The sequence below is a fragment of the Serratia sp. BIGb0163 genome, assembly GCF_024809935.1.
Lineage (GTDB): Bacteria > Pseudomonadota > Gammaproteobacteria > Enterobacterales > Enterobacteriaceae > Serratia > Serratia quinivorans.
In genome coordinates this window covers 2125205-2182164 of record NZ_JANUDZ010000001.1, presented here as the reverse complement: position 1 = coordinate 2182164, position 56960 = coordinate 2125205, and the positions used below count along the sequence as shown (strand labels likewise).

Here is a 56960-nt window from a genome sequence, read left to right as displayed (position 1 = left end):
CGCTGAGCCGGTCAGCTATGCGCCGCAAACGAAGATCGGTGACTTCGCCCACGCCGCCTACCGCGCGCTGTTGGTGGAAGTGAATCTGACCCCCAAACCGGGGCTGGTGGATCGTCACAACAACGGGGCTCATCGGGATATGAACCTCGGGCATTTCTACCGTAGCGCCCGCGCCATTGGCATCTGGCTGCCGCGCTTTGTCCGCCAGGGCCGCGACGATGCCTTCCGCCCGGTGGCCGAGCAGTTATTGCGGCTGCGGCCGCTGGGGCTGGCCTGCGAAAACCACATGTTCCAGGCCACCGGCGGCGTCAACACCCATAAAGGCAGCGTGTTTTCTCTCGGCCTGTTGTGTGCCGCCTTCGGCCGTCGTTACCAGCGACAACACCCTATTAACGCCAAAACCTTGTGCACCGAGGTGGCGGCAATGTGTCACGGGCTGGTAGCGCGTGAGCTGCAACAGCACAACGCGTTACAGACCGCCGGTCAGCGACTGTTTGCCGAACATGGCCTGAGCGGCGCTCGCGGTGAGGCCGAGTCCGGTTTTGAACGGGTGATCAACGGCGCGCTGCCGCTGTATCGACAACGGCTGAACGCCGGCTGTGATGAGCAGACGGCGCTGATGGACAGCCTGCTGTGGCTGATGGCTCACAACGATGACACCAACGTCGCGTCACGCGGCGGCATCGAAGGCTTGCGCTGGTTGCAGCAACGCGCCGCAGAGTTGTTGGCTAAGGGCGGGGCGCAGGGCGAGCAGGGCATTGATCGCCTGCGGCAGTTCGACGCCGAATGCATCACGCGCAATCTCAGCCCCGGCGGTAGCGCCGACCTGTTAATCGTCACCTGGCTGCTGGCGCAGTTAGCGAACTAAAAACAATAACCCGTCTTCAGGAGAATTTTATGTCCGAAACCAAGGAAAAAGTCTGGAAAACGCTGGCACCGCTGCTGGTGTTGGCGATCCTGCTCTGGATACCCGCCCCGGAAGGGATGCCGCCGCAGGCCTGGCGTTACTTTGCTATTTTTGTGGCAATGATTGTCGGCATGATCCTGGAGCCGATCCCGGCGACGGCGATCAGTTTTATCGCCGTGACCCTCAGCGTGTTGAGCGCCAACTGGGTGCTGTTTGGTGCGCAGGAACTGGCAGAACCGGGCTTTAAGGCCGGTAAAGAGGCGCTGAAATGGGGGCTGGCGGGGTTCTCCAGCACTACCGTGTGGCTGGTGTTCGGTGCCTTTATCTTCGCGCTTGGCTACGAGGCTACCGGGCTGGGGCGGCGTATCGCGCTATTTATGGTGAAGTTTATGGGTAAGCGTACCCTGACGCTCGGCTATGCGGTGGTGATCATCGATATCTTGCTGGCGCCGTTTACCCCGTCCAATACCGCGCGTACCGGCGGTACCGTGTTCCCGGTGGTGAAAAACCTGCCGCCGTTGTTCGACTCGTTCCCCAATGATCCTTCCTCACGCCGTATTGGCGGCTACCTGATGTGGATGATGGTAGTGGGGACCAGCATCAGCTCCTCAATGTTCGTCACCGGTGCCGCGCCCAACGTGCTGGGGATCGAGTTCGTCAGCAAGATTGCCGGCGTGCATATCAGTTGGATGCAGTGGTTCCTGGCCTTCTTGCCGGTTGGGCTGTTGCTGTTGATTATCGCGCCGTTGATCTCCTATTACCTGTACAAACCGGGCGTGACCCACAGCAGTGAAGTGGCAACCTGGGCCAATACCGCGCTGAACGAGATGGGCAAGCTGACGCGTCAGGAAATCAAGCTGATTGGCCTGGTGCTACTCAGCCTGTGCCTGTGGGTGTTTGGCGGCAAGGTGGTGAATGCCACCACGGTCTGCCTGCTGGCGGTTTCCCTGATGCTGGCGTTGAATGTGGTGTCGTGGAAGGCGATCACCCAATATTCCAGCGCCTGGAACACGCTGGTTAACCTGGCGACGCTGGTGGTGATGGCCAACGGCCTGACGCGCTCCGGCTTTATCGACTGGTTCGCCGAGACCATGAGCACCCATCTGGACGGTTTCTCGCCGGAGATGACGGTGGCGGCGCTGGTGCTGGTGTTCTACTTTGCCCACTATCTGTTCGCCAGCCTGTCGGCGCACACCGCTACCATGCTGCCGGTGATCCTGGCGGTCGGTAAGGGGCTGCCGGGGGTGCCGATGGAGGAACTCTCGATGTTATTGGTGCTGTCGATCGGCATCATGGGCGTGCTGACGCCTTACGCCACTGGTCCGGGGGTGATCATCTACGGCTGCGGCTATGTGAAATCGAAAGACTACTGGCGCATGGGCGGCATTCTCGGCGTGGTGTATATCGCCGCGCTGCTGATGATCGGTTGGCCAATCATGCGTTTGTGGCTGTAAGTTTTTGAGTTAATGGCGGCCATCTGCGGATGGCCGCTGGGCAGACCTTTCCTTGTGATATCCATCACACACTTTCCCCGTTAACCTCTCCATCATAGCGAGGCAAACGCTAACACATTAAAAATAATCATATTCCTGGAGCCTCTGCGGATGAAAAGAAAAGCCTTATTGCTGTGCTTGCCGTTATTAATCACCGGGACTGCCCTGGCAGAAACCAACGACTATCAATTGGATCAGGTACTGGTGATGAGTCGCCATAACCTGCGTGCGCCGCTGGCCAATAACGGCAGCGTGCTGGCACAGTCCACGCCTAAAGCCTGGCCGGCCTGGGACACGCCGGGTGGCCTGCTAACCACCAAGGGCGGGGTTCTGGAAGTCTATATGGGCCACTATTTCAATGCCTGGCTCAAGCAAACCGGCGTTCTGCCGCAGGAAGGCTGCCCAACGGCCGGCAGCGTTTACGTTTATGCCAACAGCCTGCAGCGCACGGTGGCAACCGCGCAGTTCTTTACCAACGGCGCTTTCCCCGGTTGCGATATCAGCGTGCATCATCAGGACAAAATGGGGGAGATGGATCCGACCTTTAACCCGATCATCACCGACAACAGCGACGCTTTCAATCAGCAGGCGCTAGGGGCGATGAACAAAGAGCTGGCCTCGCTGAAGCTGGATGCGGCCTATAAACAACTGGCGAAAATCATCGATTACAAAGACTCCAACAGTTGTAAGACCGACAAACGCTGCGATCTGACCAAAGAAGCCAGCAAAATGAGCGCAGTGCCGGGCAAAGAGCCTGGCGTCGCCGGCCCGTTACGGGTGGGGAACTCGCTGGTGGATGCCTTTATGCTGCAATATTACGAAGGTTTCCCGATGAAGGACGTGGCCTGGGGCAAAATCACCACGCCGCAGCAGTGGAAACAGTTGGCGCAGCTGAAAGACGGTTATCAGGACTCGCTGTTTACCTCGCCGGTAGTGGCGCAGAACGTGGCCAAACCGCTGCTGACTTACATCAACGGCGCATTGATTGGCGAGCGCAAGCCGGACTCCCCGAAAGTGACGGTGTTGGTGGGCCACGACTCCAACATTGCTTCGCTGCTGTCGGCGATGGAGTTCCAGCCATATCAACTGCCGCATCAATACGAGAAAACGCCGATTGGCGGCAAGCTGGTGTTCCAACGCTGGCACGACAAGAAAAACGATCGTGACCTGCTGAAGATTGAGTACGTGTATCAATCGACCGACCAGTTGCGCAATGCCAGCCCGTTGACGCTGAAAACCCCACCGCAGCGCGTGACGCTGGCGCTGAAAGGCTGCCCGGTGGATAAGCAGGGCTACTGCGCCTGGAGCGACTTCGAAAAAACCATGAAAGACATTCTGTAATCCCGCCATTCCTCTCTCCCGGTTGCGGGGGAGAGGATCCTGTTTGGATGATTACGCTTGAAACACCCCCGCCAATCACCTAGCATTTCAGTAAGTCTTGCCTGGGAGGGTTAACCGATGCGGCCATCAATCGTATTAGCTGAAAAACGTCATGCTGTTCGCGAAGCGGTAGGGCTGTTTCATTCTGCAAATCCGCGCGTCTTTGGGTCGGTGCTAAATGGAACTGACAGAGACGGCAGCGATCTTGATCTGCTTGTGGATGCACTACCCGGTGCGACAATGTTTGACTTGGGTGGCTTGCAGGCCGAACTCGAGGCGTTGTTGGGGATTCAGGTTGACCTATTGACACCTGCCGACTTGCCGGTCAAATTTCGGGCTAAGATTCTTGCCGAGGCAAGACCAGTATGAACGAGAATCGGCTTGGCGATTACCTCGATCATATGGTACGGGCCGCTTCAGATGCATGCAACTTTGTTGATGGTGTGAGCCAGGAAGATTTTCTTGACGATAAACGCACCCAACAGGCAGTAATAATGAGTCTGATCATCATAGGTGAAGCCGCCACCAAAGTGATGGACAATAATGAGCTATTTACTCAACAGCACCCGGAAGTGCCTTGGCGCAGTATGCGAGGCATGCGTAACCGAATTGCACATGGCTATTTTGATATTAACCTCGATGTGGTTTGGGCTACGGTGCAAACGGCCCTACCTGAGTTATTGATCCAGTTACGTGCCTTACGTCATGAGGTTGATGACAAAAACTGAAGCGTCATTGCTACGCTCCCAACATGGACAACCTGTGTTCTCTTCTTTTATCCCCAGCATTGAATGGCTGAACCTGGATGATTACCCAGGACGGGTTGCCCGTTGCCGCTTTTCTTTGGCGAACTATCAGGATGGCTGTTTCGACGCCATTGGCATGAGCATCCCCGAACATCTGGCCCGTGCCGTGCCGAAGCGGCGGGCGGAGTATCTGGCCGGGCGTTACCTGGCGCGGGAGTTGCTGGCTACGCTGGGGCTTGCTGATTTCACGTTGCTGCGCGGGGAAGACCGTGCGCCGCAGTGGCCGCAGGGCATCGCAGGGGCAATCAGCCATAATGCGGACACGGCGCTTTGCGCCGTACACCGTGAAAGCGGGCTGGGTGGCGTGGGGCTGGACGTTGAAACGTTAATCCCCAGCGCACGGGCCGAAGAACTGTGGGGGGCTATCGTCAGTGAGGTGGAGTGTGAATACCTGCGCGCCCAACCGCAGGCATTCAACTGGCTGCTGACGCTGGTGTTTTCTGCCAAAGAAAGCCTGTTCAAAGCCTTGTACCCACAGGTGCGTAGCTATTTTGATTTTCTCGATGCACGCCTGGTGGCGGTTGATATACAGCAACAAACCTTTGCATTCGAACTGCTAAAACATCTCACGCCGCATTGCCACGCTGGCCGCCGTTTTGGCGGTCGTTATTGGCAACAAGGTGACGATGTCACAACTTTTATCTGTTTATAATCAATGAAATGAAAAAGTTGCACTGTCACATTAATCACAAGGCCCGCCGCCGTCGAACCAGGTGGCGGGCGCCCTCCGACACCAGTAACAGCACTGCCAGCCAGATCGGAATATAGGTCAGCCATTCATCCCGGCCGATGCTTTCGCCAAGTAGCAGCGCCACGATCACCAGTAGCACCGGCTCTACGTAGCTCAGCAGGCCGAACAGGCTGAACGGCAGCAGGCGGCTGGCCAGGATATAACACACCAACGCGGCGGCGCTGATTACCCCGAGCAACGGAACTTGCCAATAGAGCGCCGGGCTGATGCTCAGCGCGGCCAGCGGCCCGTCACCACCGAAGGCGAACCAGGCGGCCACCGGTAACATCAATGTCAATTCACACCACAGCCCACCGAGGTTGTCGGTGCCGAAACGGCGGCGCAAAATAAAGTAAACCGGATAGCCCAGCGCCACCACCAGCGTGGTCCAGGAGACGCCGCCCACCTGATACAGCTCATTACCAACGCCGATAATCGCGCAGGTAACCGCCAGTTTTTGCAGTAAAGAAAGCCGATCGCGGAAGATCAAACGCCCCGCCAGCACCATGGTCAGCGGCAGCAGGAAATAGCCCAGTGACACCTCCAGCGCTTTGCCGTGCAGCGGCGCCCACAGGAACAACCACAGCTGAACCCCCAGCAGCGCCGAGCTCAGCGGCAGAAACAGCAGGCGGCGCGGTCGTTGTTTTATCCAGCACAGCGTCTCGCTGACCTTGCGCCAGTCGGCGGAAAACAGCATAAACAGCGTCAAAAACGGCACGGTCAGCAGGGTGCGCCAGCCAAACACTTGCTCACCGTCGAGCGGCGTCAGAGTGGAAGTGTAGTAATACATCACGCCGAACAATATTGAGGCGATAACGGAAAGCGCTATTCCTTTAATCACGGGCCGTCCTGAAAAGTGATTGATTTTATTGCCGCCCACTCTAGTGAAGTTTGGTGCTGACAACAATGCCGCGTATCACACTGGACAATCGGCAGTGGCGAGTTAAAATAAATACTGTGTATTAATACAGGTGTTATGCGATGACCCTCGATCTTTTTGAAGACTCCGTACCGCCGCCATGGCGGGAACAGATTGCTCCCGGCGCGGTGGTGATGCACGGTTTTGTGCGCGATCACGGTCCGGAGTTGCTGGCGGCAGTGAATGGGGTGATCGCTCAGGTGCCGTGGCGGCATATGACCACGCCGGGCGGTCACGTGATGTCGGTGGCGATGAGCTGGTGCGGCAACGGCTGGAGCAGCGACAGCCGCGGCTACCGTTACTCAGAGCGCGACTCGCGCAGCGGCAAACGCTGGCCGCCGATCCCGGCTATCCTGATGGCGCTGGCGGATGAGGCGGCGCAGCAGGCGGGTTTTGCCCCTTTCGTGCCGGATTCCTGCCTGATGAACCGCTACGATCCGGGCAGCAAGCTCTCGTTGCATCAGGATAAGGACGAGCATGATTTCGGCTCGCCGATCGTTTCCGTCTCACTGGGACTGCCGGCGGTGTTCCAGTTCGGCGGCATGCAACGCAGCGATCGCGCCCAGCGCATACCCTTGGCGCACGGCGATGTGGTGGTGTGGGGAGGTCCGTCGCGCCTGTGCTTCCACGGGATTATGCCAATTAAAGAGGGTTACCATTCGCTGGTGGGGCCACACCGTATCAACATCACGCTACGTAAGGCGCTTTAGCTGCGGCTCTTTTGCCAAACAGGCAACCAGATAGTCGATAAACACCCGCAGCTTGGGCGGCAAGTGCTGGTTGGGGCCATACAGCAGCCACAGGCCGCCGTGGTAACTGCTGAGAAAGTCCCATTCCGGTAACACTTGCACGACTTCGCCGCTGTCCAGCGCCTGCCGGGCAGTAAAGTACGGCAGGCTGCCAATGCCAATGTGCTGTTTTACCGCATCCAGCCGCACGCCGGTGTGGTTGGCGGCATAACGCCCGTGCACGTTTACCGTCACCGATTTACCCTCTCGCCGGAATTTCCAGCGGGCGTCGTTGGGCGTTTCCCCCAGATAAATGCAGCTGTGCTGCGCCAAATCCTGCGGATGCTGTGGCGTGCCGTGCTGCGCCAGATAACCGGGGGTGGCGCACAGCAGGTGTTCGATAGTCATCAATTGGCGGCCAATCAAGCCGGGAGAAGGGCGCTCGGTAATACGCAGCGCCAGATCGACCCGATCGTCAATCAGGTCCATATAGCGATCTTCCAGCCGCAGGCGAACGTCTACCTTGGGATAACGGCGTAAAAACTCCGGTATGTGCGGGTGCAACACAAAGCGACCCACCGCCTTGGGGACGCTGATGCTGACCAGCCCTTCGGGTTCCACCGCCCCACGGCCGCTGAACGCCATGACCGAGTTCGCGGCGTCTAACATGCTGCGACAGCGCAGAAACACTTCTTCGCCTTGTTCACTCAGGCGCAGTTTGCGCGTGGTGCGGTGCAGCAGTTGCAATGCCAACGCCTGTTCGAGTTTGGCCACGCTGCGGCTGGCAGCAGAAGGAGAAGTGCCCAGCCGACGGGCAGCGGCGGAAAAACTGCCGCTCTCAACGACCTGAACAAAAACGGCCATTTCGGCCAGCAGCGAATGAGAGAGATTTGTGCTCACGGCGCAAAGGTCCATTGTATCTTTGATGGATTATGCTTTGATTATGGCATGAATATAATGGAGCCACTAACCAGGAGAAAAACCATGACCGAACGGCTTTATTATTATAGCGATGACTTACAGGGCGAAGCACAGGTGCTGGCCTGTACTCCGGTTGAAGACGGCGGATACGCGATAGAGCTGAACGCCACGCTGTTCCACCCGCAAGGCGGCGGACAACCGGCAGACGGCGGCCTGCTCGGTACTATCCCGGTGCTGCGTGTGGCACAACAGGGCGAAAAAGTGCTGCACTTTACCGCCGAGCCGCTGCCCGAAGGGCCGGTGAGCGTGCAGGTTGATGGCGAACTGCGCCGCTTGCATACCCGTTGGCATTCCGCCGGACATCTGATTGGCTGGTTGGGTGAAACGCGCGGCTGGCAGCCGGTCAAGGCGCACCACTGGCCGGGTGAAGGACGTATTACCTTCGTGCCGGACGCAGAACCCCAAACCCTGGATCAGGATTTCCTGCATGCAGAGTTGGCGCGACTGATTGCGGCGGATTTCCCACGCAAACAACTGACGGTTGACGGCCTGCGTCAGGTAGGTTTTGGTGAATTGCCTACATATGGTTGCGGCGGTACCCATGTCCCTTCCCTGGCTGAACTGGGTAGGGTAAATATTACCGCGCTCAAGATGAAGAAAGGGCAGTTGATTGTGCAGTATGAGCTGGGCTGAGGTTTGAGCCGGAGCGATTATTTCGTCGGCCCGGCCTGTCGCAGCATGGTGCAGAAAGCACACTGGCATCCCGCCTGCGGCAGCGCTGCGCAGGTGCCGATGTTGACCGCTTGCGCGTCCAGCGCGTGAAATCCGTAAAACAGATTCTCCAGGCTGTTTTCCGCTGAGCGCGTCTGTTCCGGCTGCGTCTCGGGCACTTTGGACTGAAACGCGGCGGCGCGTCCGGCTAACAAGCCAAGGAACAACAGCGAGAGCTGAATTTTCATTTTCGTCTTCCCGGTTTGATTTCTGATACGTTATAACAAAACATCTCTTCTGCCAACCACCGATGCCTTGTGCATTTTCCGCCATTGGTTAGCGAAATTAGTTCGTTCAACTCCCCGCCGATTTGGTTTGTTATCTAACCCATAACATTCCGAAATAAAGAAGGCGTGGCACACAATGTTTAATTTCTCTTTCAATCGATTAACCAGTGGGATAACAGTGGCATTGGGACTGGCGGCGGCGATGAATCCGGCGCTGGCGTCGGTGCAGGGCGGCACGCTTGTCTACCTGGAACAGCAGGCGCACACCAACCTTTATCCGCCTTCCGGCGGTTTCTACCCCAACGGCGGTATCCTCAATCAAATCACCGACAAACTGACCTACCAGAACCCGCAAACGCTGGAGATTGAGCCGTGGATTGCCGAGTCCTGGAGCAGCAACGCCGATAAAACCGAATACACCTTCAAGCTGCGGCCTGGCGTGACTTTCTCCGACGGTACACCGCTGGATGCCAATGCAGTGGCGAAAAACTTCGATACTTATGGCCTGGGCAATAAAGAGAAACGTCTGCCGGTGTCCGAGGTCATCAATAACTACGACCACAGCGAAGTGATCGACCCGTTAACCGTCAAGTTTTACTTCAAGCACTCGTCTCCCGGCTTCCTGCAGGGCACCGCCACCATTGGTTCTGGCCTGGTTTCGCTCAGCACCCTGAACCGCAGCTATGACCAACTCGGCGATGCGCGCCATATCATCGGTTCCGGCCCGTTTGTGGTCAGCGCCGAGACGTTGGGGCGAGAGGTCAGCCTGAGCGTTCGCAAGGATTATCACTGGGGCCCGGCCAAATTGGCTCAGCAAGGGCGCGCTAATCTGGATGGCATCAAGGTGATTGTCACCGGCGAAGACAGCGTGCGTATCGGTGCGTTGCAGGCTGGGCAGGCGGACTTTATTCGCCAGATCCAGGCCTACGACGAGAAGCAGACGCAGGAACAGGGCTTCACGATTTACGCGGCCCCCACGCGTGGCGTCAACGATAGCGTCGCCTTCCGGCCGGATAACCCGCTGGTGAGCGACCTGCGCGTGCGTCAGGCACTGCTGCACGCCACCGACAGTAAGCAAATTGTCGATACGCTGTTCTCGGTTAACTACCCACAGGCTAAATCGGTGATTGCTTCTTCCGCCGCCGGTTTCGTCGACTTATCCGCCAAGCTGAAATTCGACCCGGAGCTGGCCAACCGTCTGCTGGATGAGGCGGGCTGGAAAAAGGGCGGCGATGGCCTGCGCGAGAAGGACGGCAAAAAATTGCTGCTGAATGTCTATGAATCGCTGCCGCAGCCGCAGAACAAGGCGGTGCTGCAGCTGGTTTCGCAGCAGTGGGGCAAGGTCGGCGCGCGCTTGAACATTCTGGCGGGCGACGCCGGCAGCAAGGTGGCGGATAACCTCGATCCGCAGAAAACCCCGGCGGCGGTGGTGGAGGTGGGACGGGCGGATCCGGACGTGATTAAGAGCCAGTTCTACCCGACCAACCGCGATGCGCTGTTGCAGCAGGGCGGGACGGGCAAAAACAGCGCATTCAAAGATGACAAGCTGAACGCGCTGCTGTTGGGCATCGCCTCTGAGGTGGACCCACAAAAACGCCTGCAGATTGCCGGTGAGGCGCAGAATTACCTGCTTGATCAGGCCTATGTGATCCCGTTTTTCGAGGAGCCGCAGGTGTTTGCCGGTGCACCTTATCTGAAGGGGGTTAGTTTCGAAGCGGTCGGTCGCCCGAGTTTCTACGGCGCCTGGTTAGAGAAACACTGAGGAGGCGATGATGAGCCGATATCTGGCGCGGCGCATCGGGCAGGCGCTGCTGGTGCTGTGGGCGACCTTTAGCCTGTCGTTTCTTCTGCTGCAGGTGCTGCCCGGCGATGCGATCCTGATTAAGTTCCAGAACCCGGACATGGGGCTAAGCCCGGCGCAGATCGCCGATATGCGCGCAGCCTATGGCGCTGATGTGTCGCTGTGGCAGCAGTATCTGCATGCGTTGGGTAACGTGCTGCGTGGGGATCTGGGGTATTCCATTCAGGCCGGGGTGCCGGTCACCGAACTGTTAGCCACCAACCTGCCCGCCACGCTGCAACTGGCGGTGCTGGGCTTCACGCTGGCGCTGCTTCTGGCACTGACGATTGCCTTTATCTCCAACCTGACCGGTTTTGGCTGGCTGAGAGCGGCACTGCAGTCGCTGCCGTCGCTGTTTGTCTCGGTGCCGACCTTCTGGCTGGGGATTGTGCTGATCCAGGTGTTTTCGTTCCAGTTCAAGCTGATCCCGGTGATCAACCCGGGTGAATGGCAGGGGCTGATCTTGCCGATTGTGACGCTGGCGGTACCGATCTCCGCCCCCTTGGCGCAGATCCTGATCCGCAGCATTGATCAGGTGCAGACTCAGCCGTTTGTCGCCGTGGCGCGGGCCAAAGGTGCCAGCCGTAGCGGGGTGCTATGGCGGCATGTGGCGCGTAACGCCATGCTGCCTGCGCTGACCATCGCCGGCATTCTGCTGGGTGAGTTGATCGCCGGGGCGCTGATCACCGAAACCGTATTTGGCCGTAGCGGGCTGGGACAACTCACCTTACAGGCAGTACTGAACCAGGATGTGGCGGTGTTGCAGGCGATAGTCGTCATTTCCGCCGCCGCTTTCGTCACTCTCAACCTGCTGGTCGATCTGCTGTTCCCACTGTTGGATCCACGGCTGAAAACCCATACAGGAGCCGCCGTATGAGCAGTATTTCCTTTGAAAAGACCGTCGTGCCGGAGCGTGACCTGGGGGGCGTGGAAAGCGAAGGCACGTTATCGACCAGCCGTTCACGTCGTCGACGCGTGCCGCTGACGTTGCTGCTGGCCTGGACGGTAATCGCCATTGCGGTGCTATGGGCGCTGGCCCCTCAGTTATTCACCGCTTACAGCGGCACTGAAGGCATCGCCGGGGCGCAGCGCCTGGCACCGGGTGGCGCACACTGGCTGGGTACCGATCAACTGGGCCGCGACCTGTACGCACGCATTGTCTATGGTGCCTCGCAAACGCTGTCCGCGGCGCTGGTGGCGGTCGCATTGGGCTTGCTGCTGGGCACGGCACTGGGGCTGATTGCCGGTGCGGTGGGGGGCATTGCGGACGAGGCGGTGATGCGCTTTGTCGACGTCTTGCTGTCGATCCCCGGCCTGCTGCTGTCGCTGAGCATCATTATTTTACTGGGATTTGGCACGGTTAACGCCGCCATCGCCGTCGGTATTACCTCGGTCGCCAACTTTGCCCGCCTGGCGCGTGCCGAGGTGGTGCGGGTGCGCCACAGTGATTACGTCGAGGCGGCCTATGGCAGCGGCGGTACCTTCTGGGCGGTGCTGTGGCGGCACATCCTGCCGAACTCGCTGACGTCGGTGATCGCCTTCTCGGCGCTGCAGTTCGGCAGCGCTATTTTGGCGATCGCTACCCTGAGTTTCCTGGGCTATGGCACTCCGCCGCCGACGCCGGAGTGGGGGCTGTTGATCGCCGAAGGGCGCAATTATATTTCCACCGCCTGGTGGTTGACCACTTTTCCGGGGTTGGCGGTAGTGGCGGTGGTGCTGGCGGCCAATCGCATTAGCCGTGCGCTGGGGAGAGGGCAACCATGAGTATTCAGACGGCATTACAACGGGCGGCGGCCACGCCGGTGCTGGAGCTGGAGCAGGTGTCGATAGCCTATCAGGGGGCAACCGGCAGCCAACGGGTGGTGCATCAGGTGTCCTTCGCCATTCAACCGGGGGAAGTGGTGGCGCTGGTCGGTGAGTCCGGTTCGGGGAAAACCACTACCGCGCAGGCGATCATTGGCTTGCTGACGGAAAACGGCCGTCTGGAGCAGGGCGCTATCCGTCTCAACGGTACCGATATCAGCCACTGGTCGTCCCGACGGCTGGACGCGGTGCGCGGCGCGCAAATCAGTTTGATCCCACAGGATCCGTCCAGCTCGCTCAATCCGGTGAAAACCATTGGCGAACAGGTGGCGGAGATCCTCAATATTCATCACAGGTTACCGCGTAAGCAGGTGCAACAGCGGGTGGTGGCCCTGTTGACCCGCGTAGGTCTGACGCACCCGGAGCTGCGGGCTCGTCAGTATCCACATGAGCTTTCCGGTGGCATGAAACAACGGGTGTTGATCGCTATTGCTATCGCGCTGCAACCGGCGCTGATTATCGCCGATGAGCCGACCAGCGCGCTGGATGTCACGGTGCAAAAGCGCATTCTCGATCTGATCGACGAGCTGCGGCAGGAATTTGGTACCGCGGTGCTGCTGGTGACCCACGATCTGGCGGTGGCGGCAGAGCGTGCCGACCGGCTGCTGGTGTTTCGCCATGGCCGGGTGCAGGAACAGGGCGTGACCGCCGAAGTGCTGCGTGCACCTACCAGTGACTACACCCGGCGGCTGTTTGCCGACGTGCCGTCGTTGAGCCGTGCGGCTGTGCCAAAACCTAGCGAGGGCTTGCAAGAGTTGGCGATCCAGGTGAATGGGCTGGTGAAAGATTTCCGCCTGGCTGGTGTCGGGGGAAAAACTTACCGCGCGCTGGATCAGGTGTCGTTCAGCGTGCCGCGCGGCACCACCCATGCGCTGGTGGGGGAGTCTGGTTCCGGCAAGACCACTTTGGCGCGCTGCCTGCTCGGTTTCCAACGGCCGGATGCCGGACAAATCATCATCGACGGCGTCGACTTCACTCAGTTGAAGGGCGAGGCGCTGCGGCAGTTCCGTCGCCGTATTCAGTTGGTGTACCAGAACCCGTTCGGCTCGCTTGACCCGTCGCAGACGCTGTATCAGGTGATTGAAGAGCCGTTGCTGAACTTTGAGCCGCTGGGCAAAGCCGAGCGCTATCGCCGGGTACGTGAGCTGTTTGAGCGTGTGGCGCTGCCGGACGAGCTGCTGAGCCGTAAACCCCGCGAACTGTCTGGCGGCCAGCGCCAACGGGTGGCGATTGCCCGGGCACTGGTGCTGCAACCCCGGGTGCTGGTGCTGGACGAAGCGACCTCGGCATTGGATGTTACGGTGCAGGCGCAGATCCTGCGGCTGTTGCAGGATTTGCAGCAGGAACTGGGGCTGACCTATTTGTTTATCTCACACGATCTGGCCACGGTGCGGCAGATTTCACACAGCGTTTCGGTATTGCACCGGGGGATACAGGTGGACAGCGGCGCGACCGGCGAGCTGTTCGCCATGCCGGGCAGCGATTACACCCGTCAGTTGATTGAGGCCATTCCCGGCCGTCAGTTTTATGCCGAACAGCCCAAGAGTGAGGACGTATTCTATGAGCAGTAAAAGACTGGGGTTTTTCACCCGCCTGTTGGATCAGGGCAGCGCGCAACAGCGCTACCGGTTGGCGACAGAGCAAATCCTGCATGCCGAGCGGGCCGGGTTTGATAGTGCCTGGGTGGCGCAGCACCATTTTCATGAAGATGAAGGCGGTTTGCCCTCACCATTGGTGTTCCTGGCGCAGGTGGCGGCACGAACTCGTCATATCCGGCTGGGCACCGGGGTGATCACGCTGCCGATGGAGTCGGCCATTCGGGTGGCGGAGGATACCGCGGTGCTGGATCTGCTATCCGACGGCAGGCTGGAGGTAGGGATTGCCGCCGGGGGGACACCGTCTGCGTTTGGCGCCTTCGGTTTGGATGCCCAACAGCGCCACGCGGTGTTTGCCGACAACTTCAGTACCTTGCTGCGCGCCTGGCGCGGTGAGGCATTGGGTGGCGAAGATAACCGGTTGTACCCGGCAGCGCCACAGTTGGCAGAGCGGGTGTGGCAGGCGACCTTTTCTGTCGAGGGGGGCGAACGCGCGGGGCGGGCCGGCGATGGTTTAATGCTGTCGCGCACGCAACCGCGCCCGGCGGATGCGCCAGATCTGCCGCTGGACGAATTGCAGAATCCGATTATTGATGCCTATCTGGCGGCGCTGCCGCCTGGCATCGCGCCGCGCATTATGGGCTCACGTACTGCATTAGTGACCGATAATAGCCAACAGGCGCGGGATTTTGCCGCACAGGGGCTGGGCCGGGGGCTTGAACGTCTGCGTGCCAGCGGCCACCGACCGGCTGACGAATCGCTCGATGGGCTGATCCGCGCCTTTGACGTGCATCTTGGCACTCCGGATCAGGTGATTGCTTCGTTGCAGAAAGACAGCGCGTTGGCGCGGGTGACCGATTTGGCCTTCCAGGTGCATTCCATCGATCCGCCGCATGCCCACATTCTGCGTTCTATTGAGCTGATTGCCCGCCATGTTGCCCCAGAACTGGGTTGGCAACGTCGCACTCCTGTTTCGAACTCCTACGAACATCACGCTGAGGAAAAGGTATGACTGCAACATTGAATAATGACGACCTGCTGGCCGTGCTGGCAGAGATCGCACCCGATTCCGCATTGGCGCAGGCCAGAGTGACGCGGCAGGCGGCGACGGATGCGATTCAGGCCAGCTATCTGGCGTTGTTCGCACCCGCCGATGCCGGCGATTTTCCGATAGCGCAGCGGCTGCAGACAGCGCAGCGCATCAGCGAATGGCATGCGGACAAACCCCTGGCGGCCCATTATGCGGCGTTGCTGCAACAGCAGGGCGGTGCAGAGGATAGTCCGCGTTTGCTGGCGGCGTTGGATCATGCCGAACGGTTGGCGTTCAAACCCGCCAGTGCTGACGCGCAGCATTTGCAGGCATTGCAGCAGGCCGGTTGGTCACTGGATGATGTTGTCACCCTGTCGCAACTGATCGCTTTTGTCAGCTTCCAAAGCCGTTTGCTGACGGGCTATCGGCTGCTGAGTGGCAAGCCGGTCGAAAGTGGCAGTGCCTCATCCGTCAGAGCCGGCAGTTGGCGTACCGAGTCCGCTACCCTGAGCGGCCGCCATGCTCCGCCAAAGTTCACCCGTCAGGAGTTGGGTTGGGAACCGTGGATCGCGGCCAAACCGCTGGCGGAGTTTGATGCATCAGGTCAGGCGTTGTTAACGCGTTTCGGGCATAGCGACTCGGATTATTTTCGCCTGTTGGCACGTAACCATCCGGTACTGGAACAGCGAACGCTGGCGGACCGAGCCATTTTCTATACTCCGGGCGGGTTGGAACGTAAGGATCGCGAACTGGCGGCGACGGTCGCCAGCAAGGTGAACGGTTGTATCTATTGTGCCTCTGTACATGCACGCAAGGCGGCGCAGTTGTCCAAGAAAACGGACGAGGTGCAGCGCCTGCTGGACGTGGCTCCGGGCGGTGTATTGAGTGAGGGGCAAGGGGAAGCGTGGCGCGCACAGATCGATTTTGCCGCGGCGTTGTCCGCTACGCCGCCGCAGGCTAATGCCGATCATCTGGTAGCGCTGCGTGCGCAGGGGCTGGACGAGCTGGCGCTGCTGGACCTGGTGCAGTCGACGGCGTTCTTTGCCTGGGCAAATCGGCTGATGCTGACCCTGGGTGAACCCTTCGACGACCAATAAGCCTGCTGCCAACCACCGCTATATAAACCGGGGCGAAAGTTTTCGCCCCTAAACAATTTAAGATAATAATTACCTTTTCAGGCATATCTTTAACGTTATTAACAAATGGACATATCTCTTGTCGTTATTATAACGAAGAACTCAAACTGCATAAATTGCTCGCCGTCATGAATGCTCCGATACTGATTCCATCAATGAATTTAATTTATATCAGATAAATTTTTGTTGGCGTGGATGCATTTTTTGATGGGAAATTGGCTCGATGGGAAGTTTTTTTAAGCAGATATATCGTTATTCTCATTCTCGCCCTTACCGGCATAATGAAAATCTCTGGCCCTATGTAAAAATAGAACGTGCAGCCAGTGGAGAGATTGCCGTATTCCATTATAAAAAACAGCTTATTCCTACAGTGACGTTGTCAGCGCTGAAAGACAGTTGCCAGGGGCCGATACTGTTGACGGCGACTGGGCCATCGGTGAACACCATTTGCTTTGGCGATATTCCTGAAATGCCGGCTCTCGGGGTCAATGGTGCTTATTACTTAAGCTCGAAGGTGAGTTTTCGCTTTTATGTTATTGTCGATATGGGATTTATCGATCAACGACCGGATATTATAAAAGAGATCATTCTGGCAACGGGTTTAATCCTGTTCACTACGGTCCACGGCGTGGCGAAAATAATTGACAGGTTCTCGCTGGCTGGCGTGAAGTGCCAGTTCGCCGTAATCGAAGATGCGACCTTCAAAATCTATCGCCCAAAAATAAGTCCGTCGGCACTCTGGGATCATTACCGCCACGACTGTGATGTCCATTTTTCCTCTGTCTGTAAATCCATCGCCTTTAGCCATGATATTCGACGTGGCATCTTCGATGCGGGGACGGTAGTTTATTGGGCCTTGCAGATCATTTCCTTCCTGGGGTTTAAACAACTTTTTATTGCCGGGCTGGATATGAACAATTTCCATTTACCGCGCTTTTATGAAACGCCAGAGAATAAATTGCCGACACTTTTGCCTGAGAAAGTGGATGACCTGATCATTCCGGCTTTTAGCCATGCGAGTGAAAGAATGAAAATCAACAATATCGCTATAAAGAATTTTTCATTGGCGAGCGCCATAGACACCCGTATTTTTGAAAAGGTTGATTGCAGTGATTTTTTCAAAAAAAACTGATGTCACCAACCTAATCGCTGTTTACGCTTTTTTTGCCTTTTCATTTTTTAGCGCCATTTATTGCGGCCACACCCGGGTGAATAATTTATTCCATATCTCGGCGATTTTTTTCCTGCTGACGCTGGCCACCCGACCGGAATTCCGTCAGGCCTGGCTTGGCAGGCGTGCTGCACTCATCGGTATAGCCTTGGCAGCGTATTTTTTGGCGTACTACTCCGCCAGTAATTTCTGGGGAGGCACGCCGGAAGATGCGCTGTCTGCCCTGACGCACAGCGCCTATATTCTGATTTATCTCGGCCTGTTGGTCTCGGTGTTGGATAGCCCTCGCCGCAATCTGTTACTTTGCGCCGTGATTGCCGGTATCACCTTGCTTTGTCTGTATCTGACATGGAGGGATTACCACGAAATTTATACCCTCAGAGAAACGTCTGACGCCAATCCCGGCCCGCGCAACGTGATCGATCTTGCCGGTTATGCTGCATTGGGCATTATTTTAAGCCTGATGGTTTTCCGTGAAACCCAACAAAAAAAGGTCCTGCTGACGATCCCGCTGCTTTTTGCCTTTATGGTGCTGACACAAAGCCGCGGGCCTTTGATTGCCTTAATGGTGGCGCTGGTGTTAACCACGCATTACCGAGCGCTGAATAAAAAGTCGGCAATGCTCATTGTGGCGATGATGATATTTACTGTAGGCATGGTGCTATGGTCGTCCATTGGTGAAATGCTGATAACGCGCTTTGCCGAGTTGTATCAGCAGAGCTTTGTGCGGATGAGCATTTGGCGACACAGTCTGGCGTTGGTAGAGCAGGCACCGTTTTTTGGCTATGGGTTTGATAGGGAGCTGACTTTTACCAACTATACCGGCGAGTTTATTCATACGACTCACAGCCTGTATCTGGGCGCGTTGCTCAAAGGCGGGTTGGTGGGCTTTTGCCTGTTCATCGCGTTGCTGACGTTTGGCGCGCGGCTTGCCGTGGTTCACCTTAAGACAGGGCGACGTCTGGAGGCTGCGTTATACCTGTTTATGCTGATCTTCTACTGCTCACAGGGCATGTTTGTTATCGCGAATCCGGCCGAATTTTGGTACCTGTTTTGGTTCCCCTTGGCTGTGGTGTTCGCCCAACCCACCTCAAATGCGCGTTAGTGCCAACGCGATCGTCACTTTTTCAAACACCTGACTTTCAGTGATGATGCTGAGGGGTTGGCGGCGTTGAGCCGTAGTGAGCGTTTGTGCATCAACCGACACGTTCATTACCTGATGCAGTTCGCGATTTTGATAAGGGCCGGTGTGCTGCGGATTGGCGGTGACAAACAGGCTGATGGTCGGGGTTTTCAGGGCAATGGCCAGATGCAAAGGGCCGGTGTCGCCAGTGACCAATACCTGCAGGTTCGACATCACCGCCAGCAGTTGCGGCAGGGTGGTTTTGCCGATATGACTGACCACGCGTTGCCGTTCGGCCTCTGTCAGCCCCGCGATAAATTCTTGTTCTATAGACAGCTCTTTCGGCGAGCCGATTAATTCGATTTGGTGGTGCGGCGACTGCGCCAGCAGCAGTTTTGCCAGGCGAATAAACTGACCGACGGGCCAGCAACGCAGCGTTTCAGAAGCCCCCATTTGAAAACCGATCGGGATTTTATCCGCGGTTTTATTCATCGTCGCAAACTCAACGGGAATAAACATTTCGCTGTTATCGGTGTTGCAACCCAACTGTGCCACTAAATCCAGCTTACGCTGAATTAAATGGCCGCCGGTACTTTGGCTCACGCCGCTCAACCAGGGTTCCATGCCGGTGGCCTTGTTGCCATAGGCGTCCTTGAACACATATTGGCAACCGGCAGTAATGGCGACAATCACGTCGTAAGGGGATTTGGAGTGCAGGATGATCGCCAGTTGCGGCTTATATTTACGCAACTGGTGAATAACGCTGAGCATGTCTTTGGCTTTATGATCCCAATAAATGACGGCATTAAAGTAACGGCTGGTCGCGACCAGCTGTTTATTTTTATGGCTGGAAATCAGGGTGATACTGGCCGTTGGGTAGCGTTCGCGCACCGCGCGGATGGCCGGCGTATTAAACATCAGGTCGCCAAGGGCAGTGGTAGAAAAAATAACGATACGCTCAAAGGCCAGTTCCGGCTTGAAACTGGCTTTCTGCTGGAAGTTGCCGCCCAAGCGGGTGTACATCTTAAGACAGGCGTTTGCCGCTGTTATTTTCCACTGTTTCGACATCTTGTTTCACTTCGAGTTAATTGGCGCGCCGGTCTGGCATCTGCATCATATGATGTTTGTCCTGGTGGGCCAATGGTCGGCAATAGTTTGCTACATATGCTTGCGCAACCTTGATAAAGGGGCAGCAGACGTGCCCCACGTATTGAGTCAATCTTGCCAAACCTGTGGGCTACGTGGCGTATCCATCCGGTAATCAGAATAGTGACGCGTGAAAATTTCGCGGCCCAGATCGCGGGCGGCCTGTAGCGGATTACGCGGATCACGGCTGACTTCACCCCGATTGTTGCCCGCACCCTGAACCATCCCTACAAACTCGCAATGCGAATAACGGCTGAATTCCTGAATTTGATGCACGATCCCCATAGCTCCTCCGGGGTAGGTTTCCTCCGAGGCTACCGTCAGCCCGATGCGTTTGCCACTCATACGCTGATGTACCTGTTCGGCATCAGGGTAGGCATTGGAGTAATAGCTGAAAGAGCGATCGAAAAAGGCTTTGGTTTGCGCCGACATGCCGTACCAGTAGAGCGGGGTACAAAATACCGCCGCATCCGCCGGCAAGAAATGCTCCAGAAACAGTTCGCCATAGCGATCGGCTGGTGGCGCGGCATGGCGTTCATCCGTCAGAAAACCGCTGATGTAATCATCCAAAAAATGCAGGCTGGCTTCGGTGCCGGCTTCGGCGGCTCCTGCCATCACGGCCTGTGCCAATGCTGCACTGTTGCCGTCACGGCGTGGGCTTCCGACCAGGACGATAAGGCGCTTGGGTTGTTGAGATGAATTCATGTCACTCTCCGTTTTATTGATCATGGGTATACGATTGCCAATTTACGGTGCTCAAAGAGTCAGTGACAAATGACGGCTATTCTTTCAGGATGAGTTAAATTCATCTGTATGGGATTTAATCATGTTTGCCACGCTTCCGGTTACTGCATTGCGCACCTTTGAATCCGCCGCCCGCCTGCGCAGTTTTAAACAGGCTGCACTGGAGCTGGCTGTAACCCCGACGGCGGTATCGCATCAGATCAAGGCGCTTGAGCAGCAACTGGGTTTTGCCTTGTTCGATCGTGTGCCGCGCGGTGTGCGGTTAACGCAGAAGGGCGAGCGTTTGTTCGCTGGGGTGCATACCGCTTTGCTCGATGTGGCAACCACGCTGGATGCGCTACGACCGGTTCCCAGTACCGGCTCACTGTGTGTTTCCGTCACCCATTCTTTCGCTGCATTGTGGCTGGTCCCGCGCCTGGGGCGCTTTTATCAGGCTTACCCGCACTACCTGGTACGCCTGGAGGCCTGCGGTGAGGTGATTGATCTGCAGCAGGACGCCAGCGTGGACATTGCCATTCGCTACAGCAGCACTGACTATCCGCAGTTGCATCGGGCAGCGCGGTTGGAAGAGAGCTTTGGCGTCTACGGCGCCCCGGATTTGTGTGCAACTGAGCAACAAGCGCCCACGCTGATCACTGTTCACTGGCATGACTCCACTCTTTATGAAACCGGCTGGCGCGAGTGGTGCCAGGCTGCGGGTGTCGACTGGTGGCAACGGCATACCGCGTTGCGGGCTTATGACGAAGAGCATTATGCTTTGCAGGCAGCGGTGGCCGGGCAGGGGCTGGTGCTGGCCAGTTCGGTGATGGTGTCGGACCTGGTGCGTAACGGGTTGCTGGCATCCTATCGGCCGGAAATTTGCGTACCGGGTGCGGCTTATAGCGCGCTGTGCGTGCCTGGGCGCGAACGGCATCCGCCGGTACGGGCGTTCCTGGCCTGGCTGCAACAGGAGATCTTGCGCTGAACCACAGCACAAAATAGAAATTCTTCTGGCGTGAGGCATGGGAATATCAGATAACTTTGTTATTCCCTTCCCATGAGAGAGATGTCCATGAGCCAGCCAAGAGTTTCTGATTACCCCATTGATGCACAGTTTATTGAACGTTGGTCGCCGCGCGCGCTGGCAAATGATGCTATCGACGATGAGACCCTGCTGAGCTTCTTTGAAGCGGCGCGCTGGTCACCTTCGGCCTATAACATTCAGCCGTGGCGCTTTGCCTACAGCAAGCACGGCTCTGCCAGCTGGGACAGCTATCTGGATTTCCTGGTTGAGTTCAACCGCGGTTGGGCGCAGCACGCTTCGGCGCTGGTGGTGGTGATATCCAAAACCACCAGTCTGAACGGTGACAAGGAAGTCAGTAACCCGAGCCATGCCTTTGATGCCGGGGCTGCCTGGGCCAACCTGGCGCTGCAGGCGCATCTGAAAGGTTGGCTGACCCACTGCATGGGCGGTGTTCATCACGACAAAATCAAGGCTGCGTTAAACCTGCCGGACAACTATCAGGTACATGGCATGGTGGCGATCGGCAAAGCGGGTGATAAATCCCTGCTGCCGGAGTTTCTGCAGCAAAAAGAGATCCCTTCAGGGCGCTTGCCGCTGGAGCAGACGGTGGTGGAAGGGCTGAATTTTACCCTGTAATCATCCGGGTTTAAGGCTTACAGGCCCGCTGAGTTTCGCTCTGCGGGTTTTTTTATGCGGTCACATAACGAGGTAAAACTTTGTGAGTATGTCCAGTGGCGCAATAATTGTTATATAATTATTTATATAGCGATTATTGAAAGAGGGGATCTCATGAACAATCACTTCGGCAAGGGGCTGATGGCCGGTTTGGCCGCGCAGAACGCCGGACCGGCTTCGGAGCTTTCCCGGTTTTGTTGTGACTACAAACGTGGCTTCGTGCTGGGGTATGCACACCATTTGGCGGAAAGCCTGGGTGACGAAAATCAGGCCGCATTCGAAGCAGGCTTGCTGTGCCGGGCGTACAGTCTCAATGGGGAAGTGATGAGCGAGTTCTTTTCTGGTGGCGCTAATCGTCTGGCCGAAAAGTTTTTCTGCGCCGGATATAACCGCGAGCAGTAAAACCAGGCCTGACTATCTTATGGCCTGACGGCTCAGGCCATATTCAGTACTGGGGCGAACGCAAGTTTCAGGATAAGGCAGCGGCAACATTGCGTAGCTCCGGCAAAATCCCCAGGTTTTTTTCCTGCACCAGATCCTGGTAAATTTTAAGGATCACCGCTTTCACCACATCAGAATTCCGTGTCAGGCTCTGTTGTTCCATTATGCTATTTAATTCAGCCAGTTGCTTTTGACTGACTTTCATCGACAAGCGCTTCGATGATTTTGCATTCGCCAACTCGCTGCCTAACAGCGTTTTCAGTTCTTGCTGCTGATAGCGGCCGGTGGTGAGCGCATGGAGGTAGTAAAGGATCAGCGTTTTATGAAAGTTTTCATCCAGCGAATCATCTATTTTCTGCGTGGCAACGTTCAGAATGTCGAGATAGTGCGCCGGAACTCGCACTTCCAGCGCTGATTTAGCCTGCTCAAACTCGCTTTTAATGCGCGGCGTGGACTGGGCAGGGACACTGACCACCGCATTACACTGGTTGCAGACGGCAGCTAGAATATTTTTTACTGTGCCGCAGCGATCGCTGAAGTCCACATCACGTAAACGATAAGTTGCCATTGTTCGGCCGCAGTTTTGGCACAGAACGCTGCGCGTATCGCCTTCTTTAACAATCCTCATTGTGAGCTCCTTGCTGAGTTATTGATGCACGCTGATAAAGATGATGTCGGGTTCTATGAAATAAAATTTCACGTACCAATAGCAACCTGACCTCCAGGGGCGAAGAATGTGGACATCAGTAGTGGCATCTTGATGATGCGGACAGCACTGATACGCATCTCCACCCGTTTTCCTGATAAGTTCAATCACCCAGTTTTCATCAACCTGGCCGGTAGCGAACAGGTTTTTTACATCGATATTGCCACGTGCCTCATGGTCATACGCCCCTTGCTGAAGACAGCGTATGGCGAGTTGTTTTACGTCCTTGAATCCCATCTTGCCTCCCTATAGTGTACGATAATTTGCGTACATGCAAGCCGTTAGAAGAATTTCATCGCAGCCAAGTGTACTGAGGGAAGAGGCAGGACAGCCAAGCAATGTGGGTGAATAACCGGAGAAAAAGATGAAAAGGCGGGAAGCCTCGCAGACTAATGTAACGGGCATTTTCCTGCATATTCAGTTTGACGGGCAACAACAGCCCAGTTCAAACATGAACTGGGCTGCAAACACTATCTGGCGTCAATAACTGATGGTTTCCTGGGAGACCGAATTGGCCTGGACATCAGTGTCGCTGAGCCATGTACGTTTGTTTTTCAAATCACCGAACAATGACAGCTGATCGTCAAAATGTTTTGAGCGTTTCCCGTCTGGAGCAATAAAACCGGACTGGCCTGGAGGTGTCACCTCGACACCGGTAACTCCTTCATGGGTAAAGACCACCATGTCATTTTCGGTCCCGCGGTTCATGGCAAGACGATTCTGAAGGTGTTCGTCTGAGCCTGCTTGCGGAACATTCAGGAAGTTTTTGGTTTGATAAGTGGTGTTTGACACCCTGGTCTGCCACGCAGACATCTTCCCGCCTTGTGATTTGTTCAGATCGTTAACGGCGAGCCGCAGTGCTTCCATCATCAGGCTATCGACGTCCCTGCCTTTGAAGATATCAAAGCCCGAGCTCTTGCTGCCGGCGGTCATGCCCTGATAAAGAATTTTGGTACCCACCGAAATATTCTGGCTGCCCGTGGTGCTCTCTCCCTGCGTCATATAGCCGGTATCAAGGAACCACGAGGCCTGTTCCGCAGGCAATATTCCGCCCAGAGACAGAGTCAGCATATGTTGCAGCCAGGCGCGGAAAATGGGTGTTGCCGGGGTATCGTAATAACCGTCGTTATTCAGATCCCGCTCCTCATAGTCCCATTTACCGAGGATAGCGGCAGCTTCGCGTAGTTTCGGGTTATCACTTTTGCCTGCGACCTTGACCAGGCGGGGCACAAAAAAGCGCGCGTTAGGATCTTCGAATGCGGCATCCATCAGCAAATCCCATAGCTGCTTGGGGGTAAAGCGCGGCTGACTATCAATGCGGGTGAATAACGACTGGATACGGTCGGCGGTATTCCAGGAGTACCACCATTCGTCTGGATTGGGGAAGCCTTCCGCCGGGCGGTTGTTCCAGTTGGCGATGTAACCCGTTTTGGGATTGTAGACCTGAGGATTGGTGGAAAATGGCATGAAACCTTGCCATTCGGAGCTGCCGTCGCCAGGCATAGGTAGCCGGTTATCGTGCCCCTTAAGGCGTATTGGATAACGTCCGCCCAAGGCATAACCGATGTTGCCTTTTTTATCGGCGTAGTACCAGTTGACGTTGATGGCGGAATGTTGGACCTGATCGAGCCATTGTTGATGGTTTTTCGCTTTGCCAACTTTATTCCAGGCCAGTAAAGTGGCGACTTCCTCGCCTTCCCAGCCACGACGTTTGGCATAGGCCAGACCCTGCCTGGGATTGTAGTCGATTACGGCACCTTGCACGCTACGGTACACCGTCAAATGCCGGGTTTCGCCATCCTTCACCGCGATGGTCTCAATGCGTTTTTCCAGAGGGCGGTATTTCCCCTGATAGAAGTACTCTTCAGGGTTTTTAGGGTTCAATTTCAACTGGTATATATCGACATTATCACCAGCCCCCCAGGTACTTCCCCAACTGATGTCGCGGTTGTAGCCGAACTCCACCATCGGATAGCCGAAAGGGCTGTTTCCCACCGCGTCATAACCCGCGCCATGTAACCCAACAGAATAGGTGTAAGCGGGTTGATAGAAACCGAACTGAGGCCCGTTTAACAGAATGCTTTCGGCACCTTCAGATTTACGGGAGCCCAGGACGATGATGTTACTGAAGGCTTTTTCCTTCGGTGGCTTCCAGCGGGGCGTTTGTTCGTTGGTCGCCGTCTCTGTCGGGAGCGTTGCATGGTTCAGAACGGTTGTCGCCGGCGGGGCAGAAACGTAGGCTCCATCGCGTACCGAAGGCTGCCATTCCCCCTTGGGGACTGTGGTGGGTGCACCTGCGTTGTCTTGAGAAAGCAGCAGGTTAAATATCGCTTTGCCTTGCGTCTCGCCATCCTTTTTATCAGCCCGGCGAGTAATTGCTGGTTTTCCAACTCGGTGTTGTAGTCTCCGAATCGGTTGACCATGGACCCGATGAACACCATGGCTACATCGAAGTCCGTCCAGGGAGCCGGTTTAAAATTATGGTCAATAAACTGTTTTGGCATCAATTGCTGCGGGTTGGCATCGATTTTCTTCAGCCATGCATTAATGCCCTGGGCATAACCATCGAGAATATCGCGATCGCTTTGGGGCAGCGCGGCCAACTGAGCTTTTATTTTGGCAGGGGAATACTGTTGGCGAATGCCTATATCAAACGACAGATAGTCTTTGCCCAACACTTCGGCGACACGCCCCTCAGTACTACGCCGGGACATTTCCAACTGGTATAGACGGTCCTGAGCGATGGCATAACCATAGCCATAAAACAGTCCGTAAACGTCATTGGCGTAAATGTGAGGGGTACCATAGGTGTCTCGTTTTATCGTCACATCGGCGGCAAAAGTTTGGGCTATCACCAGGTTGCAGCCCAACCCAAGGGCCAGTAGCAAAGCAGAACGCGTTTGAAATAACAATTTCATGCAGTTTCCTCGTCAACTCGCTGTTATCGCGGCGGTGGTTTGTTAGCTCAGGGAGGGCGAGCCTGCCGTGAGAGTTCAGTTAGCTTGCTACATAAAATCAACAAAGTGATACATAATTTTAACTTTAATGTTGTTTTGTGTGTCCAAAATCACTGTTCAAGGAGTGCTCTATTTATCGGGTTGGCCACTAATCTCATTATTAATTTGCTGATTTATGCCGAGGTTTTGTGATGACTGGGGGGGATTGAGAGTGGAAGGGATACTTGATTTTAATTTTTATATTGAAGAGTAAATCATGACTTAAACATAGCTACTGACGTGGCAATAGGGTAAGCGGGATGGTTTGGTTTCTTTCCGTGATATCGGCCATATGAGGTATCTTGTAACCCTATATGGCCCGTCATCTGTTTTGTTAAGGGGAGCTTTGATATTCTCTGGGCCAACTCTGAATTGTGACTTAATTACCAAATGGTCACTCGTTGTTAATCAGGGCTCATTGAGCTAAGCTGGAAAAATGACTAAACATATAAATGAAAATCCCCCCAGGGGCCCCTCGGATCACAGCGTCCGCGATCAGGTCGTCGAAGCTGCCACAGAGCATTTCGGGCATTTTGGTTATGAGAAAACCACCGTATCGGAACTGGCTAAATCAATAGGCTTTTCAAAATCTTATATCTATAAGTTTTTCGATTCCAAGCAGGCGATCGGTGAGGTTATCTGCGCCAATCGGCTGGCGATGATTATGGCGATTGTCAATTCAGCGATTGCAGATGCACCGTCGGCCTCCGAAAAATTGCGGCGTTTATTCAGAGCACTGACCGAAGCCGGCAGTGATTTGTTTTTTCACGATCGCAAGCTTTATGACATTGCTGCCGTTGCGGCGCGGGATAAGTGGCCTTCGGCTGAGGCCCATGAAGAGCGTCTGAGAAAACTGATTGAGCACATCATTGTAGAAGGGCGGCAGGCGGGAGAGTTTGAACGGAAAACGCCGCTGGATGAGGCTGCGCATGCGATATATCTGGTCATGCGGCCTTACATCAATCCGGTTCAACTGCAATACAATCTGGAAACGGCATCGGCGGCTGCTGCGCTGCTGTCCTCACTGATACTGAGGAGTTTATCACCCTGAGTTGTGACTATTGACAATGTTGGTCACTGGTCTGAGAATGCGGTTACTGTCCTGCCAAATTAATTAAGGGAACCCATGCTCAGGCTTAATCCTGCCACTTTTGCTGTTTGCCTGTTGCCGCTTGCCCTTGTGGCCTGCGGTGACTCTTCCAGCACCGAAGATCCCCGTACTCAGCCTCCTCTGGTAAGGTCTGCGACCGTGGCGAGTGCTGTCGATGCTTCCCGCGCATTTACCGGCGTTGTCGTAGCCCGAACTCAAAGTGACCTCGGTTTTAGAGTACAAGGCAAAATCCTTGAACGTCTGGTCGATACCGGCCAGACCGTTAAACGCGGCCAGCCATTGATGCGTCTGGATCCGGTTGACCTGAGCCTGCAGGCACAGGCTCAGCAACAGGCCGTCGCGGCGGCAAGGGCCCGTACAAGACAAGCTGCTGATGACGAGGCGCGTTACCGCAGTCTGGTCACTACGGGGGCTGTGTCGGCATCGGCCTACGGTCAGATAAAGGCCGCAGCCGATACGGCCAAAGCGGAACTCAGTGCTGCACAGGCACAGGCGAATGTGGCACAAAATGCGACTGGCTACGCCGTGCTGCTGGCCGACGCCGACGGAGTGGTCATGGATACGCTGGCTGAACCCGGACAGGTTGTCAGTGCCGGGCAAGCGGTAATCCGGCTGGCCAGAGCAGGGCAGCGCGAGGCCATCGTGCAGTTGCCTGAGACACTACGTCCGGCTACCGGAAGCGAGGCCGAGGCAACGTTGTACGGTACCGATAAACAGTCAGTCCCTGCGAAACTGCGGCTCCTTTCCGATGCGGCCGATCCCGTAACGCGCACCTTCGAGGCGAGATATGTGCTGGAGGGGGCACTGGCGAGCGCGCCTCTGGGATCCACCGTTACGCTTCATATTACTGACGATAAATTACCGGGCCAGATGATGCAGGTGCCTTTAGCGGCAATCTATGATCCGGGCAAAGGGCCGGGTGTCTGGGCGATTTCGGGTAAGCCGGCCAAAGTGTCATGGCGGCCTGTTCAACTGCAGGGGTTGGGTGACGATGTTGCAAGGGTGACCGGTACCCTTAAGCCGGGTGAACAGGTGGTCGCTCTGGGGGCGCATCTGCTGCATGACGGTGAGGCGGTACGCCTGGCTGAACAGAGCGATACCCGCATCGCCGGGAGCCGGCCATGAGCGCGGGGCGATTCAATCTTTCAGCGCTTGCCGTTCGTGAGCGCTCGATCACTCTGTTCCTTATTATCCTGATCACGGTCGCGGGTATTCTCTCGTTTTTCGAACTGGGGCGGGCTGAAGATCCCCCCTTTACCGTTAAGCAGATGACGATTATTACTGCCTGGCCGGGTGCCACCGCGCAGGAGATGCAGGATCAGGTTGCCGAACCGCTTGAAAAGCGTATGCAGGAGCTGAAGTGGTATGACCGTAGTGAGACCTACACGCGTCCCGGTCTGGCTTTTACCATGCTGTCACTGCAGGACCGCACACCGCCTGCACAGGTGCAGGAAGAATTTTATCAGGCGCGCAAGAAGCTCGGTGATGAGGTTAAAAACCTGCCGGCAGGTGTGATAGGGCCGATGATCAATGATGAATTCTCCGACGTAACCTTTGCCCTCTTTGCGCTGAAGGCGAAAGGGGAGCCACAGCGACTGCTGGTGCGCGATGCGGAATCTTTGCGTCAGCGTCTTTTACATGTGCCGGGGGTCAAGAAGGTCAATATCATCGGCGAACAGGCCGAACGCATCTTTGTCTCGTTCTCGCATGACCGGCTGGCCACGCTGGGCATTTCTCCACAGGATATTTTCTCCGCCCTCAACAGCCAGAATGTACTGACGCCCGCAGGTTCGATTGACACCAAAGGGCCGCAGGTCTTTATCCGCCTTGACGGTGCCTTCGACGAACTGGAGAAAATCCGCGAAACGCCCATTGTTGTACAGGGCAGAACCCTACAGCTTTCTGACGTGGCAACGGTTGAGCGTGGTTATGAAGACCCTGCAACCTTCTTGATCCGCAACCAGAGTGAACCGGCGCTGCTGCTGGGGATCGTTATGCGTGACGGCTGGAACGGCCTGGATCTGGGGAAGGCGCTGGATGCGGAAACCGCCAAAATTAATGAGGGCATGCCGCTCGGCATGAACCTGACGAAGATCACCGATCAATCAGTCAACATCAGCTCCGCCGTTGACGAGTTTATGATCAAGTTCTTTGTCGCGCTGCTGGTGGTCATGGTGGTGTGCTTCGTCAGTATGGGATGGCGCGTGGGCGTGGTGGTCGCCGCTGCCGTGCCCTTGACGCTGGCTATCGTTTTTGTGGTGATGGAGGCTTCCGGCAAAAACTTTGACCGCATTACCCTGGGGTCGCTGATCCTGGCGCTCGGGTTGCTGGTGGATGATGCCATCATCGCCATCGAAATGATGGTGGTAAAAATGGAAGAGGGCTACGACCGCATCAAAGCCTCGGCCTATGCCTGGAGCCACACGGCGGCTCCGATGCTGGCGGGCACGCTGGTCACCGCCGTCGGTTTCATGCCCAACGGGTTTGCCCAGTCCACCGCCGGCGAGTACACCAGCAACATGTTTTGGATTGTGGGGATTGCCCTGATTGCTTCCTGGGTCGTGGCGGTGGTGTTTACGCCTTATCTGGGGGTGAAAATGCTACCGAAAATCAAAACGGTGGAGGGAGGGCATGCGGCGATTTACGACACCCGCCATTACAACCGTTTTCGCCGGGTACTAACCCGCGTTATCGCGCGAAAATGGATAGTGGCCGCTACCGTTATTGCCGTCTTTATTGTCGCTATTCTCGGTATGGGGCTGGTGAAAAAACAGTTTTTCCCCACTTCCGATCGGCCTGAGGTATTGGTTGAAGTCCAGATGCCTTATGGCACAGCCATTGAGCAGACCAGCGCCACAACGGCGAAAATTGAAGCCTGGCTGAAAAAGCAGAAAGAGGCAAAAATCATTACGGCCTATATTGGGCAGGGGTCGCCGCGCTTTTATCTGGCCATGGCACCAGAGCTGCCCGATCCGTCGTTTGCGAAGATTGTCGTGCTGACGGACAGTCAGGAAGCGCGTGAGGCGCTCAAATTCAGACTGCGTGAAGCAGTGGCCAGCGGCCTGGCGCCTGAAGCGCGCGTGCGCGTGACTCAACTGGTGTTTGGTCCGTATTCACCTTATCCGGTGGCTTACCGAGTCATGGGGCCGGATCCCACCAAACTGCGCGAAATTGCAGACGAGGTAGAAAGGGTGATGCAGGCCAGCCCGATGATGAGGACCGTCAACACCGACTGGGGACCGCGGGTGCCGGCGCTGCATTTCACGCTCAATCAGGACCGCCTGCAGGCGGTGGGGTTGACATCGAATGCGGTTGCACAGCAGCTTCAATTCCTGCTTTCAGGGGTTCCGATCACCTCTGTGCGTGAAGATATCCGTTCGGTGCAGGTCATGGGACGCGCGGCGGGAGATATCCGGCTTGATCCGGCAAAAATAGCCGGTTTTACCTTAGTGGGCTCTTCCGGCCAGCGCATTCCGCTATCTCAGATAGGCAAGGTTGAAGTGCAAATGGAAGATCCTGTTCTGCGTCGTCGCGATCGCACCCCGACGATTACCGTGCGGGGGGACATTGCCGAAAATCTGCAACCGCCGGATGTCTCCACAGCAATCATCAAGGCGTTGCAGCCGGTCATCAATCAACTTCCGACGGGTTACCGCATTGAACAGGCTGGTTCGATTGAAGAATCCGGCAAAGCCACCCAGGCTATGGCTCCGCTGTTCCCTATCATGATTGCCATGACGCTGTTGATTATTATTCTGCAGGTGCGGTCGATGTCGGCGATGGTAATGGTATTCCTCACCGCGCCACTGGGGCTGATTGGGGTAGTGCCAACACTGCTGCTCTTCAACCAGCCGTTTGGCATCAATGCGCTGGTAGGATTAATCGCGTTATCGGGGATCCTGATGCGTAACACCCTGATCCTGATAGGGCAGATCCATCACAACGAACAGGAAGGGCTGGCACCATTCCATGCCGTTGTGGAGGCGACGGTGCAGCGAGCCAGGCCGGTGTTGCTCACGGCAATGGCCGCCATCCTGGCGTTTATCCCGCTGACGCATTCGGTTTTCTGGGGAACGCTGGCCTATACCCTGATTGGCGGAACCTTTGGCGGCACCATCATCACGCTGGTCTTTCTGCCGGCAATGTATGCCATCTGGTTCAGGATACGGCCTGACAATCAGCCGCAGAGTGAAAGGCCTGCATCCGCCTAGGTCTGTTTCTGACGAGAACAAATGAACCGCGTTTTTGTCACTTAGTCTCACCACAGATCATTGTCATTGGGAAATGGTCTGTGGTTTTTACAGTATCGACTGAGAAATTAAGGAACCGGATAAGAGGGGGCTGTGCGCCCAAACATTTCCTCACATCGTGTTTTAGGCCTTTTGCGATAACGCCCTGTTCATTGCGAGAATCGTGCCTAACAACGAGAGGAGTAGAAGTCCGATAACACCCCATGCAAAGGACGCCAAGCCTGTTCGATCCAGCAAAATACCTCCCACAATCCCACCGGCGGCAACGGCGCTGTTCCAACCAGTCGTATACATAGATTGCGCGACATCGACCGATTCACCGGCAAAACGAGACAATGCCGTTTGGGTGATCGTAGCAAATCCACCCACGGCCATTCCCCAGATCACGACGGAAGAATAAACCATCTTTGGAAGGCCCCCCCAAAAAGCAAGTAGCAGGGAAGCAAGAGCGAAGACCACGATGCTTGCAACAGCAAGGAGTTGCAGTCGGCGATCAACCATTGAGCCGACGAACCACAGGCCAATGATTGAGCCTATTCCGAAGACGAACAGAACAATATCTACATCCGCGGACAAGCCCGAGGGTTCGAGGAGGGGCTCAATGTAGATATAGAGAATGTTGTGAGCGACAACGAAGGTAAAGACCACAAACAGTACGGCACGAATGCCAGTCTTTAGAAAGACTCCTGTAAGAGGCTGGCGCTGCTCCTTGGTCTGACCGGGAAAATCCGGAACGACGGCGATAACCCATACGATGAGCGCCAGTGCCAGGACAGTCATCAGACCAAAAGCACCTTGCCAGCCAATGGTTCGACCAAGTAACGCGCCGAGCGGTACGCCGAACACCAAAGCTATGGTCGCGCCAGCGCCGGATATCGCAATCGCCCGCCCGCTGAGATGAGATGGTGAGATGCGTACAGCAAAGCCGGCTAGCAGCGACCAAACAATGCCACCGAAGACACCGGCAAAGAAGCGCGCTATCAATGAGATGCTATAGCTATCGGAAAGCGCGGTGACGAGATTGACAACCGAAAACCCAAAGATCGCCACCAAGAGCAAAGGACGCCGCCGCATACCCTGCGTAAGGGTTGTCACTGGAATAGCAGCGACCAGTGCCCCCACCGCGTAGGCAGTGATGAACTGACCGGCCAAACTTTCGGATACATTCAAGCCCCCCGCGATGGAGGAAAGCAATCCTGCCGGCATGATTTCGGTCAACAGCGTGATAAAGGCTGCCATCGCTAGGGCAAGCAGTGCCGCGATAGGCAGGGTTTCCGTGTTCCTGCTTGAAGCCGATGTAGTCGTCGTATGCATCAAAAAATTCCTCAAATCGAAGTTGTCTCAGCCCTTTGCAGAGCGCTACCCGACAGTGTGCTCGTTGGCGAAAAGAAGAAAAATAGGCAATAATTCACAACATATATGACAATTTAGTCATTAATAAGGAAGCTCATGGAAAGCCTTGGTTCCCTCGATGTCTTCGTTCGTGTCGGTGAGTCGCGCAGCTTCACGACTACCGGGCAACAACTAGGTATCTCAGCATCAGCAGTTAGCAAGGCTATCGCTCGTTTGGAGGAGCGGTTAGCTACGCGACTGTTCCATCGGTCGACTCGAAACGTCACTTTGACTCCAGAAGGAGCTCTCTTTCTTGAGCGCTGCAGACGCATTCTGGGTGAGGTGGAGGCGGCGGAAAATGAGCTTGCGCAATCCAACCAGATGCCTCGCGGCAAGCTTCGCGTTAGCCTGCCTTCCGTCGGTCTACTGTTCATGCCGCAATTCGCCGAATTTAAACGTCAGTACCCCGACATAGAACTGGATATCGACTGCTCTGATCGTCTGGTGGATGTAATCGAGGAAGGATTTGATGCGGTGATCCGTACGGGAGAGCCAAGTGATTCCCGGTTGATGGCACGTAAGCTCGGAAGCTATCGTCGTATCATGGTGGGTGCACCGAAGTACTTCGAACAATGTGGGGTGCCGAATACCCCCGAGGAACTAATGCAGCACCGCTGTCTACGATACCGATTCCCCAGTAGTGGCAAGGTCGACCAGTGGCCCCTCAGCCGCGGAGGCCAAATGCTCACTTTTGATCTAGCCAGTTCAATGACGGCCAATACGCTTGAACCGCTGGTTTGCTTCGCAGAGTCAGGTCTTGGCATCGCGTGTATGCCAGACATTGCCATCCGTCAGCAACTGGAAGTCGGCAGCTTGGTATCCGTACTGGATGGATTCAATCAAGACCACACCATCTTACGGGTGCTGTGGCCTTCAAGTCGGCATCTTTCACCCAAGCTGAGAGTCTTCGTTGATTACGTCACCACCGCTCTATTTCCAGATACAAGTAAGAAAACTGTTATCAACGGTGCAAACGTGATCCCCCCAACGGTTGAACTCACAGCTCATAGCAGACTTCATGTTCCATAATCCTCATGCTGCAGACCCCTTAAGTGTATTTATGTGCAAAGAAATATAAATCATATAAATTAAATCTTTCTGCGCCCTGTTAAAGAGTTCTACATGTTGAGCGGACTAAATCACATCACCCTTGCAGTGAGTAACGTAGCAAACAGTCTGAATTTTTATGTTGAGACGCTTGGGTTCACACTTAAAGCCAAATGGGCTCATGGAGCTTACCTTTCGTTGGGTGAACTCTGGCTGTGTCTTTCAGGGGATAAAGTATCTGTTGGTGATGACTACACGCATTATGCATTCAGTATTCCTACTGAAGAATTCGATGTGTTCGTTGAACGGTTGAGGTCTTCTGGTGTTACAGAATGGAAAACTAACAAGAGCGAGGGGAAGTCGGTCTATTTTTTAGACCCCGATGGTCACAGGCTTGAGATCCATGATGGAGACCTTGAGAGCCGCCTCCGTGCTTGCCGTATTCAGCCATACGAAGGAATGGAGTTTTTCTGAATGTTCAAACCAAGGAAGTAAGATGCTTTTGCCAGATGTAAGCTATAACGGCTGGGTTTTATGCCGTAATCAAGCAATGATTGAAGACGCAACAATGCAGGTGATTTTCGAGATCTACAGAGTGCCTGGATGATGCACCACGTTCTTGCCATGGGCAGTTTTGTGCTAGGAGCGGTCATTGCTGACATCAAAATGTGTTAATCACCCGGGAACAGGTCAAACCTTCAGTCCACGTTAACAGCGGGGGCGAATATTTCGTTGCCCGCATCAAATTATGTTGGCATTCCCACTGTCGTGACACGACGCTGAGTGTTCCCAAACACACAGGAAACAGAAAATGAACGTGAATACTGAGATTTTGAAACTCTGGCAATCCAGGGGCGAAAACGAGCGCACCGGATCCGATGCGGAGAGGGTGGCAGATATTGCCTGGGAGCAGGGGTTACAACTTCACCGCAACCGGCAGGAACATTACCAACGAGTGATGTACCTAATTGGCCATCGCAATATCGGCTAACTCATACAGGCCGCACATGCGGCCTTTTTAATCTGGATATTGAACATCTACTTCATTTTTTCGAATTTCTGATGAGATTTTTGAACACGCCTTTATTAATTCATCCAAGACAATAGCGAGTTTGGCAAAATCATATTTGCTAAAATCCTTACTCCCTGGTTTTAGTTTCATGAATTTTTTCGTGTAATAGTCTTTATTTTCCAGCGCGCCTTGATAAGCATCGCTTTCCTTTTTGTAATTTGACCATCGAATTTGAGCTTCATCATAATCAGAAAATCTTAGATCCAGATAGCATTCAATCGCTACAGCCCGGCCATTGATGTTTTCATAGGTAACGCCGTGAGGACCAATGGCTGGAAATTGATTAAAATCAGGAAGATCAGGCAGATGAATACAGTTAATATTGTGAGGCAATGCGAGTTTGCGGATTTTTTCATATGCTTCAATCCCTTCGCAATCATTATCTAAAACGAAAACAATCAAGTTTTGAATGTCGATTTTTACGAGTCCAGCTGCGAACTTAACCAGATTTCCTGAACCAGTGAACGGGTACCCTTCACTCATGTCGATAAAGTGGAAAAAATCTTCTATATCAGGCCGTAAGAGATGCAATGCATATTTGATTACGTTGGAGTCGGTGCTTCCCTCGGTGGCAATCAGGAACTTGTCACGTCTGCGAGCATTTACCTGAATATCTTTTATATTCGCATAACCAGCAGAAACTAGATCTCCGTAATCCCAAGTGACGAATTCATTATAATTATTTGGATTTTCGGCCAAAAGTCGCATTACAGAGTATGGATGCAGTATGCTAACTAAAGTCCCAAAAGCAGATTTTTCAGACCATGCATTATTAAAGGTATTGTCGTATTGAGGTATTCTGTTTAATAACTCATCATTATTAAATCTGCCCATGATAAGCTCGCGTTCTTTTTTCCTATCTTTTAAGCTAATATAATTATCGTTTAGTTCGCTAATGTTTACGCTCTTGATGAAGTTAACGAATTCATCAAAGCCCATCATGTTACTAATTGGCTTTGCATATTCCGGACAGGATTCGTTAAATTCCTCTTGGTATTCAATTGAATCTTTAGCCATGAGTTCATACTCATAGCGTATATTTTCAAGGGTGAAACCCAACAACTCCAATCGGTAAGCTACTTGCCCCAAAGGTTTACGCAACACAGTACGACAGAGGATGCCATCAGGAGTGTCGTAGTCTTCTCCTTCCTCTATTTGATCTTCATTTAGTGGCTTGACGTGATGATCGGCACTTTGAAACAGCCCTCCATGATCTATACCCAGCGAGTTCTTAGTCGAATCTAGCTCCATTCCTGACACTTCAAGAGAAATCACAGTACCCATAGTTCAACCTTTGAATGGCATTTTCCGTAGTACCGGAATACTACCAATACGCCGATTGCGCATCCATGATTTGAACTGGCTTCCATACTCTGTTTTTAGCAAATTGGACTGACCCCACCCCGGTAGCGTCTGCTCCTCGCTCATAGCAGACTTGGCGGTCTTGCTTTCCTTCCGCTCTGCGCCAGAAGCGGGCGCTACTTAACCTGATAAGTGAAATGCGAATAAATGCTGCGTTAACTATTGTGCCCAGTGAATGATTCAGATGGCTTTCTCACTGGCCAGTCGTCATATCTTCTAATTCAGCTCTGCAGCATGCCCGGTTTTATCCGTAAGACCGGACAACATCGCAAGTATCAGTGCAATAACAGACAATATAGCTCCCGCCCAGTTAGGCGATTGCAGACCGAACCCCGCAGCAATCACCGCGCCACCAAGCCAGGCTCCTACAGCATTACCGAGGTTGAAAAGACCGATATTAACCGCAGCGGCCAGCGTGGGTGCACCTGCTGCCCGTGCTTTATCCATCACCAGTTTCTGGATAGGGGAAACTGTCGCAAATCCAAACGCAGCCATCAGGAAAATGCAGACGGCTGACATAACCTGGCTGTGCGCTGAAAAGTTGAATACCAGTAACACGACGGCTTGAGCAGCCAGTGTGATATAGAGCATCGGCATAAGGGCGCGGTCAGCATATCGGCCACCAAGTTGGTTGCCCGTAAACAATCCAAGGCCGAACAGCAGCATCAGCCATGCGAGGCTGCTTTCACTGTATCCTGCCAGCTCCGTCATCATCGGCGCGATGTAGGTAATTGACGTAAAGAATGCGCCCGGCCCGAAAACAGTAATGCCCATTGCCAGCAGCACGTTTATGTTTCTGAAGGCGTTAAACTCATGCGCAAATCTCTGATTTTGTGCCCTTGGCTGGTGCGGGACGAGCATTCCGATGCTGATAACCGCAATGACCCCTATCACGGCTATAGCCATAAAAGCATCACGCCAGGAGAGGTGTTGACCAATCCAGGTACCGGCGGGTACGCCAATAAGATTTGCGACGGTTAGCCCCATGAACATGAACGCAATGGCCCTCACGCGTTTAGAAGGTGCAACCATATCTGCCGCAATAATCGAACCAAGACCAAAGAAAGCACCGTGCGTCATGGACGTGATAATTCTGCCCAGTATGGCTATGCCAAGCGTGGGGGCAAACGCCGTTACCATGTTCCCGGCTACGAAAAGCAGCATAAGGAATACCAGCATGGCTTTACGCGGGACTTTTGAACCCAGAATAATAAGAGCCGGTGCGCCGACGAAGACGCCCAGCGCATAAGAAGTCGCCAGATAGCCGGCAACGGGGATGGTGACGTTAAAATCTACGGCAATGACGGGGAGCAGCCCGGCAATGATGAATTCAGTGGTTCCGATACCGAATGCACCTATCGCCAGCGCCCATAGAGCTAATGGCATAACAAATATCCTGTAAGTAACACTATGTTTTACGTTTGAACTGCTCCGGCATACGGGAAAGATTTCAGCCCGTAAGGCAACAAAAGCAGCGGGACGATAAGGATATAAGTTTGCTAAAAGGCGATAAACAGCCCAGATATCGCCTCAGTGACGACAAAATCTCTACCTAAGCGTGCCGAAATAGCCTTCTCCGGCCTTTTTCAGCAGTTCGTCAACGATAAGGCGAACTCTGGGTATGAGGTGCCTTGTTCGGGGCCAGATGACGTTCAGCTCAACCGGGATGGGGGCATGGTCTGCCATCAGAGAGATCAGGCTGCCTGCGGCGATATGGCTGTTAACCATCGACTCAGGAAACTGAGCTATCCCCACGCCAGCCAGACAGGCCTGAATCATGGCATCTCCGTCGCTTATCTGATGTGCTGTGGCGGATATGAATTTCACTTCACGCTCCCCGGCCTTTCGCAGCCGCCAGGCAAGGGGGGCACCCCGGCGGTAGCCCATAACGCAGTAGTGGCTTTTCAAATCCTCTATATCGGCAGGCAAACCGTTCTGTTCAAGATAGGCCGGAGAGGCGCACAATATAAGCCGCTGCCGGCTCAGGCGACGGGCGATCAGCTCATCGGTGCTCTGCAGCTCTCCCAGCCGCAGCACCAGGTCAACGCCTTCCTCCACCGGGTCAATAAGACGGTCATTGAAAGTTAGCGCCAACCGCAGGGCCGGGTAGCGGGTCATCATCTCGATCAATACCGGCATCATCAGATTCCGTCCGAAAGACGCCGGCATATCAATACGAACCGTCCCGGTGGGATTTTCCTGCCGTCTGCTGAGCGTGTTCTCGGCAGAATCGAGAATTTCAAGCGCCGAGAGGCAACTGGTCAGGTAAGCCTCCCCATCACTCGTCAGGCTCAGTTTACGCGTTGAGCGGTGAAAAAGACGCGTTCCCAACCTCTCCTCAAGCCGGGCCACACTTTTACCTACTGCCGATTTGGTAATGCCCAGTTGCTCCGCGGCCTCAGTGAAGCTGCTCGATTTCGCAGTAATGACAAAGTTAGTAATTCCCCGCAGGGATTCTGCTGTAATTCCGGTAGACATAAAGTTTACTCAATGACGATTCATTGTGCATTTGTCGATGTGTAATTCTATACCAGGCTTATCCCTATCAGTAAATAAAGCACCGGCAACCTGATATCAGCTCAGCTCACTGCACTTGCAAAAATGACGGTCAACCAGAGCTGATCATCCTTCACACTTATCCGTAAACCCATCGGAAGAAAATTATGCCTTCGGTGCAGAAGTTATCTATGACTCCGTTTCACGATCAGACGACGTGAAAGGGGAAGATACAGAAAACATCCTTACTCTGTTCCCGGGAACACATATCACAACAGTCAGGATGATGACGCTGAATCACGAGCCGGGGCTTGAAAAAGCAAAAAGCCCGCTCAGGTTTCCCTGAGCGGGCTTCTCTAAATTTGGCTCCTCTGACTGGACTCGAACCAGTGACATACGGATTAACAGTCCGCCGTTCTACCGACTGAACTACAGAGGAATCGTTTGAACGGGGCGAATAATAACGGGGTGGCCCTGGCTTGTAAAGTCAGAAAAGGCCTTGATGTTTCGTTTGCTGCAAGATTATTCAACCTGCTGCTTTTTATGGCTTTTATTGCTGCACTGCTGCGCAGTGGTTCACAACCTGCCACTTATCTTCATCACATGCTTTATGCTGGTGCAGGCTTTGGTGGTTTTCCGCCGGTGAGGGGAACGTCACTACCAACGCCAATATCATTTTTTCTTATTTTTCCGTCGATTAGTTGACGCTTTCTCTTATTCCGTCTGTCTGGCCCGGATCTTGCTGTGGTTTATCTTAACCCAGCCAAGTGGCATGACGGAGGCAGTATGAATTTCAGACGTCTTAAGTATTTCGTGAAAATCGTCGACATCGGCAGCCTGACCCAGGCGGCAGAAGTGCTGCATATCGCCCAACCGGCTCTCAGTCAACAATTGGCGACGCTGGAAGGAGAGCTGAAACAGCAGTTGCTGATCCGCACCAAACGCGGGGTACAGCCTACCGAAGCCGGTAATATTCTTTATGCCCATGCCCAGACTATTTTGCGCCAGTGTGAACAGGCGCAAAGCGCGGTCAATAGTGCCGGGCAGGCGATGAGCGGGCAGGTCTCCGTCGGGCTGGCCCCGGGCAGTCTGGCGTCACAGTTGGCGTTGCCGCTGTTGCAGGCGGTGCGCGATCAGCATCCGGGGATTTTGCTCAGTCTGAATGAAAATATTGGCTCGACGCTGGCCGGCCAGGTCGCTAACCAAAACCTGGATATGGCGGTGATCTACGGCGCTAAAATGCCCGCAGGTTTGCAGGCCACGGCCTTAATGCGCGAAGATCTCTATCTGGTGGCGACGCGTGCGGTGCCAAACCCTGGCAACAGCGTTGAGCTGCTGGACGTTGCGCGGCTGAATTTATTTCTGCCGCGTGAGGGAGACGTGGTACGCAGCCAGGTGGACGAAGCCATGGCGATACGCAAGTTAACGGCCAACGTGATTGGTGAAATTGAATCGCCTGGCACCTTGAGTGCGGCTATCGCCAGTGGTTTGGGGGCCACCATTTTGCCAGAGTCGGTGGCGCGCGCGATGATTGGCCCGGCCAAGGCATGGATGGCGCGTATCAATGCTCCATCGCTGAGCGTGCCGCTTTCGCTGTGCATTTCCGGCCAGCAATCCTTGTCGGCCCCGGCGCTGGTGGTGAAAGAGATCCTGCTGTCCATCGCCGCCAGCCGCAGTCAGGAAAAACGCGTGCTGGCGTTGGTGCAATAAATCAGGTCGAACTCGATTAGCTGAGTTGGTAACGGCTGTCCGGCTGGGTGGCGGCGGGTAAATCCGTCTCGTCATTCATTTCGCGCAGGTTGATCTCAATCGCATTGCACATGGCATTGAGCGGCAGATCGTTGGCGGCGGTGCCGAACGGATCTTCCAGCTCTTCTGCCAGGGAGTCCAGCGAGATAAAGGTGTACGAAATAAATACCGAAACCAGCGGCGTCATGTAGTGCAGATCCGGCACCAGCGCGAAGGGCAGCAGGGTGCAGAACAGGTAGACGGTGCGGTGAACGATCAGGCTGTAGGCAAAGGGGATCGGCGTATTGGCAATGCGCTCGCAGCCACCGAGGATCTCCGACAGCCGGTTAAGGTTCTGGTCAATGCTATGAAAAAGTACGTCTGACAACTGAGCCGATTGCCGTTTCTCGCCCAGCCATTGGCCCATCATCAACAACAGTCGGTTGCAGGGGGAGGCGCTGTTTTTAATGGCCAGCAGGTCGGCATTGGGCAGCAGGCGCTGCAGATCCTCGCTGCTATCGCTGCCGCGCAGTTGGTGTTTCAGACAGTAGCTAAATGCCATCAGCAGGGCGGCAAATTCACGCGCTGCCTGATCTTGTTGCGGTAGCAGGCTTTTTATCTGCCGCAGCAGCGAGCGTTGAACAATTAACAACCCTCCCCACAGTAACCGAGCCTCGGTGAAACGCGCATAGCTGACGCTGTTGCGAAAGCCAAGAAAGATAGCGATCGCCACACCCAGCAGGCTGAAGGGGGCTAGCGTGAGTTTGACGCCCAGGTGTTCGTACCACTGAAAACACAGTACCGCGACAATTGACATCGCCACGTTAAGGCTAAGACGAAACAAAATTTTGGAGAGCACCGAACCGTGCCAGACGAAAAGCCGTCTGAACCAGTGTTGCTGAGGTCTGACAATCATAGGAGTGATAATGACTGGGGGATGGAAGCCGCTGTTGTAACAGATTTACGGTGTGTTCATCAACGGTCTGGGCGTTAAAAGTTAAAAAGCCCGCATCGCGGGCTTTAGCCATCCGCCGTTAACGGAACGGCGGTTCGTTAAAGGTACGCAGCTTGCGGGAATGCAGCCGATCGCCCTCGGCGCGCAGCAGGTCGATAGCGCAAATGCCGATCTGCAGATGCTCCGAGATCGCGCCTTCATAGAAGCGGTTGGCCTGCCCGGGCAGTTTGATTTCGCCGTGCAGCGGTTTGTCGGACACGCACAGCAATGTGCCGTAAGGCACCCGGAAACGGTAACCCTGAGCGGCGATGGTGGCGCTTTCCATGTCCACCGCCACGGCGCGGCTGAGGTTAAAGCGCAGCGCCGAGGCCGAGTAGCGCAACTCCCAGTTACGATCGTCGGTGGTGACTACCGTGCCGGTACGCAGGCGCTGTTTGACCTCTTCGCCGGGCATGCCGCTGACCATTTTGGTGGCGTCATACAGCGCGCGCTGCACCTCGGCAATGCTGGGGATTGGGATGTCCGGCGGCAGTACCGAATCCAGCACGTGATCGTCGCGCAGGTAGGCGTGGGCCAAAACGTAGTCGCCAATCGACTGGCTTTCGCGCAGGCCGCCGCAGTGGCCGATCATCAACCAGGCACTGGGGCGCAATACTGCCAGATGGTCGCAGATAGTCTTGGCGTTGGACGGGCCGACGCCGATATTGATCAGGGTGATGCCCTGGCCGGTACGAGAAATCAGATGGTAGGCCGGCATCTGGTGGTTCTTCCAGGCCAGGTCGGACACTGCCTGGTCCGGCGCGGTGGTTTCCGGCGTGATATAGATGCCACCGGCGCTCGACAGCGCAATGTAAGGGCTGGCCGGATCGGCTATCTCGGCGCAGGCCCAGCGGACAAACTCATCCACGTAGCGGGTGTAGTTGGTGAACAGCACGAACGGCTGGAAATGCTCTACCGGCGTGCCGGTGTAGTGCCGCAGCCGCGCCAACGAAAAATCGGCCCGCAAGGCGTCGAAATGCGAAAGCGGGAAGGTGCTGGTGGCATGGAACAGGCCGTCGGCGGTTTCATCGCCAATTTGCGCCAATTCGGTGGTGGGGAAATGCTGTGCCAGGCTGGCGCTCATGGAGCGATCCAGCATCAGGTTGGAGCCGTCAATCACGTAGGGGAAAGGAATTTCCTGCTGTGATGGCCGCACTTCGATATGCGCATCGTATTCACTCGCCAGCATGGTCAGTTGTTCGGTCAGATAGTGGCGAAACAGCTGCGGGCGGGTAATGGTGGTGGTGTAGCAGCCGGTATGGGTGAAACGGCCATAGGCGCGGGTTTTGGTCTGACCGGGCGATTTTCCATCCCAACTGACCCGCAGTTCTGGGTAAACAAACAGCCCTGTGGCGCGGGTCTGCGCGTCGGGCAGCCCACCGTGATTGATAAAATCCCCAACCGCCTGGCGCAGCGCTTCAACCGAGGCTTCGTACAGCGCTTCCAGTTGTTCGATCGCCTGAGCGGGGGTGAGGCCGGTGCCGGATTGCTGACTGCTCATACTCTCTCCTTGGTTCTCCCGGCTATGCGACGGGAGGCATACGGATGCCAATATCAATTCACAGCAACAGGTTAGCCGAAGACGGGCGTAAAATCTTTATTGAAGGGGAAAAGAAAACGCAGCGGCATGGCGTCTGCCGCTGCGGTGTCGCGATCAGGATGCGGGGGCGGCCTGTTCCACTTTCAGCGAGACCAGGCCAATGCCCAGTTTTTTCGGCGTAAAGCCGCCGCTGGCGCCTTCCTGTGGCTCGGTCGGTGCCGGTGGTGTGATCCGGATGTTCTGCGCACCGCCAGGGTTATCAAAGCGTAGCGTCACGGTAGTGTCCTGCTCGGTGAGCGTCACAAACTGTTCCTGGTCACCGACACGTACCGAAATTGGTTCGCCAACGTTTTTACCGTAGGCGCGGGCGCGCAGCACCAAATCAAAGGCCGAAGGCAGTGGGTCGACGTAGTCGATGTTCACCGTCGGTGCCAGATTGGCGTCCGACCAGCGGCCCCAGTCCTCGACGGCGGCAACACCGGTAATCGCCTTAACCTGTTCCGGCATGCCCGGCAGCATAAAGGCAATGGCATCTGCGTGATATTTAACCGCCGCATCGTCCACTTTCAGCCGCTCGACGGCATTTTGATATGCGGCCACGCTGTCCCCTTCGGGGCTGCTAAAGTTGACCTTGCCACGATAGTTGCCCCCTTTGGCCTGCACGATGTGCGGTGGGGCGGCCAGATTGCCTGAGGCAACGCAGGTCTCGGTACTCAGCGCCAGTTCAGGCGCCCACACCCGGCCAATTTCATAGCACTTGTCGACCCAGACGAATTTTTCACCCGCACCCAAACCGGCGAGCTGTTTTTTCAGCGGTGTGGACAGATAGACGTTAAACATCGGCTCAATTTTATTGTCCGTCACCTTCAGGATAAACGGCACCTTAAAGGTGATGCCAGAGAAGCTAAAACGGCTGCCCTGATTGTCCAGATTAAAGTTGCTGATGCTGTTGGGGAAGCCCCATTGTTTTACCACCGCCGGTTTCCAGGCGTTGATTTTCTCATCGATATTCAGAAATACGGTAGCCAGCGTCGGACTGGACAGGCTGCTGCGCCCAAGGCCAATGTAGTTATCGCCGCCCATCACGTCCAACACCGTGGCACCGTTGTCCAGCGTGCTGCGCTTCTCGTTATGCAGCGCGGTCTGTGGGTGGGTGCCGTCGATAATAAAGAACAGATTGCGGCGTTTCTGCTTGGTCAGAATGTCATAAGCGGTGTTGTTCATCGCCAGGTGATCCGAAGACACCACGATAACGGTATTTTTGAAGTACTCGGACGCTTTGATTTTATCGATCAGCGCCGCGATATGTTGCTGGCTGCAGGCCACCGCGCTTAGCGAGCGGTTTTCTTTGTTCTGCCAACTGAACGACTTTTTGCTGCAACTGGCGGAGATAAAACCGTCCGGGTGATGGGTGTCGACGGTCAGCGCAAACAGCGAGAACTTTTTATCCTGTTTCGACAGCTCGACAAACTTGTCGAACACCAGATCCAGCACGGTATCGTCGTACCAGCCCCAGTCATTTTTGTAGCTCGGATCGCTGACCTGCCCACGCAACTCCTTGAAGCCATACGCATGGTCAAAACCGTGCGATTTCAGGAAGGTATCTTTGCCGGCGAAGGCCAGTTCGGCACCCTGATAAAAGTAGTTGTCGTAACCGGCGGATTTCAGCACGTCACCCAGGCAGACGTTTTCCGGATAAAAGGTGGAAACGGCGCTGGAGGCGTTGCCGTCAAAGGGGGCAAACAGTGGGATACCGCACTGCGAAGACACCATACCGGCAATGGTATAGCCGGTGCCGGGCAGCTGTTGGGTATTGCTGAAATCGATACTGTTTGCGCGGTGCTGGTTCAGTTCGTCGGTCAGGCCGGGGAAGAGATCCGCATCCAGATAGGTTCTCTCCAGGCTTTCGGCATAGATATACACCAGGTTCGGCGCTTTACTCTGCATGCTCTTTTTCGGGGCTTTGTAATAGGTATCAAAGTCGGCGGTGTCACCGCTAATCTGGCTTCTGACCAGCAGGGAGATATCCTGAAAGGCCGGGGTGGTGCCGACAGAAAACAGCGCCAGCAGCACGGCGAGCACGCTATAAACCACGCTGCTGCTTTTTGCCTTGCGCCGCACCAGGCTCCAGGTCAGCACGCTGAAGATCAGCGCCAGCACCGCCAGCAGGCCGATAAACGGCAGCAGGTATTTGCCAACGCCGGCACCCTTCAGGCTGCTGGTGAGGGTGTAGAGCACCGCATCGGTAATGCCATCGCCGGTAAAGTAGTTACTGGCGATCAGCACCACGTTAAGGATCAGATAGCTGCCCAACAGCGTCAGCAGGGCGGCCAGCCACCAGCGGTTGGCGGCGGCTCGGGTCCGGTAGATGAGAATTGAGGCTAAAAAAAGTGCAAACGAAATTAATGCTGAAACCATCCACCGTACCCTGTCTGATTAAAAAGAAAATCTTAACTGCTCTGACAAACGCTATCGAGCCGCGCACAGCGCGAAAGAGGAAGGGTATAGCGCATTGAAAGCACCAGGGTCAATGCGTGTTTGCATTGCCTCGCCGCGGCAGAGTGCGATTGGCGTTTTTTGTGACATTACTGTGACACTAATCACGTCTGAGAGCCGCAGAGCGCAAAATAGGCCCTCTCCTTGGAGAGGGTCAGGGAGAGGGGAAACAGACCAACGCGCCCTTTAAGGCAACTCCACCGCATACTGCTCTACCGGAGTGATTTTTTTGATCAGCTTATTGTCGAACAGGAACTGTTCATAGGCCTGATAGCGCGCTTTATCCAGCCTGGCCGGATCGCGGGCGAACAGCGGCAGGCTGGCCTGCCAGGCCTGTTTGTTCAACTCGGTATTGAGTTCCGGATGGGCCTTGGCGAACGCCAGCCAGCTTTCCTGTGGGTGAGCCTGCAGGTAATCGTTGCCTTTTTTCAGCGCCGTGAGGAATTTTTTGATTTTCGGCTCGCCCACCGCGTCGCGATTGGCGACGATAATCAGTTCGTCGTAGGCTGGCACGCCGTAGTCTTCCACGTTAAACACCACCGGATCCTTGCCCTGCAACTTTAGCTCCAGCGCCTCGATATTACGATATCCGCCAATCACCGCATCAACCTGACCTGCCAGCAGGGCGCTGGTCAGTTGGAAATTAACGTTGATCAACTTACCGTCGTCAGGGTTGAGGTGTTCATGCTTGAACATGGTTGCCAGCGTGGCCTGTTCGATGCCGCTGACCGAGTAACCGATCTTTTTGCCCTTCAGCCCTGCCGGGGTGGTAATGCTTTTATCCAGCGTAATTACGGTATTGAGCGGTGAATTAATCAGGGTACCCACGCGCACCAGCGGCAGGCCCTGATCGGCAAAGAAATGCAGCTGCGGCTGATAGGTGATGGCCAGATCGGCCTGTTTTGCCGCCACCAACCGTGGTGGTAGCGCCGGATCGGAAGGCGGCACAATCTTGACGTCCAGGCCTGCGGCCTTGAAGGCACCGATCTGCTCGGCCACCATAATCGGCGCGTGATCGGGGTTGATATACCAGTCGAGCACCAGCGTCAGTTTTTCTGCGGCGGTAGCTTGCCCGGCCAACGTGGTGCAGAGCATCAGTCCGCAGAGGGTTTTATTAATCATTGTGGATCCCTTGTTATCAGTCATTTTCCGGCGCCCAGTCGATCAGGCGCAGCAGCAGTGCGTCCACCGTCACCCAAAGCAGGACGGTCATCAGCACCAGAATAAACAGCGCGGCAAAACAGACGTCGGTCTGCATGCGCGCGTTGGCGTTCAGCATTACGTAACCCAAACCTTCCGCCGAGCCGACCCATTCGCCGATGATCGCGCCGATCGGGGCGACGGCGGCGGCCATGCGCAGCCCGGAGCCAAAGGCCGGCAGTGCCGCCATCAGCCGCACGTGCCGCAGTTGCGCCCAGGGAGAAGCGCGCAGGGTGCGGGCCAGATCGAGATAATCGTTATTGACCCGGCGCAGTCCGTCGAAGAAGGCTGAGGTAACCGGGAAGAAGATCACCAACACGGCCATCACCACCTTGGCGCTCATGCCAAAACCGAACCACAGCACCAACAGCGGGGCCAGTGCAAACACCGGGATAGCCTGACTGGTTAGCACCAGCGGCATTAGCCAGCGTTGCAGCCGCGGGGAATAAATCATGCACAGCGCCAGTACGGCACCGAGCAACACCCCGGCCAGCAGGCCGCAGGCGATCTCTGCGGCGGTGATCAGCGTGTGGTAACCGAGGTAAGCCCGGTCGTTCCACAGCGCCTGCGCGACTGAGGTGGGCGAAGGCAGCAGAAAAGCCGGAATATCACCCAGAGTGACCAGTCCCCACAGCAATAGCAGGCCGGCAAACACCGTCAGGCTGCGGCGCATCCGCGACAGACGGTTTTCAATCTGTGGTTTCATCCGGCGGCCCTCACCAGTTGCAACAACAGCTCGCTCTGGCTTTTTAGCAGTTGAGGATCGTCCGGTGCGCGCGGCGGCAAACCTTCGATAACATGGCTATCGTCAATACCGGCGGGATAGCGGGACAGTACCAGCAGGTGATGGCTGAGACGGCAGGCTTCCATTGGGTCGTGGGTAATCAGCAATACGGTGTGCTGCGCCAGCAGTTCGGCGGCCAGTTGCTGGATCATGGCGCGGGTAATGGTGTCCAGCGCCGAGAAAGGCTCATCCATCAGCACAATCGGCTGGCGTTCATACAGGGTACGGGCGATGGCGGCGCGCTGGCGCATGCCACCGGACAGCGCAGCAGGCAAGGCATTGCCATAGCCACTCAGCCCCACGCGTTCCCGCAGGTGTTCCGCCCAGGGCCGATCGACCTTTTCACCGCGCAGCCGCGCGCCGAGGCTGATGTTCTGGTCAATGGTCAGCCACGGATAGAGCAAATCCTTTTGCCCCATATAAGCGATGCGCCCGGCAATCGGCAGGCCGTCACTGCCGGTAACAGAACCGGAGGTGGGTTTTTCCAGCCCGGCAATAATCTTCAACAGGCTGGTTTTCCCCGCGCCGCTGGCGCCGAGCAGGGCAACAAAACTGCCGCCTGCGATATCGAAGCTCAGTCGCTCGAAAATCACCTGCTGACCAAAGCGCAGGGTTAAATCCTGCACCTGAATACCCGGCCGAACGCCATGGTGTTGCGCGTTGCCTATACTCATTGGGCATTCAGCCCCATTTGCCAGAAGGCAGATTCCAGTCGGGTGGCGGTGGTGAAAATCTCTGACAGTTCGCCCAGGCGGCTTTCTGCACCGCGCTGACGGCCGACGTTTTCCAGCAGATCGATAGCGGCCTGCACCCCGGCCAGATAGCCCGGATCGCCATAGTTGCGGATCCACGAGGCGTAAGGGTTGCCCTCCATCACCGTGGCAGGGTCGCCCAGCAGCCGCAGGCCAATCTCGGCATAGCCGGCGACGCAGGGCAACAGCGCCGCCAGCAGGTCGAGAGCGTCCCCGGAGTGGCCGATATCGAGTACATAACGGGTGTAATTGAGGGTTTCTGCGGCTTCTGGCTCGGCGGCAATCTGCGGCTCGCTGAGGCCCCAGTCGGCGCAATAGGCCAGATGCAAAGGCAGCTCGGCGACAATCGCATTGAGCGAGGCGGTGGCCGTGCGCATCTCCGGCAGGGTGCGCAGTTTGCTGACCAGCAGGGCGTAAGCGCGGGCGAAGTGGATCAGGAACAGATAGTCCTGGGTCAGATAGCGGCGGAAAGCAGGTTCGGGTAGCGTACCGGCGGCCAGTTGCTGAATAAAGGGGTGAGCGACATAGTCCTGCCAGTGGTTACCGGCGCGCAGGCGCAGTTGTCCGTAGAGACCGTCGTCGAATTGGGGAGTAAACATGGGACCTCCAAAAGTGAGTGGAGATCCGGGCGCGCTGAGGTATGAACAGGCAATGACTGATAGCGTTATTGCCGACCCGTCCCTTCGCTGGCATGACCCAGATCAGGTTCAAAGGGTTCGGCTTGCGCCATCTCAGCCCATTACAGGACACCCCTCGGAGGAGCCTGTTATACGATATTTACTTTTTGATTACAATGTTTGGGCGGGGGGAAGCCTGGAGGATTTTCTCTGCCAAAAACGGTTCGTTTAGTGCGGTCGAAGACAATTTTTCTGGCCTGACAGGGGGCATATTTGTCACTGTAATCCGGTCATAATTGAACCTAAGGACACCACCCATGAAGAAAATTGGATTTCTCTCTTTTGGCCACTGGACGCCTTCGTCACAGTCGGGCACCCGTTCGGCCGGCGATGCGTTGCTGCAATCGATCGACCTGGCCGTCGCGGCAGAAGAGCTGGGGGCGGATGGGGCCTATTTCCGCGTGCATCACTTTGCACGCCAGCTTGGCTCGCCATTCCCGCTGTTGGCTGCCATCGGTGCCAAAACCCAGCGTATTGAGATTGGTACCGGCGTGATCGACATGCGCTATGAAAACCCGCTGTATATGGTTGAAGACGCCGGAGCCGCCGACCTGATTTCAGGCGGACGCTTGCAGCTTGGCATCAGCCGCGGTTCTCCCGAGCAGGTGATTGATGGCTGGCGATACTTTGGTTACACGCCTGCGGACGGCGAGACCGAAGCCGATATGGCCCGTCGCCACACCGAAGTGCTGCTGGACGCGCTGCGCGGTGAAGGGTTCGCCGAACCCAGCCCGCAGCCGATGTTCCCTAATCCTCCTGGCCTGCTACGCGTTGAACCCTTCTCTGCCGGGCTGCGGGATCGTATCTGGTGGGGGGCCAGCTCAGACGCCACGGCAGTTTGGGCCGCGAAGCTGGGGATGAACCTGCAAAGCTCGACGCTGAAAAACGACGAAACCGGTGAGCCGTTCCACGTGCAGCAGGCCAAACAGATCCGCGCTTATCGCGAGGCCTGGAAGCTGGCAGGACATAAACGAGAGCCGCGTGTGTCGGTCAGCCGCAGCATTTTTGCGCTGATGAACCAGCAGGACCGCAGTTACTTCGGCAATAGCGGGCAGGAGGGCGATCAGGTGGGCTATATCGGCGATCAGACCCGGGCGATATTCGGCCGCAGTTATGCCGCCGAGCCGGAGCTGCTGATCAAGCAACTGGCGCAGGATGAAGCCATTGCCGAAGCGGACACCTTGCTGTTGACCGTGCCAAACCAGTTGGGCGTTGAGTATAACGCCCATGTGATTGAGTCGATCCTGAAGCATATTGCACCGGCGCTGGACTGGCGCTGATAAGTCGCGTATCGAAAGCCTGCCAGCCTCTCCGGTGGCGGGCTTGACTTATTTTGCTCATTTTGTATTTTAAGGACATGCATACCTTTCTGATTATCGTCCCCGAAGGGGGCATGTTATTTGAGTCGGCAGGCATCGCCGACATCCTGATGCAAGCCAACCGCTTGAGGCCCAACGACGCTCCGCTCTACCGGATGGCGATCGTCACCACCCAATCTCACCGGGTGGTGCATGGGTCGTCCGGCTTGAATCTGTTGGCCGATCATCGTCTTTCAGATCTCGACCCAGAGCAGGAACGCGACACCATCATAGTGACCGGAAAAGGCGCGACCGAGGAAGAGAGTGCCTATGTTGTCGACTGGCTACGGCGTGCCGCACCCAAGGCGCGGCGTATTGCGTCGGTTTGCGGTGGGGCGTTGCTGCTGGCCGAAGCCGGTTTGCTGGATGGACGCCGTGCCACCACCCATTGGCGATTACTGGAAACCTTGCAGACTCGTTTCCCAAAAGTGCAGGTCGAAAATGGGCCGTTGTACGTGCAGGATGGTTCCGTCTGGACTTCGGGCGGGGTCAGTTCCGGCTTCGATCTCACCCTGGCGCTGGTGGAGGACGATTACGGTTTTGTTCAGGCGCGTGAAGTGGCGCAAGATCTGGTGATGTTCCTGCGTCGGCCTGGTGGTCAGGCGCAGTTCAGCCGTTATCCTTTAAATCAGGCTAAAACCCCTGGCCCAATCCGCGATCTTCAGTCGTGGATCCTGGAGAATCTGGCCGCAGACCTTTCCGTTGAGCAGTTGGCGGAACGGGTTGCCATGAGTCCGCGTAACTTTACCCGGGTGTTCACGCGTGAAACCGGTATTTCCCCCGCCAAATTTGTTGAAGAAGGGCGTTTATATCTGGCCCGGCAACGCCTGGAGCAGAGTGCGGAAGGTATTGAGCAAATCGCCATCAGTTGCGGGTTTGGCAATGGCCTCAATCTGCGGCGCGTTTTTGAGCGGCATTTGCAACTCTCACCTACCGAGTATCGCGAGCGTTTTCATTCCCGCATGTTGGCCTAAATTGATCTGCAAACGTCATTTACGACACTGACCTCTCCGGTTTAGATTGGTGACAGAGCCAATAATGAAGGAGTAGATCATGGTCAAAGTAGGCATTAATGGATTCGGCAGGATCGGCAGGAACGTGTTGCGCGCAGCGTTAGGTCGCAGCGACTTTCAGGTTGTGGCAATCAATGATTTGACCGACAGCAAAACCCTGGCGCACCTGCTGAAATACGATTCGCTTTCAGGCACTCTGGCAGCCAGCGTCGAAGCCGGTGAGAACCAGTTGCTGCTCGATGGTCGGCCGATTCATGTTTTCTCTGAAAGAGATCCGGCTGCCATCCCATGGAGCAGCGTGGGTGTTGAGGTGGTGATTGAGGCGACAGGCTTTTTCACCGACAAAGCCAAGGCCGAAGTGCACATCACCCAAGGCGGTGCCAAGCGAGTCATTATCTCGGCACCGGGCAAGGACGATGATATTACGCTGGTGCTGGGCGTTAACCATCAGCAATACGATCCGGCCAAACATTTTGTGGTCAGCAACGGCAGTTGTACCACTAACGGTCTGGCCCCTGCCGCCCAGGTATTGCATCAGGCATTCGGTATTGAATACGGTCTGATGAATACTACCCATGCCTACACCAATAGCCAGGCACTGCATGACCAACCGGAAAAAGACCTGCGCGGTGCCCGTGCCGCAGCGGAGTCGATTGTGCCTTATTCCAGCGGTGCCGCCAAAGCGCTCGGCAAGGTGATCCCGGAGCTGGACGGTCGACTGACCGGTTACTCGCTGCGGGTGCCGGTACCGGTAGTGTCTATCGTGGACTTAACGGTCACGCTGAAACGTGAAGTGACGGCCGAAGAGATCAACGCGGCTTTCCGCCAGGCCGCCGAATCCGGTCCTCTCAAGGATATTCTTGGCTATAGCGATGAGCCTTTGGTGTCCAGTGATTATAGAGGCGACCCGCGTTCGTCGGTGATTGATGGGCTTTCCACGCTGGTGATTGGCGGTAATTTGGTCAAGATCCTCGCCTGGTACGACAACGAGTGGGGCTTCTCTAACCGGCTGGTGGATCTGGCGGTTCTGATGGAAAAACGCGGTTTGTAGAAGAGTAGGGGCGCTGCATGCTGCGCCCCTGTAGTGAACCCGGTCAAATTACAGTTGCGCGATCTGCATTAAATCTTGTTTGGCCCCTGGCGCGACCGCCAGCACCGGCCCGCCGCGCAGCAGATGTTCCCCGTCGGTATTAAACGGATGGGTCCAGCCACCGGCTTCATTAACCAGGCAGTAACCCGCCAGACAATCCCAGGCGTGCATATAAGGCTCGTAATAACCCACCAGTCTTCCTGCGGCGACCCAGGCCAGCATCATGGCACCGGAACCGTTACGGAAGAAATTGCCGCCCACCGCGGTGATCGCGGCAGCTATTTCGCCAACGCGCTCGGGCGTTACATAGCTGTTGGCACCAAAACCGGTGACGTGGTTTTGCATGGTGCGCTGTGGATCCACCCGCAGCGGTTTGCCATTAAGCGTGGCACCTGCACCGCGTGCCGCAACAAAGCACTCTTGCTGACAAGGGGCGACGATCACCCCGATCACAGGCTCACCCTGATAAATAACCGCAATCGATACACACCAGTTCGGCATACCGTTAACGAAAGGGCTGGTGCCGTCGATCGGATCTACCACCCAGGTGTAGCCAGAGTCACCCGGCTGCAGGCCAAACTCCTCCCCCAAAAAACCGTCGTTCGGGAACTGCTGGGCGATTTTCTCGCGGATCAGCAATTCAACTTCGCGGTCGGCAATTGATACCACGTCCTGCGCATCGCGTTTGGTTTCAATCACCAGGCTTTCGCGGCGGTTAAAATAGTCCAGCGCTTTGTCGCCGGCCGCTCGCGCCGCCTGCTCGGCCAGCGTCAGGCGTTGGGAAATCAGCTCATTCATTTTAGCTCCTTAATATTTTGCGGCTTACTGGGCAATCAGCGCCAGCCCCTGCGATTTGAAATCAATGGCCACGCGAGTGGTCGGCGTCAGCTGGCGTTCCATCTGCACATCGACAATAAACAGCGCGCCGAGATCGGTCTTCACTTCATATTCGATATGGTCCCCCAGCCAGGCGCTATGGGTTACTTCGCCGTTTAATGCCCCGGTCTGCTCTGGCTGCAGGGTAATAAACTGTGGCCGCACCGAAAGCTGGGCGGCGCCGGGGCGGGCTTTAGCGCCCGGCACCCGGTACTGACGGCTGCCGAGGGTGATCAGCGCCTCGCCGTTATCTACCCGCTCAATGTCACAAGGCAGAATATTGGCCTCGCCCATAAAGTCGGCGATAAACACCGACGCCGGCGAGTGATAGAGCTCCTGTGGCGCACCCTGTTGGGCAATATGCCCTTCTTTCATGACGATAATCTTATCGGAGACCGCCAAAGCCTCTTCCTGATCGTGAGTGACATACACGGCGGTAAAGCCAAGGCGCTGCTGCAAGTCGCGGATCTCGGTGCGCACCCGGCGACGCAGCCGTTCGTCAAGATTGGATAGGGGTTCGTCGAGCAGCAGCACCTGGGGTTCTAAAACCAGCGCACGCGACACGGCAATGCGCTGCTGCTGGCCGCCAGAGAGTTCGGCGGGCAGGCGTTGGCCCATGTTTTCCAGGCCGACCAGCTTCAACCCCTCGCGTGCCCGATCCTGCGCCTCTTTACGCGGCAGACCGCTGGCGAGCAGGCCGTACATCACGTTGTCCAGCGCATTCATATGCGGGAACAGGGCGTAGGACTGGAATACCATAGCCACGTCGCGCTCATTGGCAGGCAGATGCGTGACTTCTTTGCCGCCGATCAGAATACGTCCTGAGGTCGGATGTTCCAGGCCGGCCAGCAGGCGCAGGGTAGTGGTTTTGCCGCAGCCCGAAGGGCCGAGCAGCGTCACCAGCGTGCCGGGTTCGACGGTGAGCGAAAGGCCGGGCAGGGCAGTGAAGTCGGCAAACTGTTTGGTGACGTTCTCAAACACCACCGAGCCGGAGCGAATGGCAGTCATAGGGCATTCTCCTGATGTAAGGCCGCGGGTGGCGTCACCGGCGGGGTAGCAGTTATTGCGCGGCGCAGGCGACGTTCGCCCACCAGCAACTGGAAGCTGAGGATCACCGCCAGCATCACCACGATAAGCACCGAGGAGTAGGCGATAGCCACGCCGTATTCCCCGTTTTCCACCAGCCCGACGATGTAGGAGGTGGCCATGTTGTACTGAGCGCTGACCAGGAAAATCACCGCGCTGATCGAGGTAATTGCCCGCACAAAGGCATAAACCAGAGCTGCGCTGATAGCGGGTTTCAGCAGCGGCAGGATCACTTTGCGCAGGGTGCGGAAACTGCTGGCGCGTAGCGTCAGCGAGGCTTCATCCAGGCTGCGATCCAGCTGGCTCATGGCGGCGATGCCACCGCGCACGCCGACCGGCATATTACGGAACACGAAGCAGGCCACCAGGATCAGTGCGGTACCGGTGATCTCCAGCGGCGGCAGGTTATACGCCATGATGTAACTGACGCCGATCACCGTGCCGGGGATGGCAAAACTGAGCATGAGCATAAACTCAAAGGTCTGGCGACCGGCAAACTTCTGCCGCACGATCAGCCAGGCAGTGAGCAGGCCAACAATGGCGGTAAGCGGCGCGGCGATCAGGGCAATTTCCAGCGTGGTCCAGAACGAGTTCCAGGCGACCCCGGTCCAGACTATCTGGCCGCTGTTCCACTGGAAACCGAAGGCGCGGGCGTAATGAGCCAGCGTCAGGCTGTTATCCAGCCCCCAGGACTGCACAAAACCGCCGATCAGGATCATGCCGTAGATCACCAGCGTGAATAGCCCCCAGGGGATCACCAACGCGTAAACGGCATAGCGCAAGCCGCGTGGCAGCCCGCAGTGGGTGCCGGAATCTCCTTTGCCGGTGACGGTGGCGAAGTTTTTTCCCGCCAGCCACAGGCGCTGCAAGATAAAGGCACTGAGGGTGAAGCACAGCAGGATGATCGCCAGGACGGCGGCGCGGCTTGGATCGTTTTGCGCACCGACCACCGAGAAGAAGATCTCGGTCGACAGCACGCCGTGGCTGCCCCCCAGCACCATCGGATTGCCGAAGTCCGCCATGCTTTCGATAAAGCTGATCAGGAAGGCGTTGGCCAGACCGGGGGCCATCAGCGGCAGTGAAACATAGCGGAAGGTACGCCAGCGGTTGGCGCGCAGCGTCTGTGAGGCTTCTTCCAGCGAGGGACTGACCCCTTCCACCACGCCAATCAGCACTAGGAAGGCTATCGGGGTGAAAGAGAGCACCTGCGCTATCCAGATGCCGGTCAGGCCATACAGCCATCGGCCTGGCTCGATGCCAAACAGGCTGGCGAGCAGTTCGGTAACCACGCCCGCGCGGCCAAACAGCAGCATCAGCGCCAGCCCAATTACAAACGGCGGCGTGATGATCGGCAGTACGGTCAGCAGGCGCAGCCCTTTTTTGAACGGCAGCGGCGTGCGGGTGGCGGCCAGCGCAAAAGCCAGGCCGAGCAGCGTGGAACCGCTGGCGGTCATCAACGCCAGGGTCAGGGTGCGCCAGGCGGTACCGCAACTGCCGCCTTTCAGGCAACCCAGGCTCCAGATGGCCGGATCCTGCATATTGGCGATCAGGCCGTCGGGTTTAAACGAGCCGTCCACGTCCTGTACCGAGGAGACAAACATGCTCAGAACCGGGTAGAGCACGAAAGTGGTGACCAGCGCGACCAGCAGCACGATGGCGGCCACCACAAAGGCATCCCCCTTCAGCACGCCGCGTTCGGCCAGCGCAAAAGAGAACAACAGCAAAAAGGTGGTGATCAGCAAAATGGCACCGGCGCCAAAGGCGGGTTGGCCGTCGCTGAGCGTGCCAAACAGCTGTTCGCTCCACTGCCAGTTCCAACCGCTGTAGCCGATGGCGTGGCCTTCAAACAGCAAAAATACGATGCCGACGACGCTGGCGCACATCAGCAGTTGCGAGCGCAGGCGGCTCACCGGCAGCAGGCGTGCCGGCGCGCAAACCAGCAGCATCAGCAGGGCAATCAGCAGCCAGGGGCGTTGAAAGGTCAGTATTTGCCACAGCGCGGGGGCACTGGCCTGATCCCGCCACAGCGTACTCAGCCAGCCAAAGTCGAAGAACCCGGCTTCCTGGCTGTACCAGGGCAGTAGCAATACGGCCAGTGCGCCCAGCACGAGGGCCCCGTCCAGGCGGCGGTTTTGAGCATTCATCGTAACCTCGAGAGTTCATATTTCCGTCACTGCGCTGTTGCACGGACGAGGATCTCCTCGCCCGGTTTGTTGCAGAGCGCTTCACATACGGCAGAAAAAGGAGGTGAATTATTGGGCGCTGGCGCCGATCTCTTTATCCCA

Annotated in this window: 55 protein-coding genes, 1 tRNA gene, 1 pseudogene and 1 riboswitch (3 of these 58 only partly in view); of the genes and pseudogenes, 32 read left to right on the top strand and 25 right to left on the bottom strand. The window is 55.9% G+C overall.

The window, feature by feature from the left end; translation table 11 throughout:
* Positions 1-6, top strand: the end of a protein-coding gene (gene citX / locus M2406_RS10450) for a citrate lyase holo-[acyl-carrier protein] synthase (RefSeq protein WP_112362515.1). It extends 543 nt beyond the left edge of the window; only the last 6 of its 549 coding nucleotides appear in the window; the start codon falls outside the window, past its left edge; the stop codon is at positions 4-6.
* Positions 1-868 carry the 3' portion of a triphosphoribosyl-dephospho-CoA synthase CitG gene (gene citG, locus M2406_RS10445; protein WP_259189856.1) on the top strand. 17 nt of this gene lie to the left of the window's left edge, so the window shows 868 of its 885 coding nt (coding positions 18-885); its start codon lies off the left edge, out of view; the stop codon is at positions 866-868. The genes citX and citG overlap by 23 nt, the downstream gene beginning before the upstream one ends.
* 29 nt (positions 869-897) lie before the next feature.
* On the top strand, positions 898-2361 hold the full coding sequence (locus M2406_RS10440) for an anion permease (RefSeq protein WP_259189855.1): 1464 nt from the start codon (positions 898-900) through the stop codon (positions 2359-2361).
* Positions 2362-2511: 150 nt separating this feature from the next.
* Entirely contained in the window at positions 2512-3741 is a 1230-nt protein-coding gene (gene agp / locus M2406_RS10435) for a bifunctional glucose-1-phosphatase/inositol phosphatase (RefSeq protein WP_012145882.1), read from the top strand.
* 117 nt (positions 3742-3858) lie between these two features.
* Complete coding sequence (locus M2406_RS10430) at positions 3859-4149, top strand: nucleotidyltransferase family protein (RefSeq protein WP_112362513.1); 291 nt, start codon at positions 3859-3861, stop codon at positions 4147-4149.
* Positions 4146-4508 (top strand): DUF86 domain-containing protein, encoded by a 363-nt coding sequence (locus M2406_RS10425; protein WP_112362512.1) that lies wholly within the window; start codon positions 4146-4148, stop codon positions 4506-4508. Before M2406_RS10430 ends, M2406_RS10425 begins: the two co-directional genes overlap by 4 nt.
* Positions 4495-5238 carry a 4'-phosphopantetheinyl transferase gene (locus M2406_RS10420; RefSeq protein WP_259189854.1) on the top strand — a complete coding sequence of 248 codons (744 nt, stop codon included), beginning with the start codon at positions 4495-4497 and terminating at the stop codon, positions 5236-5238. The genes M2406_RS10425 and M2406_RS10420 overlap by 14 nt, the downstream gene beginning before the upstream one ends.
* 34 nt (positions 5239-5272) lie before the next feature.
* On the opposite strand, the gene rarD is transcribed toward M2406_RS10420, so the two are convergent.
* Complete coding sequence (gene rarD, locus M2406_RS10415) at positions 5273-6157, bottom strand: EamA family transporter RarD (protein WP_259189853.1); 885 nt, start codon at positions 6155-6157, stop codon at positions 5273-5275.
* Positions 6158-6297: 140 nt separating this feature from the next.
* Here rarD and alkB point away from each other — a divergent pair, with 140 nt between their 5' ends.
* Positions 6298-6945, top strand: a complete 648-nt coding sequence (alkB, locus tag M2406_RS10410; protein WP_012145879.1) for a DNA oxidative demethylase AlkB — start codon at positions 6298-6300, stop codon at positions 6943-6945.
* Here the strand turns inward: alkB and M2406_RS10405 are convergent.
* Positions 6928-7863 carry a LysR family transcriptional regulator gene (locus M2406_RS10405; RefSeq protein ID WP_198010397.1) on the bottom strand — a complete coding sequence of 312 codons (936 nt, stop codon included), beginning with the start codon at positions 7861-7863 and terminating at the stop codon, positions 6928-6930. The two genes, alkB and M2406_RS10405, sit on opposite strands and share 18 nt — an antisense overlap.
* An 84-nt stretch (positions 7864-7947) precedes the next feature.
* Here M2406_RS10405 and M2406_RS10400 point away from each other — a divergent pair, with 84 nt between their 5' ends.
* Positions 7948-8577 (top strand): alanyl-tRNA editing protein, encoded by a 630-nt coding sequence (locus M2406_RS10400; RefSeq protein WP_259189852.1) that lies wholly within the window; start codon positions 7948-7950, stop codon positions 8575-8577.
* A 17-nt stretch (positions 8578-8594) separates the two neighbouring features.
* On the opposite strand, the gene M2406_RS10395 is transcribed toward M2406_RS10400, so the two are convergent.
* A complete protein-coding gene (locus M2406_RS10395) occupies positions 8595-8843 on the bottom strand; it encodes a hypothetical protein (RefSeq protein WP_012145876.1) in 249 nt (82 codons plus the stop codon).
* A gap of 175 nt (positions 8844-9018) precedes the next feature.
* Here M2406_RS10395 and M2406_RS10390 point away from each other — a divergent pair, with 175 nt between their 5' ends.
* From M2406_RS10390 to M2406_RS10355, 8 genes are all read left to right on the top strand, one after another.
* Positions 9019-10644 carry a TIGR04028 family ABC transporter substrate-binding protein gene (locus M2406_RS10390; protein ID WP_026142441.1) on the top strand — a complete coding sequence of 542 codons (1626 nt, stop codon included), beginning with the start codon at positions 9019-9021 and terminating at the stop codon, positions 10642-10644.
* A gap of 10 nt (positions 10645-10654) precedes the next feature.
* Positions 10655-11599 carry an ABC transporter permease gene (locus tag M2406_RS10385; RefSeq protein WP_259189968.1) on the top strand — a complete coding sequence of 315 codons (945 nt, stop codon included), beginning with the start codon at positions 10655-10657 and terminating at the stop codon, positions 11597-11599.
* Positions 11596-12486 (top strand): ABC transporter permease, encoded by an 891-nt coding sequence (locus M2406_RS10380; RefSeq protein WP_012145873.1) that lies wholly within the window; start codon positions 11596-11598, stop codon positions 12484-12486. Before M2406_RS10385 ends, M2406_RS10380 begins: the two co-directional genes overlap by 4 nt.
* Positions 12483-14156, top strand: a complete 1674-nt coding sequence (locus tag M2406_RS10375) for an ABC transporter ATP-binding protein (protein ID WP_259189851.1) — start codon at positions 12483-12485, stop codon at positions 14154-14156. The genes M2406_RS10380 and M2406_RS10375 overlap by 4 nt, the downstream gene beginning before the upstream one ends.
* The gene (locus M2406_RS10370) at positions 14146-15192 is read left to right on the top strand and encodes a putative FMN-dependent luciferase-like monooxygenase (RefSeq protein WP_112362503.1); all 1047 of its coding nucleotides are present in this window, start codon (positions 14146-14148) and stop codon (positions 15190-15192) included. Before M2406_RS10375 ends, M2406_RS10370 begins: the two co-directional genes overlap by 11 nt.
* The gene (locus tag M2406_RS10365; RefSeq protein ID WP_259189850.1) at positions 15189-16307 is read left to right on the top strand and encodes an alkylhydroperoxidase domain protein; all 1119 of its coding nucleotides are present in this window, start codon (positions 15189-15191) and stop codon (positions 16305-16307) included. The genes M2406_RS10370 and M2406_RS10365 overlap by 4 nt, the downstream gene beginning before the upstream one ends.
* Positions 16308-16569: 262 nt before the next feature.
* Entirely contained in the window at positions 16570-17478 is a 909-nt protein-coding gene (locus M2406_RS10360; RefSeq protein ID WP_259189848.1) for a sugar glycosyltransferase, read from the top strand.
* The gene (locus tag M2406_RS10355; RefSeq protein WP_259189847.1) at positions 17456-18622 is read left to right on the top strand and encodes an O-antigen ligase; all 1167 of its coding nucleotides are present in this window, start codon (positions 17456-17458) and stop codon (positions 18620-18622) included. Before M2406_RS10360 ends, M2406_RS10355 begins: the two co-directional genes overlap by 23 nt.
* Here M2406_RS10355 and M2406_RS10350 read toward each other — a convergent pair.
* Together M2406_RS10350 and M2406_RS10345 are read right to left on the bottom strand one after the other, a co-directional pair.
* Complete coding sequence (locus M2406_RS10350) at positions 18608-19708, bottom strand: glycosyltransferase family 9 protein (protein WP_259189845.1); 1101 nt, start codon at positions 19706-19708, stop codon at positions 18608-18610. The two genes, M2406_RS10355 and M2406_RS10350, sit on opposite strands and share 15 nt — an antisense overlap.
* 147 nt (positions 19709-19855) lie before the next feature.
* Complete coding sequence (locus M2406_RS10345) at positions 19856-20491, bottom strand: flavodoxin family protein (protein WP_112362498.1); 636 nt, start codon at positions 20489-20491, stop codon at positions 19856-19858.
* 121 nt (positions 20492-20612) lie between these two features.
* On the opposite strand from M2406_RS10345, the gene M2406_RS10340 reads away from it, so the two are divergent.
* The 3 genes from M2406_RS10340 (at position 20613) to M2406_RS10330 (ending at position 22610) form a co-directional block, all read left to right on the top strand.
* Positions 20613-21494: a LysR substrate-binding domain-containing protein gene (locus tag M2406_RS10340; RefSeq protein ID WP_259189844.1), complete on the top strand. Its 882-nt coding sequence runs from the start codon at positions 20613-20615 to the stop codon at positions 21492-21494.
* Between the two features lie 87 nt (positions 21495-21581).
* Entirely contained in the window at positions 21582-22169 is a 588-nt protein-coding gene (locus M2406_RS10335; protein WP_259189843.1) for a nitroreductase family protein, read from the top strand.
* Between the two features lie 153 nt (positions 22170-22322).
* On the top strand, positions 22323-22610 hold the full coding sequence (locus M2406_RS10330) for a DUF2623 family protein (RefSeq protein ID WP_017893365.1): 288 nt from the start codon (positions 22323-22325) through the stop codon (positions 22608-22610).
* Positions 22611-22677: 67 nt separating this feature from the next.
* Here the strand turns inward: M2406_RS10330 and M2406_RS10325 are convergent, their stop codons facing one another.
* From M2406_RS10325 to M2406_RS10310, 4 genes are all read right to left on the bottom strand, one after another.
* Positions 22678-23277 (bottom strand): hypothetical protein, encoded by a 600-nt coding sequence (locus M2406_RS10325; RefSeq protein ID WP_012145862.1) that lies wholly within the window; start codon positions 23275-23277, stop codon positions 22678-22680.
* Between the two features lie 18 nt (positions 23278-23295).
* A complete protein-coding gene (locus tag M2406_RS10320; protein ID WP_012145861.1) occupies positions 23296-23592 on the bottom strand; it encodes a hypothetical protein in 297 nt (98 codons plus the stop codon).
* Between the two features lie 243 nt (positions 23593-23835).
* The gene (locus tag M2406_RS10315) at positions 23836-25473 is read right to left on the bottom strand and encodes a penicillin acylase family protein (RefSeq protein WP_259189967.1); all 1638 of its coding nucleotides are present in this window, start codon (positions 25471-25473) and stop codon (positions 23836-23838) included.
* An 86-nt stretch (positions 25474-25559) separates the two neighbouring features.
* Positions 25560-26273: a penicillin acylase family protein gene (locus M2406_RS10310; RefSeq protein WP_259189842.1), complete on the bottom strand. Its 714-nt coding sequence runs from the start codon at positions 26271-26273 to the stop codon at positions 25560-25562.
* A 514-nt stretch (positions 26274-26787) separates the two neighbouring features.
* Between M2406_RS10310 and M2406_RS10305 the strand changes: the two genes are divergently transcribed.
* The 3 genes from M2406_RS10305 to M2406_RS10295 all read left to right on the top strand — a co-directional run bounded on the left by M2406_RS10305 (position 26788) and on the right by M2406_RS10295 (position 31673).
* Positions 26788-27402 (top strand): TetR/AcrR family transcriptional regulator, encoded by a 615-nt coding sequence (locus tag M2406_RS10305; RefSeq protein WP_012145859.1) that lies wholly within the window; start codon positions 26788-26790, stop codon positions 27400-27402.
* Positions 27403-27477: 75 nt separating this feature from the next.
* Positions 27478-28587, top strand: a complete 1110-nt coding sequence (locus tag M2406_RS10300) for an efflux RND transporter periplasmic adaptor subunit (protein WP_112362491.1) — start codon at positions 27478-27480, stop codon at positions 28585-28587.
* Entirely contained in the window at positions 28584-31673 is a 3090-nt protein-coding gene (locus M2406_RS10295) for an efflux RND transporter permease subunit (RefSeq protein WP_259189838.1), read from the top strand. Before M2406_RS10300 ends, M2406_RS10295 begins: the two co-directional genes overlap by 4 nt.
* A gap of 162 nt (positions 31674-31835) precedes the next feature.
* On the opposite strand, the gene M2406_RS10290 is transcribed toward M2406_RS10295, so the two are convergent.
* Positions 31836-33026, bottom strand: coding sequence for an MFS transporter (locus M2406_RS10290; protein ID WP_259189836.1), 1191 nt, complete (start codon positions 33024-33026; stop codon positions 31836-31838).
* 135 nt (positions 33027-33161) lie between these two features.
* On the opposite strand from M2406_RS10290, the gene M2406_RS10285 reads away from it, so the two are divergent.
* The 4 genes and pseudogenes from M2406_RS10285 (at position 33162) to M2406_RS10275 (ending at position 35142) form a co-directional block, all read left to right on the top strand.
* Positions 33162-34133 carry a LysR family transcriptional regulator gene (locus M2406_RS10285; RefSeq protein ID WP_135344138.1) on the top strand — a complete coding sequence of 324 codons (972 nt, stop codon included), beginning with the start codon at positions 33162-33164 and terminating at the stop codon, positions 34131-34133.
* A gap of 93 nt (positions 34134-34226) precedes the next feature.
* A complete protein-coding gene (gene fos / locus M2406_RS10280; protein ID WP_017893358.1) occupies positions 34227-34625 on the top strand; it encodes a fosfomycin resistance glutathione transferase in 399 nt (132 codons plus the stop codon).
* A 49-nt stretch (positions 34626-34674) separates the two neighbouring features.
* Positions 34675-34758 (top strand): annotated as a pseudogene (locus tag M2406_RS26480) (thymidylate kinase); the annotation flags it as partial.
* A 204-nt stretch (positions 34759-34962) separates the two neighbouring features.
* Positions 34963-35142 carry a hypothetical protein gene (locus M2406_RS10275; RefSeq protein WP_015696789.1) on the top strand — a complete coding sequence of 60 codons (180 nt, stop codon included), beginning with the start codon at positions 34963-34965 and terminating at the stop codon, positions 35140-35142.
* 27 nt (positions 35143-35169) lie between these two features.
* Here the strand turns inward: M2406_RS10275 and M2406_RS10270 are convergent, their stop codons facing one another.
* The 4 genes from M2406_RS10270 to M2406_RS10255 all read right to left on the bottom strand — a co-directional run bounded on the left by M2406_RS10270 (position 35170) and on the right by M2406_RS10255 (position 39520).
* The gene (locus M2406_RS10270) at positions 35170-36507 is read right to left on the bottom strand and encodes a HEPN/Toprim-associated domain-containing protein (protein ID WP_259189834.1); all 1338 of its coding nucleotides are present in this window, start codon (positions 36505-36507) and stop codon (positions 35170-35172) included.
* Positions 36508-36801: 294 nt separating this feature from the next.
* Entirely contained in the window at positions 36802-37971 is a 1170-nt protein-coding gene (locus M2406_RS10265; RefSeq protein ID WP_259189833.1) for an MFS transporter, read from the bottom strand.
* 162 nt (positions 37972-38133) lie between these two features.
* Positions 38134-39063 (bottom strand): LysR family transcriptional regulator, encoded by a 930-nt coding sequence (locus M2406_RS10260; RefSeq protein WP_259189832.1) that lies wholly within the window; start codon positions 39061-39063, stop codon positions 38134-38136.
* Positions 39064-39444: 381 nt separating this feature from the next.
* A tRNA-Asn gene (locus M2406_RS10255) sits at positions 39445-39520 on the bottom strand.
* A gap of 5 nt (positions 39521-39525) precedes the next feature.
* On the opposite strand from M2406_RS10255, the gene M2406_RS10250 reads away from it, so the two are divergent.
* Positions 39526-39786, top strand: coding sequence for a hypothetical protein (locus tag M2406_RS10250; RefSeq protein ID WP_126501771.1), 261 nt, complete (start codon positions 39526-39528; stop codon positions 39784-39786).
* A gap of 81 nt (positions 39787-39867) precedes the next feature.
* The gene (nac, locus tag M2406_RS10245) at positions 39868-40791 is read left to right on the top strand and encodes a nitrogen assimilation transcriptional regulator NAC (protein WP_012145849.1); all 924 of its coding nucleotides are present in this window, start codon (positions 39868-39870) and stop codon (positions 40789-40791) included.
* A gap of 16 nt (positions 40792-40807) precedes the next feature.
* Here nac and M2406_RS10240 read toward each other — a convergent pair whose 3' ends face one another.
* The 7 genes from M2406_RS10240 to tenA all read right to left on the bottom strand — a co-directional run bounded on the left by M2406_RS10240 (position 40808) and on the right by tenA (position 49174).
* Positions 40808-41725, bottom strand: a complete 918-nt coding sequence (locus tag M2406_RS10240; RefSeq protein WP_012145848.1) for a bestrophin family protein — start codon at positions 41723-41725, stop codon at positions 40808-40810.
* Between the two features lie 118 nt (positions 41726-41843).
* On the bottom strand, positions 41844-43304 hold the full coding sequence (locus M2406_RS10235) for an AMP nucleosidase (protein WP_012145847.1): 1461 nt from the start codon (positions 43302-43304) through the stop codon (positions 41844-41846).
* Between the two features lie 153 nt (positions 43305-43457).
* A complete protein-coding gene (gene opgB, locus M2406_RS10230; protein ID WP_259189830.1) occupies positions 43458-45761 on the bottom strand; it encodes a phosphatidylglycerol--membrane-oligosaccharide glycerophosphotransferase in 2304 nt (767 codons plus the stop codon).
* 264 nt (positions 45762-46025) lie between these two features.
* Positions 46026-46961 carry an ABC transporter substrate-binding protein gene (locus M2406_RS10225; protein ID WP_112362480.1) on the bottom strand — a complete coding sequence of 312 codons (936 nt, stop codon included), beginning with the start codon at positions 46959-46961 and terminating at the stop codon, positions 46026-46028.
* A gap of 16 nt (positions 46962-46977) precedes the next feature.
* On the bottom strand, positions 46978-47745 hold the full coding sequence (locus M2406_RS10220) for an ABC transporter permease (RefSeq protein WP_259189829.1): 768 nt from the start codon (positions 47743-47745) through the stop codon (positions 46978-46980).
* On the bottom strand, positions 47742-48497 hold the full coding sequence (locus M2406_RS10215) for an ABC transporter ATP-binding protein (protein ID WP_259189828.1): 756 nt from the start codon (positions 48495-48497) through the stop codon (positions 47742-47744). Before M2406_RS10215 ends, M2406_RS10220 begins: the two co-directional genes overlap by 4 nt.
* Entirely contained in the window at positions 48494-49174 is a 681-nt protein-coding gene (tenA, locus tag M2406_RS10210) for a thiaminase II (RefSeq protein ID WP_259189827.1), read from the bottom strand. Before tenA ends, M2406_RS10215 begins: the two co-directional genes overlap by 4 nt.
* Positions 49175-49236: 62 nt before the next feature.
* Positions 49237-49339: riboswitch (TPP riboswitch) on the bottom strand.
* Positions 49340-49509: 170 nt separating this feature from the next.
* On the opposite strand from tenA, the gene M2406_RS10205 reads away from it, so the two are divergent.
* The 3 genes from M2406_RS10205 (at position 49510) to gap (ending at position 52674) form a co-directional block, all read left to right on the top strand.
* Entirely contained in the window at positions 49510-50532 is a 1023-nt protein-coding gene (locus tag M2406_RS10205) for an LLM class flavin-dependent oxidoreductase (protein ID WP_012145841.1), read from the top strand.
* Positions 50533-50609: 77 nt separating this feature from the next.
* Complete coding sequence (locus M2406_RS10200; protein WP_012145840.1) at positions 50610-51584, top strand: GlxA family transcriptional regulator; 975 nt, start codon at positions 50610-50612, stop codon at positions 51582-51584.
* 79 nt (positions 51585-51663) lie between these two features.
* Positions 51664-52674, top strand: a complete 1011-nt coding sequence (gap, locus tag M2406_RS10195) for a type I glyceraldehyde-3-phosphate dehydrogenase (protein WP_012145839.1) — start codon at positions 51664-51666, stop codon at positions 52672-52674.
* A gap of 48 nt (positions 52675-52722) precedes the next feature.
* Here the strand turns inward: gap and M2406_RS10190 are convergent, their stop codons facing one another.
* The 4 genes from M2406_RS10190 to M2406_RS10175 all read right to left on the bottom strand — a co-directional run.
* Positions 52723-53511 carry an inositol monophosphatase family protein gene (locus M2406_RS10190; RefSeq protein ID WP_112362475.1) on the bottom strand — a complete coding sequence of 263 codons (789 nt, stop codon included), beginning with the start codon at positions 53509-53511 and terminating at the stop codon, positions 52723-52725.
* A gap of 24 nt (positions 53512-53535) precedes the next feature.
* Entirely contained in the window at positions 53536-54597 is a 1062-nt protein-coding gene (locus M2406_RS10185) for an ABC transporter ATP-binding protein (RefSeq protein ID WP_259189826.1), read from the bottom strand.
* The gene (locus M2406_RS10180; protein ID WP_259189825.1) at positions 54594-56819 is read right to left on the bottom strand and encodes an iron ABC transporter permease; all 2226 of its coding nucleotides are present in this window, start codon (positions 56817-56819) and stop codon (positions 54594-54596) included. Before M2406_RS10180 ends, M2406_RS10185 begins: the two co-directional genes overlap by 4 nt.
* A 108-nt stretch (positions 56820-56927) precedes the next feature.
* On the bottom strand, positions 56928-56960 hold the 3' portion of the coding sequence (locus tag M2406_RS10175) for an ABC transporter substrate-binding protein (protein WP_112362473.1). It continues 996 nt past the right edge of the window; only the last 33 of its 1029 coding nucleotides appear in the window; its start codon lies beyond the right edge, outside the window; the stop codon is at positions 56928-56930.

Coding starts and splice junctions, on each gene's coding strand:
- M2406_RS10440 (WP_259189855.1), top strand. CDS start 898: ATGTCCGAAACCAAGGAAAAAGTCTGGAAAACGCTGGCACCGCTGCTG.
- agp (WP_012145882.1), top strand. CDS start 2,512: ATGAAAAGAAAAGCCTTATTGCTGTGCTTGCCGTTATTAATCACCGGG.
- M2406_RS10430 (WP_112362513.1), top strand. CDS start 3,859: ATGCGGCCATCAATCGTATTAGCTGAAAAACGTCATGCTGTTCGCGAA.
- M2406_RS10425 (WP_112362512.1), top strand. CDS start 4,146: ATGAACGAGAATCGGCTTGGCGATTACCTCGATCATATGGTACGGGCC.
- M2406_RS10420 (WP_259189854.1), top strand. CDS start 4,495: ATGACAAAAACTGAAGCGTCATTGCTACGCTCCCAACATGGACAACCT.
- alkB (WP_012145879.1), top strand. CDS start 6,298: ATGACCCTCGATCTTTTTGAAGACTCCGTACCGCCGCCATGGCGGGAA.
- M2406_RS10400 (WP_259189852.1), top strand. CDS start 7,948: ATGACCGAACGGCTTTATTATTATAGCGATGACTTACAGGGCGAAGCA.
- M2406_RS10395 (WP_012145876.1), bottom strand. CDS start 8,843: ATGAAAATTCAGCTCTCGCTGTTGTTCCTTGGCTTGTTAGCCGGACGC.
- M2406_RS10390 (WP_026142441.1), top strand. CDS start 9,019: ATGTTTAATTTCTCTTTCAATCGATTAACCAGTGGGATAACAGTGGCA.
- M2406_RS10385 (WP_259189968.1), top strand. CDS start 10,655: ATGAGCCGATATCTGGCGCGGCGCATCGGGCAGGCGCTGCTGGTGCTG.
- M2406_RS10380 (WP_012145873.1), top strand. CDS start 11,596: ATGAGCAGTATTTCCTTTGAAAAGACCGTCGTGCCGGAGCGTGACCTG.
- M2406_RS10375 (WP_259189851.1), top strand. CDS start 12,483: ATGAGTATTCAGACGGCATTACAACGGGCGGCGGCCACGCCGGTGCTG.
- M2406_RS10370 (WP_112362503.1), top strand. CDS start 14,146: ATGAGCAGTAAAAGACTGGGGTTTTTCACCCGCCTGTTGGATCAGGGC.
- M2406_RS10365 (WP_259189850.1), top strand. CDS start 15,189: ATGACTGCAACATTGAATAATGACGACCTGCTGGCCGTGCTGGCAGAG.
- M2406_RS10360 (WP_259189848.1), top strand. CDS start 16,570: ATGGGAAGTTTTTTTAAGCAGATATATCGTTATTCTCATTCTCGCCCT.
- M2406_RS10350 (WP_259189845.1), bottom strand. CDS start 19,708: ATGTCGAAACAGTGGAAAATAACAGCGGCAAACGCCTGTCTTAAGATG.
- M2406_RS10345 (WP_112362498.1), bottom strand. CDS start 20,491: ATGAATTCATCTCAACAACCCAAGCGCCTTATCGTCCTGGTCGGAAGC.
- M2406_RS10340 (WP_259189844.1), top strand. CDS start 20,613: ATGTTTGCCACGCTTCCGGTTACTGCATTGCGCACCTTTGAATCCGCC.
- M2406_RS10335 (WP_259189843.1), top strand. CDS start 21,582: ATGAGCCAGCCAAGAGTTTCTGATTACCCCATTGATGCACAGTTTATT.
- M2406_RS10330 (WP_017893365.1), top strand. CDS start 22,323: ATGAACAATCACTTCGGCAAGGGGCTGATGGCCGGTTTGGCCGCGCAG.
- M2406_RS10325 (WP_012145862.1), bottom strand. CDS start 23,277: ATGAGGATTGTTAAAGAAGGCGATACGCGCAGCGTTCTGTGCCAAAAC.
- M2406_RS10320 (WP_012145861.1), bottom strand. CDS start 23,592: ATGGGATTCAAGGACGTAAAACAACTCGCCATACGCTGTCTTCAGCAA.
- M2406_RS10310 (WP_259189842.1), bottom strand. CDS start 26,273: ATGAAATTGTTATTTCAAACGCGTTCTGCTTTGCTACTGGCCCTTGGG.
- M2406_RS10305 (WP_012145859.1), top strand. CDS start 26,788: ATGACTAAACATATAAATGAAAATCCCCCCAGGGGCCCCTCGGATCAC.
- M2406_RS10300 (WP_112362491.1), top strand. CDS start 27,478: ATGCTCAGGCTTAATCCTGCCACTTTTGCTGTTTGCCTGTTGCCGCTT.
- M2406_RS10295 (WP_259189838.1), top strand. CDS start 28,584: ATGAGCGCGGGGCGATTCAATCTTTCAGCGCTTGCCGTTCGTGAGCGC.
- M2406_RS10290 (WP_259189836.1), bottom strand. CDS start 33,026: ATGCATACGACGACTACATCGGCTTCAAGCAGGAACACGGAAACCCTG.
- M2406_RS10285 (WP_135344138.1), top strand. CDS start 33,162: ATGGAAAGCCTTGGTTCCCTCGATGTCTTCGTTCGTGTCGGTGAGTCG.
- fos (WP_017893358.1), top strand. CDS start 34,227: ATGTTGAGCGGACTAAATCACATCACCCTTGCAGTGAGTAACGTAGCA.
- M2406_RS10275 (WP_015696789.1), top strand. CDS start 34,963: ATGAACGTGAATACTGAGATTTTGAAACTCTGGCAATCCAGGGGCGAA.
- M2406_RS10270 (WP_259189834.1), bottom strand. CDS start 36,507: ATGGGTACTGTGATTTCTCTTGAAGTGTCAGGAATGGAGCTAGATTCG.
- M2406_RS10265 (WP_259189833.1), bottom strand. CDS start 37,971: ATGCCATTAGCTCTATGGGCGCTGGCGATAGGTGCATTCGGTATCGGA.
- M2406_RS10260 (WP_259189832.1), bottom strand. CDS start 39,063: ATGTCTACCGGAATTACAGCAGAATCCCTGCGGGGAATTACTAACTTT.
- nac (WP_012145849.1), top strand. CDS start 39,868: ATGAATTTCAGACGTCTTAAGTATTTCGTGAAAATCGTCGACATCGGC.
- M2406_RS10240 (WP_012145848.1), bottom strand. CDS start 41,725: ATGATTGTCAGACCTCAGCAACACTGGTTCAGACGGCTTTTCGTCTGG.
- M2406_RS10235 (WP_012145847.1), bottom strand. CDS start 43,304: ATGAGCAGTCAGCAATCCGGCACCGGCCTCACCCCCGCTCAGGCGATC.
- opgB (WP_259189830.1), bottom strand. CDS start 45,761: ATGGTTTCAGCATTAATTTCGTTTGCACTTTTTTTAGCCTCAATTCTC.
- M2406_RS10225 (WP_112362480.1), bottom strand. CDS start 46,961: ATGATTAATAAAACCCTCTGCGGACTGATGCTCTGCACCACGTTGGCC.
- M2406_RS10220 (WP_259189829.1), bottom strand. CDS start 47,745: ATGAAACCACAGATTGAAAACCGTCTGTCGCGGATGCGCCGCAGCCTG.
- M2406_RS10215 (WP_259189828.1), bottom strand. CDS start 48,497: ATGAGTATAGGCAACGCGCAACACCATGGCGTTCGGCCGGGTATTCAG.
- tenA (WP_259189827.1), bottom strand. CDS start 49,174: ATGTTTACTCCCCAATTCGACGACGGTCTCTACGGACAACTGCGCCTG.
- M2406_RS10205 (WP_012145841.1), top strand. CDS start 49,510: ATGAAGAAAATTGGATTTCTCTCTTTTGGCCACTGGACGCCTTCGTCA.
- M2406_RS10200 (WP_012145840.1), top strand. CDS start 50,610: ATGCATACCTTTCTGATTATCGTCCCCGAAGGGGGCATGTTATTTGAG.
- gap (WP_012145839.1), top strand. CDS start 51,664: ATGGTCAAAGTAGGCATTAATGGATTCGGCAGGATCGGCAGGAACGTG.
- M2406_RS10190 (WP_112362475.1), bottom strand. CDS start 53,511: ATGAATGAGCTGATTTCCCAACGCCTGACGCTGGCCGAGCAGGCGGCG.
- M2406_RS10185 (WP_259189826.1), bottom strand. CDS start 54,597: ATGACTGCCATTCGCTCCGGCTCGGTGGTGTTTGAGAACGTCACCAAA.
- M2406_RS10180 (WP_259189825.1), bottom strand. CDS start 56,819: ATGAATGCTCAAAACCGCCGCCTGGACGGGGCCCTCGTGCTGGGCGCA.